We start from the raw sequence: 56159 nt of genomic DNA, 5'->3' as shown, positions 1-56159 counted from the left end.
GGGTGGTTTTAGATGCCGGCGATGTGATCGTGCATTTATTCCGGCCAGAGGTGCGCGGCTTTTATAACATTGAAAAAATGTGGAGTATGCCGCATCTGATGGATGCCTCGCACGGCAGCGGGAATTCCGCGCCGAATCGTCCTGTTTAACCCTTAATTTTGCAAACGCATCGAATTTTCCATGATACATGTCGATATCATTGCCGTTGGCCGTTTGCGTAAAGGCTCTCTTTTAAGCTTGTATGAGGAATATGCCACGCGGCTGCGGTGGGGTTTGACTCTTTATGAGCTTGATCCCAAAAAACCTCAGGATGAAGAAAAACTGGTTCTCGAAAAACTCGATCCGCAGGCTTTCGTTTTTGTTATGGATGAACGGGGGAAATCCCTGTCCAGTGAAGACTTTTCTCAGAAGATTGATACGTTGGCGGCGCAAGGACGTTCCCGTTTCCAGTTCGTGATCGGCGGGGCCGACGGTCATAGTCAGGCTGTGCGGAAACGGTCGGATTGCCTGTTATCTTTTGGCGCACAAACATGGCCGCATATGCTGGCCCGGGTTATGCTGCTTGAGCAAATTTACCGCGCCCAGCAAATTATCGCCGGGCATCCCTATCATCGGTCTTGAAAACATCAAATTAAAGCGAGCATTCTGTTTTGAACCCATTATAATGATGGGCATGCACCGGTTCGTTTTTCTTCTTTTTATCCTGATTTTAATGACGGCTTTGCCTGTTTTGGCTCAAGTCCCGCCGGTCCCTGCCCACAAGGATGTTTCGATGGAAACGCTGCAGGAAAATCTCCGGGTGGAGGAGCAGGAAAAAAAGCGTCTGGCTGAAGAGCTGAAAAAATCAAAATCCGGGCTGGAGAGCTTGAAGAACGAGCTTGTCAAGATCGGGAGGGATGTCCAGAAAAGCGAGGAAGAGCTGAGTGCTCTGGAAGATAAAATTGCCGGGCTGGAAACGGAACAGGAAACGTTGAGCGCTTCCCTGAAAAAAGATTATGGTTCGATCTCCGGCATGGTTCTGGCGCTAAGCCGTATGCGCCGGGTGCCGCCGGAATCATTGATTGCCCGTCCGGGCGCGCCTCTGGAAACGGCGCAGAGCGCCTTGCTGCTGCAAAGTGCTTTGCCGGCTGTTAAAAATCGTTCGGACCGCGTCGCGGCCGATATAAAGAGGCTTGATACGTTACAAAAGATTTTGGAAGCTGACCGGCAGCGGGCACAAAGCGCCCGTAGCGCGCTGGATGAAAAACAGCAAAAAATGACGGCATCCTTGAAACAAAGGGAAACCCTTTACAAGAACACCCAGAGCGATTTCGCGCAAAGCGAGAAAAGAATTGCGAGCTTGTCATTGAAGGCTCGATCTTTGCAGGATCTTCTGGACCGGCTGGAGGAAGATAAAAAACAACAGCAGGCACAGACCCATAAAAAAACCGCGGCCAAGACGGCTTCTTTACCGGCAACGGGGCCATCCCGCTTGCCTGTCGCCGGGACGATCAAGGTTGGGTACGGTCAACGCGATGAAATCGGGGCCAAAAGCGAGGGGCTGAGAATCGAAACCCGGCCTCATGCTCTGGTGACGGCTCCCATGGGTGGAAAAGTTATCTTTGCGGGTGCCTTTAAAAATTACGGGCAAATGGTTATCATAGAGCACAGAAAGTCCTATCACAGCCTGATTGGCGGGCTTGACCGCATTGATGTTCTGGCCGGGCAATCGGTCGATTCCGGAGAGCCTTTGGGACAAATGGCAACTACGACTTCTATTGGCGGCCGTCCCGCGCTATATTACGAACTAAGGTTTCAGGGGCGACCGGTTGATCCGGCTGTTACCTTGGCCCAATTAAATTAACTTCACTGACTTGTAAGGATATTAAAAGCATGTCTGTTTCCCGTTACGCCGTTGTCCTGTTCCTGAGTTTTTTCCTGTCTGTTGCTGCTTTTTCACCTGTTGCCTTTGCGCAGGAGGAAGAACGTATGGCCGGATCGACCGCGGAAAAGACAGGCAAGGAATACGATACCTATCGCCAGCTTAACTTGTTTGGCGACGTGTTTGAGCGTGTGCGGGCCGGTTATGTCGATGAAGTGTCTGACGAAGAACTGGTGGAAACCGCCATCAGCGGTATGCTGAGCAGTCTTGACCCGCATTCTTCCTATCTTGACGAAGATGATTTCACCGAGATGCAGGTTCAGACCCGCGGTGAATTCGGCGGACTGGGGATTGAGGTGACAATGGAAAACGGTCTCGTCAAGGTTGTTTCACCGATTGACGACACGCCGGCGTTTCGCGCGGGAGTTCAGGCCGGGGATTATATCACGAATCTGGACGGGGAAACCGTGATGGGGCTGAGCCTGAGCGAAGCTGTCGACAAAATGCGCGGCAAAGTCGGGACGGCTATTGATTTGACCGTTCGCCGCAAGGATGTTCCCGACCCGATCGAAATTACGATTGTCCGCGATGTGATTAAAATCCGGGCGGTTCGCTCAGAGATTATTGATAACAATATAGGCTATATCCGGATTACGACCTTTAACCAGAACACAATGAGTGGTGTCGAAGAGGCCGTGAAAAATTTCAAAAAAGAAATGGGCGACGGTATTGTCGGCTATATTATTGATCTGCGTAATAACCCCGGCGGTTTGCTGGATCAGGCGATTGCCGTTGCGGATGCCTTTCTGGATCGCGGCGAAATTGTTTCGACACGTGGGCGGCATGAGGAAGACACCAAGCGCGATAACGCTACGCCGGGTGACATCATCGACGGGCTGCCGATTGTTGTCCTGATTAACGGGGGATCGGCTTCGGCCTCTGAAATTGTGGCGGGAGCATTGCAGGATCACCGCCGGGCGATCCTTATGGGGACCCGTTCTTTCGGGAAGGGATCCGTGCAGACGGTTATTCCCCTGCCCGGTCATGGGGCGATGCGCCTGACGACGGCCCGTTACTACACGCCTTCGGGACGCTCTATTCAGGCCAAAGGGATCGAACCGGACATAACGGTTGAGCTGGCAAAGATCGAGACGATAAAAACCCGCGGCATGCATGAGGCTGATTTGCGCGGCGCTTTGGAAAACCCTGATGGGGGACAAGCCAAAAAGCCGGCGGGTGACGATGCAAAAGCCGCGAATGACAACGAGGGGGCTTCCGAAGATTCTGATGAAATTCAGGACTATCAAAAATCCCGGGCGATTGATCTGATCCGCGGCCTTTCCTTGTATGGCGACCGGATTCTGGAAGTTATGAAAGATAAAAGTGCCGATGAAAAAACGGCCAATGTGGAGAGCGATGCAGCAGAAAAGAAATAACAAACCGGACGCAGGGCTATGAGCGTTAAAACCCTTTCATGGTTTCAGGAAAACTTCTCGCGCAAGGCTTTTGTGCAAGGACTGGCTGCTGTTGGGGTTATATATGTTTTGCTGTTCGCTTTTGTCTGGCTGCAGAAAGATAAAACCGTTGACGGGCTGCGGGCACGCATGCCGACCCAAACGGTTTTAATCGAAGGCACGGGCGGTGGTATTGCCTCTCTAAAGGGGCTGCCGTCTCAATCTTCGCGCTCTGCCGTCAAGGGCAGTCCTTTGGCCAGCGGTGTTAGCGGGCTCTATGATAGTGGTTTGCCGGTTATTCGCCGCCGCGACGGGATGACGGTTTTTAAAGCCTATCGGCGCCCCTTTGATTTGAACGCTACCAAAAAGCCCGTTATTTCGTTGGCGATTGCCGATATGGGGCTGTCACAGGTTGCCACGGAATCGGCAATCCGGACGATGCCGTCGGATGTGTCTTTGATTGTATCGCCGTATGCCAAGGAATTGCCCTTCTGGGTCAAACAGGCCCGTGAAAAGGGTCATGAGGTCTGGATGAGCCTGCCTGTCGAGGCAAACGATTATCCCCAGCAAGATACGGGACCGAGCACCTCTTTGATCGGGGTTGATGAACGGGAGAACCTGAAAAAACTGACATGGCTGATGGGCCGGGAAGAAGGTGTTATCGGGTTTGTTACCGGTGATTCCCCGGCTTTTCTTGATATGCCGACGGATTTACGGCCCCTGCTCTCCGAAATTTACGGGCGGGGCATGGCCTTTGCCGACACCGGCAGCAATCACTCTTCGACCGCGCAGGCTATGGCACACGGGATGAGAGCTCCCTATGCGGCTGTCGACCTCTGGATTGATTCCGAGCCCACACCGGAGGCCATTCAGGCGGCCCTGAAACAGCTGGAAGATATAGCCCGTACCGATGGGCGGGCCAGCGGTATTTTCCATGCTTTGCCGCTGAGCTATCAAGAAGTTCTGAACTGGGCTGAAACCCTGCCCGCTTCCGGGTTTGTTCTGGCGCCGTTGTCGGCGCAGACCGGTTATTAATAAATATACGAAAGAGTTTAAATATGTCTGATGCGTCTCAGAGTCCGGCTTATCGTCCTTGTGTGGGGATTGCGTTGTTCAATGCCGCGGGACAGGTGTTTGTCGGCGAGCGCATTGATAATCCCGGCGCATGGCAAATGCCGCAGGGCGGGATTGATCCGGATGAACCTCTGGAACAGGCCGCTTTTCGTGAACTGGAAGAAGAGATAGGAACCGGCAAAGCCGAAATTATCCGCATTCATGAAGAGAAATGGAGCTACGATTTTCCGGACCACCTGCGCCGCAAGCTTTACGGCGGGAAATACCACGGACAGGTACAAACTTGGATTGCCATGCGTTTCACCGGAATGGATAGCGATATTGATCTGGCGTTTCATACCATGCCGGAATTCCGGGCGTGGCAATGGGTTGATCTGGACCGGGTTTTTGACCTGATCGTGCCGTTTAAACGCGATATCTACCAGAAGATCGTGGCCGCGTTTGGCGATGTACCGGATAGTCTCTAGCGGTTTTTCTTACGGATTGATCGGCGACCAGGCCGGGTCGGAACCGTTGCCCGGCGTCGGTAGAAGCCGTTCATTGTACCCCGTCAAATCAATGCTGTAGATCTTGGCAACCTTGTCACGTCCCCGTGTTTCCTTGAAGTATGCCAGAACCCGGCCATTGGGCGACCATGTCGGTCCTTCGACGTGATAGGCCGTGGTAATCAGGCGTTCGCCCTGCCCGTCCGGGCGGATCACGCCGATATAAAACTGGCCTTGATACATACGGGTAAAAGCGATCAAGTCACCGCGCGGTGACCAGACGGGGTTTGCATAACGTCCCTTGCCGAAGGTAATCCGTTTGACGTTCCCGCCATTGGCATCCATGGTGTAGAGCTGTTGACTGCCGCCGCGGTCGGATTCAAACACGACCTGGCGTCCGTCCGGCGAAAAGGACGGGGCGGTATCAATGCCCGGATGTGTCGTTAGTTGCCGGGATTTCTTGCTCGTCAGATCAACGACAAAGATATCGGTGTTGCCGTTTCGGGACTGGCTGATGATGACGCTTTTGCCATCCGGCGAGAAGCGCGGCGCAAAGGTCATTCCCGGAAAGTCTCCCAGAACCTGCTGTTTGCCGGTGTCGATATCGTACAGGTAAACACGCGGGCGGTTGTTGTAATAAGCCAGATAGGTGATGAGCTGCTGGTTTGGTGAAAAGCGCGGGGTCAAAACCATGGCGCGGCCATCGGTCAGATACTGGTGGTTGGCGCCGTCCTGATCCATGATGGCCAGACGTTTGACGCGGGCGTCCGCCGGACCGGATTCGGCGATGTAGACAATCCGTGTGTCAAAATAACCGTCTTCCCCGGTGATGCGCTTGTAAATCTCGTCCGAGATAATATGTGCAATCCGGCGCCAGTTTTGCGGCGTGGTTGTATAGGACATCCCGGAAAGCTGGCGTTCGCCAAAAACATCCCACAGGCGGAATTCGACCTTGGTCTGGCCGTTAGATGCTTTGGAGATAATGCCGGTTACCAATGCCTGGGCGTTGATCGCGCGCCATTCGGCAAAGCGCGGGCCGCTGGTGTTCAATGAGGCCGGATCCTGGATAAAGGCGCGCGAGCTAAGCGGTTTAAACAGACCGGAGCTTTCGAGGTTGTTGCTGACGACCATCGGCATTTTGCTGGCGAGGCTGTCATCAGCGCCCGGCTCGACATAAAATGTGCTGATCGCGATCGGCAGCGGGTCCATGGAGCCACGCGAGACGTTGACGTTGACTTCGGCTTGTGCGTGCGTGGCGAAAGCCAGTGCTACAAACATCATCAAAACAGGCAAAATCAGTTTTTTCATCACAACATCTCACTCGGGTCAAAGGTTACAACGATTTCTTTCCATTGTTCGTATTTGCCGGGGGGCAGATCCAGCGGGCTGCAGCGCGGATTACGCAGAGCACTGAGCGCGCTATCGGCCGCGGCCCGGAAATAGCTGTCGCCATTATAACGAAACTGATCGAGAATGCGAGCGCTACGGATCGTCCGGTCCGGATTCATGAAAAGCCGGATGTCGACGACAAGGTTTTCGGCATAACGTGCCCCCGCCAACAGATTCCAGCATCCTTCCAGTTGACGCCGCAGAGCGTCCATCTCGCTCATGGTCATGCGGTCGGCCAGCGAGGCTAGCGGTGAAGGCTTTTCCCCCGGTTCCACCGCTGTTGACGGGCCATCGGAGGCCTGCTCTTCCGTGGGCATCAGGTTGCGCAGGAGGGAGTCGAAATCTTCCTGCTCCTCTTCCGCGGTGTCCTGTGTCAGGACCGGCTGTTTCGGTTTGGGCTTGGCGGCTGGTTTTTTCGGCGGTTCGGGCGCTTTTTTTACGTCGCTGGGGGTGATAACATCGTCCGGTGATGTCGGGGCAACCGGTTTGGGCGGCGTTTTGGATGTGACCTGCGGCGCAACTTTTTTCAGCGGCTCTTTCTTTTCTTCCGGCGGTTTTTCCAGATCGTTTTTCTTTTGTTTTGACTCGCTGCGGGTCGGGATTTTGTTTGTCTGTGTGAATTCGGCGATATCCATGATTTCCACAGGCAACGGGTCAGGCGGCAATCGGCGGTCCGGTTTCACATACGGCAGTCCGATGGTGACAATAATTGCGACCATAATATGAAACAGGCCGGAGGCCACCAGCGCGGTTTTCGCCGGGGCCTCAATCGACAGGCCAGTATCATATGATGCGGAAACAGCAGACATGGTTTTAAATTATTTAGTCGGTTCAGAGAGCAAGGCAACCTTGCGGAAGCCGGCCTTATTCAGCGTGCCGAGGATATCCATGACCTTGCCATAGGACAGCCCCTGATCGGCGCGGATAAAGATGCGGCGGTCCGGGTCGCTGCCGGTCATTGCGGACAGCAGATTGACCAGACGGTCGCGTTTGACTTCTTCCTCGCCGACAAACAATGTGCCTTCGGTTGTGATCGTGATTTCCAGCGGTTTATTATCTTCGTCGGCGATTGTGTGGGCTTCCGAACGCGGCAGGTCTACCTTGACCCCGGCGGTCAGCAGCGGCGCGGTAATCATAAAGACAACCAGCAAAACCAGCATAACGTCGACAAACGGCGTGACGTTGATTTCAGCCATCGGGCGGTAAGCGCGGCTGCGCCCGCCTGCCGTGCCGATCCGTGATTTTTGTTGCACGCCTGCGCCCATGGATTATGCCGCCTTTTTCTTGCTGTCGACGGCGTCCAGATGGCGGGACAGGATTGCGGCAAAATCGCTGGTAAAACCGTCCAGACGGTCGGCGTAGCGATCAAGCGCGTTGGTGAAGATGTTGTAGGCAATTACCGCCGGAATAGCTGCGACCAGCCCCAAGGCCGTCGCGAACAGGGCTTCGGCAATCCCCGGCGCAACAACGGCCAGAGAGGTGTTGTTGGTGCTGGCGATCGAGGTGAAGCTGTTCATGATCCCCCAGACGGTGCCAAATAGACCGATAAAGGTTGCCGTTGAGCCGACGGACGCCAAAAACGTCATGCCGCGTTCCAGCGCATTCATTTCCCGGTTGATCGTGGCGCTCATGGCGCGTTCAACCCGCTGGCGCAGGCTGGCCTGCATGTTGGCGGATGACGGGATGCCTGCCGCTACGCCGGTTTGCCATTCTTCCATCCCGGCGCAGAAGGTTTTCAAGAGCGGGTCCATTTTGCCCTTTTTAACGCGGTGGTAGAGTTTATCGAGCGGTTCGCCCGACCAGAACGAATCGTCGAACTTTGCCGCGCGGCGGTTCAGGCTTTTCAATGTGCGGCGTTTTTCAAAGATGATCGCCCAGCTCCACACGGATGCAAACAGCAATATCATCATGACGAATTTGACAATCAAATCAGCCTGCAAGAACAGGCCGATCATGCTCATATCGCCGGAAAAACTTTCCCCAACGGCGCTTACATCAACTTCTCTATCCATATTATTTACTCTCCAAATACCGTTCCATGGCCGCCTTCAGCTTTGCGGGCATGCGCACAGGTTTAGCATTTTCATCGACGCAAACCAAGACAATATCCATCCAGAATGCCGGGTTTTCTGCGTTTTTTCGGAAAACTTCCTGTTTCATCGTAAAACTGGTGTTTTTCAGGCCTGTCACGCATGTCCTGACTGTTAATTCGTCTTCCAGATAACACGGTTTCAGATAGTGCGCATCAATATGCCGGACAACAAAAATAACGCCGGTTTGCTCGCGCAAGGTCGCGTTGGTGTGGCCGATTGCGTGCAGGAATTCAGTCCGGCCCCGTTCACAAAACTTCAGGTAATTGGCGTGGTACACCACGCCGCCGGCGTCGGTGTCTTCGTAATAGGCGCGGAATGATATCTCGTGTTTCAACGCTCTGACCTAGCTTATGTGAAGATGTCGGCCTTTGCCCGATTTGCTTTTCTTGCCAATCGATTCCCATCGTTGATCCCGGTTCAATGTGGCTCTTACCGGGATGAAGGGCTTGGGTGGCTCAGGAGGAACCTGTGAAGAAGACATCCCGGCAGTTGATAAAAGAGGTGAGGAATGTATAAAGCCTGCCGGAAGCGTCGCCGCGGCACAAAACAGTAATGTTGTCGTTTTCATGTTTACTCCCTTGTTTTTATATTTAATCCAGCATGTCCGTTTGTAAGGTTGGGCGCACGGGCAAACCAAGGTGCCGGTAAGCTTTTTCCGTTAGCATCCGTCCGCGCGGTGTGCGCTGGAGCAAGCCTTGCTGTAACAGATAAGGTTCGATGACGTCTTCGATGACGTCGCGTTGTTCGGATAAAACCGCGGCCATGGTGTCGATACCGACCGGGCCGCCATTGTAATTTTCAGCGATAGCCGATAAATAGCGGCGGTCCATGGCATCGAGTCCCGATCCGTCGACATCAAGGCGTTGCAGGGCAGCGTCTGCGGCCGCGGCGGTAATCTCTGTGTTCCCGTGGGCATGGGCAAAATCGCGGACCCGACGGGTCAGGCGCCCGGCAATCCGCGGGGTGCCCCGGCTGCGACGGGCGATTTCGTGGGCGCCCTCCTCCGTCAAATTCATGTCCAGCAAAGCGGCGGAACGGCGCACGATCAGGGTCAATTCGTCCGGGCTGTAGAATTCCAGGCGGAGCGGTATACCAAACCGGTCGCGTAGCGGACCGGTCAACAGGCCGGAGCGCGTTGTGGCGCCGACCAGCGTAAAGGGCGGCAGGTCAATCTGGACCGAGCGAGCGGCCGGCCCCTCCCCGATAATCAGGTCGAGTTTAAAATCCTCCATCGCCGGGTAGAGAATTTCCTCCACAGCCGGGCTTAGACGGTGGATTTCGTCAATAAACAGCACGTCATGGGGCTGGAGGTTGGTCAGGATCGCGGCCAGATCACCAGCCTTGGCAATGACGGGACCGGAAGTTGCGCGAAACCCCACGCCGAGTTCCCTGGCAACAATTTGCGCCAGCGTGGTCTTACCCAGTCCCGGTGGCCCAAACAGCAAGACGTGATCCATGGCATCGCCGCGGGATTTGGCGGCCTCGACAAAGACCCGCAGGTTATCACAAACGGCTTTCTGACCTGTGAAATCAGAGAGTTTTTGAGGACGCAGGGCGCTGTCCGCATCGCCGTCGGTTTCTAGTTGCTCGCGTTCGAGGTCCGGGTTTTTTTGAATCGGTTGGGTCATGTCCATTATTTAACCACCAAGGCATCAAGGCACCAAGGGTTTTATTGTAAAATGCCGTGTCATTCTGAACGAAGTGAAGAATCTAAAGATCCTTCGCTGACGCTCAGGATGACAATTCCTTTAAAGCCAGGCGAATTAAGGTTTGCAGGTCATCATTGTCGTTAGCTTTTTGTTTAGCCTGTAGTACGGCCTGATACGCATCGCTGCGGCCATAGCCGAGATTTATGAGAGCCGAGACCGCGTCATTGTCGATATTAGCAATATTGGCGGGCGCGTCGGGTTGGGCGGCGACTTTCCCTTTGGCAGGGGTCGGACTCAGATCAATCTTTGTGGCTTTGTCCTTTAGCTCCGTCAAAATCCGCAAGGCAAGTTTTGGCCCGACACCATCGGCGCGGGTCAGCACGGTTTTATCACCGGCGGTGATGGCAAAACCCAGCTGGTCGGGCGGCGAGACACTCAGGATTGCGAGCGCGGCCTTGGCTCCGACGCCCTGCACCGAGGTCAGCAGGCGAAACCATTCCTGTTCGGCGGCGTCACGGAAGCCATAGAGATTAAAAGCATCTTCACGGACGATGGTTTCGATCAGCAGCGAGAGCGGATCACCCGTCTGCCCGGCCTGTGCCAGGGTGCGGGCGCTGGCATGGACGAGATACCCCACCCCGTTCACATCGAGGATCAAGGTGTTTTGCGCGATGCTGTCGAGTATGCCGGATAATTTTGCAATCATGTTCTATCCTATCTTGTCATCCTGAGCGAAGTGAAGGATCTATTTTCCATCATTCACGAGATTCTTCGCTTCGCTCAGAATGACAGCCGTTTGAGAAAAATGGGCATGGCAAATGGCCACGGCCAGCGCGTCGGCCTCATCTTCGCTGACAGTGCCGCTGGCCGGTAATAGGGTACGGATCATCATGCCCATCTGGTCTTTGGAGGCATGGCCGTTGCCGACGATTGATTTTTTGACGAGGTTGGTCGCGTATTCATGGACGATCAGTCCCGTGCGGGCCGGGGCGAGCAAACAAACGCCCCGCGCCTGTCCCAGCTTTAAGGTCGAAGCCGGGTTTTTATTGACGAAGGTTTCCTCGACGGCGGCTGTGTCCGGATTCCAACCCTTCAGGACTTTGGCAAGGCCGTCATCAAGTTGTGCCAGCCGGGCGGATAAAGGCAGCTCTTTTGTCGTTTTAATCAAACCGGAGGCGATGAATTTCAAAGCCGAGCCGTGGGATTCGATAATCCCCCACCCTGTTTTTTGCAATCCCGGATCTATGCCTAAGATAAACATCAATAAGACCTGTCATTCTGAACGAAGCGAAGAATCTGCGATAAAAGATCCTTCGGTTCGCTTCGCTCCCTCAGGATGACAATCGTTTGTCCCGTACATGCGGACAAAGACAACGGCCAGAATCAGGATAACAGATTATCGGAACAGAACAAGAACAAATTTTTCGCTGCTGCAGATATCAAACGCTCATCAGTTTTTCCATGATTTCGTCGCTGACATCGAAATTGGTTGTGACGCTCTGGACGTCGTCGTGATCTTCGAGCGCATCAATCAGTTTCAGGACCGAGGAGGCTTGTTCTTCGTTGACTTCAGCCATGACGTTGGGCTGCCAGACGAGGCCTGAGCGTTCCGGTTCGTCAAATTTGGCAACCAGCGCCTCACGGACGGCGGCAAAGTCATCGGGGTCACAGGTGATTTCGTGGATTTCGTCACCGCTCTCACAATCGTTGGCGCCAGCTTCGACGGCGGCCTCAAACATGGTGTCGCCATCGGCCTTGTCAGACGGGTAAATGATTTGCCCTACCCGGTCAAACATAAAGCCGACAGAGCCGCTTTCGCCAAGGTTCCCTCCGGATTTGGAGAAGATCGAGCGCACATCCCCGGCTGTCCGGTTTTTATTGTCGGTCAGGGCTTCTACAATGACGGCTACGCCGCCGGGACCATAGCCTTCATAACGGATTTCGACGTAATCGTCGCCTTCGCCGCCGCCGACCCCCTTCTGGATGGCATTTTCGATGTTGTTTTTCGGCATGGATTGGCCGCGGGCCGTCGCAACTGCCAGGCGCAGGCGCGGGTTCATGTCCGGATCGCCGCCGCCCATTTTCGCGGCCACGGTGATTTCCCGTGCCAGCTTGGAAAAGATCTTTGCGCGGATTTTATCCTGCTTGCCTTTGCGGTGCTGGATGTTTGCCCATTTGGAGTGACCGGCCATTTTATATATTCCTGTGTGTCTTTAGATTTTATTGTGTTAAACCCGGCGCTCAAAATGCCGGATTTTCAGGAAAACCGCAAGCCTGAACACATTTTCGCATCACTTTTTTGTGCGGCCGGCGGTGTTTTGCTAATTGAAAATATTAAGTTTTTTTCAACAAAAAGACATGTATAATTATAGAATAATAATAAAAAAATCTTGTATCCAGAGAGAACAGGTTTAACCAGTATTTGTTATGGCTTATCAACTGTACAGAATTACGGTGTTGGTTGTAGAAGACAACTTGCCGATGATGGAAATAGCCAAATCTTTGTTGCTGACCTTTGGCGTCGGTAACGTGGTGACGGCGCATAATGGTGAAGAAGGCTTGCAGATGTACCGAAAGCACAGGCCTGACATCATCATTGCCGACTGGATGATGCAGCCGGTTGACGGTATTTCTTTTACACGCCTCGTTCGTAATGACCTGACCGGTCCTAACCGGTATGTTCCGATTATCCTGATGACGGGCTTCAGTGAAAGGCGGCGCGTTATACAAGCCCGTGATTCCGGCGTGACCGAGTTTCTTGTTAAACCGTTTACGGCCAAAGATTTGTATCGCCGGATTGTGCAGGTGATTGAGCGGCCCCGGCAATTTGTCCGATCAGAAGATTTTTTCGGGCCGGACCGGCGCCGGAAGCTGGAGCAAAGCTATATTGGTCCCTTCCGCCGGGAAGCTGATTTCATGGATACAAAGACCCGTAAGAAAATTGAATCACAGAAAAAAGAAGGTGCGGCGTCCCTGAAAAAAATCAGGCAGGATGCCGGGCTATCCAAAGGTGACAAGTTTGATCTGGACCTGGTCGACAGGGCAGAAGGCGACGACTAGGCCGGTTTTAATTATATTACAGGAGTAAACGTGTGACAGACCCGCAGTCTTATTTTAGCCGCGAACCCCGGCGTAAAGCCGAATTTATTATGCCGCCGAACATCCTGAAGGAAAAAGTCGGCAGCGGCGGACTGGCCGATGAGATCATCGACAAGGCGCAGGCTTTGCTTGAAAATCATACGCTTGATTTTGCGCCTCTGGCCGACATTTATCTCGACAAGATCAAGAAAGGGATTGCCGCCCACCGTGAAGGAACAAAAACCGGTGACAATGAAGGCGCTATCGCTTTAATTCTCTATCCGACGATGCAGCTTAAGGCCAACGGTTCCATGTTTCATTTTCCGTTGGTTACAAAAATTGCCGATCACCTTATTCGTTTTCTGGAAGTTATCGATGAGCTGGACGAAGATATTCTGGAGATTATCGAAGCTTTCCAAACGACGATCCGTGCGATTATCCATGGGCGGATTACCGGGGATGGCGGCGCAAACGGCAGTGAGCTTCTGCAAGCGCTGGTCGATGCGTGTTCCCGCTATTTCGATCGGAACCCTGATTCTCCCACGGGTAAGGGGCAGGACGATTATAGTAGTGAATTCTGAGTTCCTATAAATCCGGGAGACGGGCGTCCAGAAGGCCGCCCTGGCGAATGGAAATTATTTTCCGCGCTTTGCCGGTTTTATCGTCCGTTTCAACAATAACGCCGCACAGGGTGGCTTCGCCATCAGCCGGGGTGAAATGTTCCATCGACATTTTACGGGTCAGGCGACGTATAGGCTCTTCTTTCTTCATACCGATGACGCTGTCGTAGTCACCGCACATGCCGGAATCGCTCTGATAGGCTGTGCCGCCCGCCATAATGTGGGCGTCGGCCGTCGGGACATGTGTGTGGGAGCCAATGACGGCTGAAACCTTGCCCTCAAGAAACTTGGCAAAGGCCATTTTTTCGCCCGTGTATTCGGCATGAAAATCAATAAAAATGGCTTGCACATTTCGTCCCATCGGGTGGCGCTCCACGATTTCCAGACTCCGGGCAAAGGGATCATCCAGCGGTTTCATACCCTGACAGCCCAGAGCATGGGCGATCAGGATTTTACGGCCATCATCAAGCTCGTGCAGCAGCGTGCCCTGCCCCGGCGTGCCCTCCGGAAAATTCAAGGGGCGCAGCAAACGCGGTTCATCATGGATGTAGGGGATGATTTCCCGCTGGTCCCAGATGTGATCGCCGCCGGTGATACAATCGATGCCCATGGCCAGAAAATCCTTACAGACTTTGATGGTTGGCCCGCGGCCATGCGCTGTGTTCTCGGCGTTTACGATGGTCACATCAATGTCATAACGATCTTTCAAGCCCGGCAGATGTTTTTCAACGGCGTCGCGGCCGGAGCGTCCCATGACGTCACCTAAAAACAATATACGCACATTAAACTCTCTTTCTAAACACTGTAGCGGTGTGCGTTTTGAGGGGTGATAATCCAATCGAGCGGCTGGTCATGCTCTTCGGTTGGCAAGTTAAACAATACGGCTTGTTTGGCATAGCCCAGTCCGACGGCCAAGATATCTTTCCGGCTTCGTAAATCTTCCAGTGTAGCGTCGTAATGGCCCTTGCCATATCCAAGTCTGTGCCCCCGGCGGTCAAAGGCCAGAAACGGCACGCAGATAATGTCCGGTTCTACCCAGCAATCGGCTTCCTCGGTTGCCGGCTGCATAATGCCGAATGGCCCTTCGATCAGGGGGATGGTTTCATCCCAGCGGGCAAAGGATAACGCGCGTTTATCTTTTTCGATGACCGGCAGCGCGCACGTCCAGCCCTCGCGCAACAAATGATCCAGCAAACCGGTCGGGTCGAATTCGCGGCCCTTTGGCCAATACAAGGCAATGATTTGCTCGTGGTCCGGCTTAATCGAGTCCATGAACAGCGCGATGATGTCATCCACATCCTCGCTGGCGGGATCGATGAAATCGCGTACCCGCATCGCTTCTTTTCTCATGGTTTCTTTATCACTCATGGCGCTTTGTTTCTATATTTAGGGTGCCGCGCGGGCCGTGTACGATCTCAATATCCACCAGTGACCCTGTAAAACAGGTGGGTGCCGTGGTAACCGGACCAAGCGGCAAAACACTAAGTCCGGCCAGGGACAGCTCCCTGGCGATAGATTATCGGTCTCGGGAATAAAGGCGTATCACGAACCCCGCAGCGGAGATTTATGTAGCACGTTAACAAAAGGATTTCAAAATTTCCTTTCAAGGGCTGTATAATAGAAAAATGGATACGAAAGATTATATCACCCGCGAAGATCAATATCTGGCTCACAACTACCTGCCCCTGCCCGTTGTCCTGTGCAAAGGCGAAGGAGTTTGGCTGTGGGATGTTGAGGGGAACAAGTATCTTGACTTCCTGAGCGCCTATAGCGCGGTCAGTGCCGGGCATGGCAACCAGCGGATTAAAAAAGCGCTGTATGAACAGCTCGACCGGCTGGATGTGCCTTCGCGCGCATTTTACACGGACAAGCTCGGTGCCTTCGCTGAAGCGCTTTGCCGGGTCAGCGGGATGGATAAAGTCCTGCCGATGAATACCGGGGCGGAAGCCGTGGAAACGGCAATCAAGGCGGCGCGGCGCTGGGGGTATGATGTCAAGGGCATCGCAAAGGACAAGGCCCGGATTATCGTCAGCCACGGCAATTTCCATGGGCGCAGCACGACGATTGTCGGTTTTTCGGATGAAGATTTGTACAAGCGCGGGTTCGGGCCGTTCGACGGCGGTTTTGATTCCGTTCCCTTTGGCGATGCGGCGGCGCTGGAGGCTATGATTACCCCGGAGACCTGTGCCTTCATGACCGAGCCGATGCAGGGGGAATCGGGCATTATTATCCCGCCGGAGGGCTGGTTAAAACAGGTTCAGGATATTTGCCGGCGGCATAATGTGCTGTTGATCCTTGATGAAATCCAGACGGGGCTGGGGCGCACGGGTAAGAACTTTGCTTTCCAGCATGAAATTGACAGACCGGACGGGCTGATCCTCGGCAAGGCGCTGGGCGGCGGGATTTACCCTGTGTCTGCTTTTCTGGCCCGTAAAGAGGTTATGGATGTGTTTGAGCCGGGATCGCATGGCTCGACATTTGGCGGCAACCCGATTGCCGCAGCTATCGGGATTGAAGCGCTGGCTATTCTGGAAGAGGAAGGACTGGCGGCGCGCAGTGCTGAGTTAGGGGATTACCTTAAAAACAAGTTGCAATCCATTGATTCTAAATTAATAACTGAAATTAGAGGTGCGGGATTATGGATCGGTATGGATATTGATCCAGCGCTGGCATCTGCCCGTTCGATCTGTGAGAAGCTTCAGCGCAAGGGGGTGCTGTGCAAGGAAACCCACGAGGTTACCATTCGCTTTGCGCCGCCGCTGATTATCACCAGAGCCGAGATTGACTGGGCGGCACAGCAGGTCGAAGAGGTTCTAACGTCAAGCCGCGTTCGCTAAACGTCCGGTGACGCTGTTGATCCGGGCGGCCAGTTGTTCGATCATCTCGACGGCGGCCTGTTCATCCTGAGAAGACAGCCCTGCCCCGGCCCCGTTTGTAACAATCGGTGCCTGCGGCGGTTGCGCGGTCAAAGGCGGCGTGTTCCGGGCGGTTTCGAGCGCTTCGCGCAGCTCATAAATCTCGTCGGCCAAAACCAGACCGGCCAGCACAAGCAAATGCGATTCGGTGGTCGCGGCCCCGGCAGAGGCAATTTCCCGCAGGCGCGAATCAACGTAGCGTCCCAGTTCCTTGACCCGGCCTTCCTGCCCGTCATCGCAGGCTATGCCGTAATTCTGACCGTGAATGGTGAGTGTAACTTCAGCCATGATTCTACCCTTCTCTTAAAACCTGTTCGACGCGCTCGATAGCAATATCCAGTTTTTGCGCCAGTACCGCCGGATCAAGCGCCGGAGCGCCGCCAAACAAATCCGTCTGGCCGCCGCGCGCCGCGCGTTCCTGTGCGATGTTGGCGCTGTCTTCCAGCGCGGATACGGACTGATCGAGTTGATCCAGAACATTTAATAAAGCTGACACGATTGTGGCCCTCTTGGTTATCAATAAATATGAACCCTGATTATCCGTGCTTAGCAGGCAAATGTTTCTCCGGTCAAGCAGGCGCTTACTTTTTTTCAATTCACCTGTTGAAAAAATCCCGCATATCTTTCATCGGCTTTGATTTTTCCGCGGCTCCGTTGTAAAAAGCGGGACGCAAACATTATAAAAAAACCAAGTTGAGAGGATCGCTATGAGCACGCAGGCCGCTTTGTCAGGAACCGAAACGCCGGAAGTCGACTATAAAAACATGGCCAATGCCATCCGGGCGCTGGCGATGGATGCCGTGCAGAAAGCCAACTCCGGCCACCCCGGCATGCCGATGGGAATGGCGGATGTGGCGACGATCCTGTTTAGCAAATTCCTGAAATTCGATCCTTTGAACCCGGCCTGGCCGGACCGCGACCGGTTTATCCTGTCGGGCGGGCATGGGTCGATGCTGCTTTACGCCGTCAATTACCTGACGGGCTATGAAAAGATGACCATGCCAGAGATCAAGAATTTCCGTCAGCTCGGCAGCCTGACGCCCGGTCACCCGGAAGTCGATGTCGAATGCGGCATTGAAATGACCACCGGACCGCTGGGGCAAGGGATCGCTTCCTCCGTCGGTTTTGCGCTGGCTGAGCGAATCATGGCCAATCATTTCCCGGATCTGACCGACCATTATACTTACGTGTTCTGCGGAGATGGTGACCTGATGGAGGGGATCAGCCACGAGGCCTGTTCCTTTGCCGGGCGCATGAAGCTGTCGAAACTGATCGTGATGTATGATGACAACAATATCTGTATCGACGGTTCGACCGATATGACATTTACCGACGACACCCGCAAGCGCTTTGAGGCGTATGGTTGGGATGTACAGGAAATTGACGGCCACGGTTATGATGAGATTACGAATGCCCTGAACAAAGCGCGGGGCAGCGATACGCCCTCGCTGATTTGCTGCAAGACGCATATCGGTTTTGGGGCACCGACCAAGCAGGACAGCGCGGCTGCGCACGGGGCGCCGCTGGGTGAGGATGAAATTGCCGGGGCGCGCAAAAATCTGGACTGGCCGCACGAGCCTTTTGAAATTCCGCTGGAGATCATGGAACAGTGGCGGATGACCGGCCAGCGCAATCAGGAAGATTTCGCCGAATGGCAAACGGCTTTCGAACGCAACCGTTACCGCGACCGGTTTATGGATGTGCTGAACGGTGATGTCGGCAAGGAGATTGCGCCACTGATCCTGCAGATCAAGCAGGAATTTGCTGTTGAAAAGCCTAAGCTGGCTACCCGCCAGACATCGGGCAAGGTTCTGGAGAAGCTGGTTGTGGAATTGCCGTTCATGATTGGCGGCTCCGCAGACCTGACCGGGTCGGTAAACACCAAGATCAAGGGGCCGGAAGATATTACCCCGGAAAACGGCTATAATGGTCAGTACATTTATTATGGTGTGCGCGAACACGGCATGGCGGCGATTATGAACGGCATGGCGCTGCATGGGGGAATTATCCCGTATGCCGGGACGTTTTTGCAGTTTGCCGATTATTCCCGTCCGGCCATTCGTCTGGGGGCATTGATGAAACAGCGCGTCATTCACGTGATGACGCACGATTCCATCGGGCTGGGCGAAGACGGCCCGACACACCAGCCGGTCGAACATCTGGCGGCGCTGCGGGCGATTCCGAACCTGAATGTTTATCGACCGTGCGACGGGATTGAAACGGCAGAATGCTGGGAACTTGCGCTGAATACGATTGAGACACCTTCCATTATGTCACTGACCCGTCAAGGGTTGCCGACTGTGCGGGAACTGAGCACCGAGAACAAATGCGCCAAGGGGGCTTATGTCCTGTCCGATTGTGAAGGGGCACCAGATGTAACGATCTTTGCGACGGGATCGGAGGTGTCGATTGCGCTGGAAGCCAAGGATAAACTCAAGGGCATGGCTGTCCGCGTTATTTCCGTTCCCTGCATGGATCTGTTTTTTACACAGGACGGTGAATACCAAGCCAGCCTAACCTGTAACGACAGCATCAAGGTTGCGATTGAAGCCGCGGTACGTCAGGGCTGGGATCGGTTGATCGGTCCGCACGGCATTTTTGTCGGTATGACCGGTTTTGGTGATTCAGCGCCAGCCAGTGAGCTTTACAAGCATTTCGGGATCACCGCCGATGCGGTTGTCGAGGCAGTGAAGGCGAAAGATAAGTAAATTGAACTGTTTATTTACGCCGTCATTCCCGCGAAGGCGGGAATCCAGAAAATGGAAATTTATGCTTTCTGGCCCCCCGCCTTCGCGGGGGTGACGTTAAAAGTGAGGAACAAATGAAAATCCATGTCGGCCATTCAACCGTGTTCGATTTTGAAAAGGAACTCTATGAGCCTTTAAAAAGATCGGCGTTGTCTCAGGCCCATGATTTTCATTTTCCCCATGACGGCAACCGCGCGCCGGAAAACACGAAAGAGATCATAAAAAATTCAGACTTGCTCTTGGCGGAAGTGTCCTACCCCTCAACGGGACTGGGTATAGAGCTGGGTTGGGCTGATGTTTTCGCTGTTCCGGTTATCGCATTTTACCGGTTTGACAAAACACCGTCACAGGCTATTCACATTATTACAAACAAGGTTTATAGGTATTCGGACAACGATTTAATTTTAATGCTCACGAAAGCACTTGATAGATAGAGGAGACTTTTTATGACTGCACGCGTAGCGATTAACGGGTTTGGGCGGATTGGCCGTCTGGTGTTTCGGGCATGGGTTGAATCGGGCCGTGACGATATTGAGATTGTCGCGATTAACGATCTGGCAGACCTTAAAACCAATGCTCACCTTCTGAAATACGACAGCACGCATGGCCCCTCCCCGTTCGAAGTTTCGACCGAGGGCGATGATATCCTGATTGCGGGCGGCAAGCGTGTGAAAGTCGTTCAGGTCCGCAACCCAGAGGAATTGCCTTGGGGTGAAATGGACATTGATATTGCCTATGAATGCACGGGTATTTTCACATCGCGCGATGGCGCTTCCATGCATTTAAAGGCGGGCGCCAAGAAAGTTTTGATTTCTGCGCCGGCAACGGATGAAGATTTGACGGTTGTGTTCGGGGTGAATTCCGACAAGCTGAGTGCCGATCACCGGATCGTTTCCAATGCGTCCTGCACCACGAACTGCCTGGCACCGGTGGCTCATGCCCTGCACAGCAAGATTGGTATTGAAAGCGGCTTTATGACGACGATTCACTCCTATACGGGGGATCAGCGCGTTGTTGATACGATGCACAAGGATTTGCACCGTGCGCGGGCCGCAGCCACCAACATGATCCCGACATCGACCGGCGCGGCGAAAGCTGTTGGTAAAGTGTTGCCGGAGTTGAACGGCAAGCTGGATGGCGTGTCAATTCGTGTTCCGACCCCGAATGTTTCGGTTGTGGACCTTAAATTCATCGCTTCACGCGCCACGACGGTCGAGGAAGTGAATGCTGCGATCAAGGAATTTGTCGGCGGTGATCTGGACGGCATTTTGGGTGCTTATGATGAGCCGCTGGTGTCGAGCGATTTCAACCATAATCCGCTGTCTTCGATCTTTTCTCTGGAAGGAACAAAGGTTGTCGACGGGAAGCTGGTGCGGATCATGACATGGTACGACAATGAATGGGGCTTTTCGAACCGGATGCTCGATACCGGCGCGAAAATGCATGCTGTGGGCTATAACAGCGCAGCAGCGGCGGCTTAAACACAACAGAAAGTAGATGCTATGACCTCTCTTAATCCCGGCGTTGTTACGGGTGATGATTATTTGACACTCGTGAAGGCTTGTAAAGAGGGTGGCTATGCCCTGCCTGCGGTCAATGTCGTGGGAACGAATTCTATCAATGCCGTGATGGAAGCGGCGGCGAAGAACAAGTCGGATATCATAATCCAGTTGTCAAACAGTGGCGCACAGTTCTATGCCGGGAAAGGGATCGAGGATTCATTCAAGGCCAAGGTTTTGGGCGCGGTGGCTGCGGCCCAGCATGTTCATTTCCTGGCCCGGCATTACGGGATTTGCGTTGTTTTGCACACCGATCACGCCAATAAGAAGCTGATCCCGTGGGTGGAAGCGATGGTCGGTTACAGCGAGGCGCATTTCGAGGCGACGGGACGGCCGCTGTTCAGTTCACACATGCTGGATTTGTCCGAGGAGGATATTGATTTCAACCTGTATGAATCGGCCCGGCTTTTGAAGCAAATGGCGCCGCTCGGCATGAGCCTTGAGATCGAACTGGGCTGTACCGGCGGTGAAGAAGACGGCATTGGATCGGAAGACAATATCAACAACCCTTCCCTTTATACCCAGCCGGAAGATTGCCTGCGGGCGTGGAAAGAATTGTCCGGGATCGGGCACTTCACGCTGGCGGCGTCGTTCGGGAATGTTCACGGCGTGTACAAACCGGGCAATGTGAAGCTGACTCCGGAAATCCTGAAAAATGCACAAGATCTGGTGCAAAAGGAATGCGGGACGGACGGCAATCCGTTGGACCTTGTGTTCCATGGCGGTTCCGGGTCCGAAAAGGACAAAATTTCGCAGGCTATTTCTTACGGTGTGTTCAAGATGAACATCGACACGGATACGCAATTTGCTTTTGCCCACGGCGTCGGCGCGTATGTCATGGCCAACGAAAAGGCCTTCCAGCATCAAATTGACCCGGATGACGGCACGCCGTACAAAAAACAGTACGACCCGCGGGTTTGGCTGCGCAAGGGCGAGGAAGCGCTGGTTGCGCGTCTGGATGAGGCGATTGCCGATCTGGGCAGCGCCGGAAAAACGCTGGCGGCGGAAAGCTGCGGGCATGGCTGTGGCTGTCATTGATGTATGAGCAAAAACCTTAAACGGCTTATCTTTATTATCGGAATCATTGCGGGTCTTGCCGGATGGATCATTAGCGGCGAGCGCCCGCAAGTCGTTGAGGCGCTCAGCGGACCCGTGGCCTTTGTAGGGCAGTTGGTTCCGGCCAATGATAACCTCCCGCCTCGCCTGTCCGAACGGCGGCGGATTCACATTCTCTATGGTGATGAAAGCGGCGGCGGACACCTACATGGTGTAAACAAGCCCTGTAAAACCGAATTTCCTGAAAACTGGGATGCGCAGCAGGTTATTAAAACCGTCAAGGCGCTTGCTGCGAACGATAATGTGATCTGGCATCAGGAAGATAACGGCTATTACGTGTCGGAGCAGGATGATGGCGGGCTTGTCGTTCGCGTGGTTCTGGACCGCGAGGGTGATGATATCGTAACGGCCTATCCGGTGAATGTTCCTTCCAATCCGTGCGATAAAAACTAATTACACCATGAAATGTCTTTGATGTTTTCCACCCCGGTGGCCAGCATGACGAGCCGGTCAATGCCCAGTGCTATACCGCCGCTTTCGGGCATGCCATGTTCGAGGGAGGCAAGGAAATCTTCGTCAAGCGGCCAGCGTTCCCCATAAAGCTTTTCTTTCAGGGCCATATCTTCTTCGAACCGTTTACGCTGGATTTGAGGGTCCGTCAGTTCGCCAAAGGCGTTGCCGAGTTCCATGCCGCAGACATAGAGTTCGAAGCGTTCAGCAAAACGGGGATCGCTCGGCACAGGGCGCGATAATGCCGCCAGTGAAACCGGGTAATCATAGATGATGGTCGGGGTGCCCTGCCCCAGATGCGGTTCGATAATGTCCCCCATGACGCGCATAAACAAATCGTCCCATGTGTCGTCGGGCGCGGTATGAATATCCAGATTTTTAATCTGCGTTCTGAGCGCGCTTTCATTATCCAGCAGCGGCTCCAGATCAAAGCCGGCATATTTATCAAAGGCCTCGCAGACAGAGAGTATTTCCCAGTTCGCGAAAGGATCGGCGGTCATGTTTTTATAGCGGTATTGCGTGATGTTGCAGGCCATGGCCACGGCGCGCAGCAGACCCACACAATCATCCATAATAGCGCGGTAATCCGCATGTGCCCGGTACCATTCGATCATGGTGAATTCGGGGTTGTGCTGGGGCGATCCTTCGGCATTTCGGAAGGTGTGGCAAATTTGGTAGATTTTAGGCCACCCCGCGACGAGCAGCTTTTTCATCGCAAATTCCGGGCTGGTGTGAAGATAGCGTGTTTGCCGCCGGTCCCGGTGCGGATTAAGCAATTCCGTTTTAAAGGCATGTAAATGCGGCTCTGCCCCCGGCATAACCTGCAGGATCGGGGTTTCGACCTCATAAAAGCCTTGTTCGTCGAAAAAGCTCCGCACAGCTTTGACGAGTTTTGCCCGCGTTTCCATGTTCCCGCGTTTTTGTTCGAAGCGTTCCGGGTGCCACCAGTTCATAAAGAGCGCCTTTTTATGTAAGAAAATACTTGCAATCCCGCTCTATAAACGATAAAAAGCCCACTCGATCAAGCAGGAGATTTAACAATGAAAGCCGAAATTCATCCCGATTACCATGAAATCACCGTCGTTATGACGGACGGCGAAGAATATAAAACCCGCAGCACTTATGGCGCGGAAGGTGATATTTTGCGTTTGGACGTCGACAGCAAGTCGCACCCGGCCTATACCGGCGGTGCGCACAAGGTTGTTGAAAAAGGCCAGCTGTCCAAATTTGAAAACCGTTACGGCAGCTTCCTGTCCGGCGGTGCAAACGACGACAAGAAGTAAGATTTTCTTACATTACCGAATACCACGTAAAAAGGCTGCCAAACGGACAGCCTTTTTTATTGCGTTTTTTTTATGTCAGTGACGTTTAATCGCGGGCCTGACGGGAAATCCGTTCCAGTTCTTCGGCCACCAGGCGTTCGATCAGGTCCGGCAGATGAGCGTCGAGCCATTCGCGAAGCATCGGACGCAGCATGTCTTTGACGATATCTTCGAGCGTTACGCCCTGACCGCTGCGTTGCAAAGCGATGTTTGTCGCCAGACGGGCAAAACCTTCCAAAGTTGCTTCGGCAGCTTTTTCCGTCAAAATCGATTCCCCGCTTTCAAGCGGCTCGATATCTTCATCGACGAGATCAATTTCAACTTCTTCTTCCTCTTCGACGGGTTCCGGTTCTTCATCGACGATGTCGGTTAATTCGAGGATTTCTTCTTCCTCTTCGACGGGTTCCGGTTCAGGCTCGACAACAGGCTCCAGCTCAGGGGCGGCTTCTTCAGCCACCTCTTCCGCAGGCGCACCTTCCTCATCCTCATCAGATATAATCTGGCGGATGGAGGCTAGGATCTCTTCGATCGAAGGTTCTTGTTCGTTCTGTTTATCTTCGTCTGACATAAGCAAAAAGAGAGTAAATTCAATACACTGTTAATCTCATGGAGTTTGGTATATTGCGGCCCTCTTGTCAAAGGGCGATTAGGGATTATTCCCATCAATATCCACATCCATCCCCAGAATTTTCCATTTGGCCGCCTGTAATTCCCTATTATAGTCTTCTGCGACATCGGAAAAGCCCAGAATTTCCGGAGTGAGCATCCCTATTGTCGCGGCCAGCGCAAAAGAAGCGACGACCATATCCCGGCGCGCAATGACCAGATCAACCTGTGCATCCATCATTTCCTGATCGGCATCCAGAGAATCAAGTATCGTGCGCCCCCCCAGTTCCGCTTCCTGATGCACCCCTTCCTGGGCCAAGGCCGCGGCTTTAACCTGGGCGGCTTTTGATTCGGAGACAGCCTTTGCCGTTGCCAGCGCTTCCCAGTTTTCTATAATTTGTTCGCGAACGCCGCGCCGGACGCTGATGATCTCAAGATAACGTTGATTGGCCGTATGTTTGGCTTGCCGCACGCGTGATCGGGTGCTGCCACCACTATAAAGCGGGATTGTCGCTACCAGCCCGATTGTTTTGCTGGACGATTCATCACTCAGGCCCGGCTGTGGGTCGTATGATTTATCCCATGACGCGGCAATATTCAGCTCCGGCAATAATTCCCCGAATACAGATTCTATATCTTCTTCCGATGAGCGATATAAAAGTTCCGCGGCCAAAACGGACGGGTTATCCTGTTCAGCCTTTAAAACAGCCTGATCGAGGTCGTCCGGGAACGGAAAGCGTAATATCGGATAGCCCAGTGTTTCCGGCGCTCTGCCCATTACCCGCTCATAAGCGGCATAGCTGGCTTTGACGGCTCCCCGTGCCTGAATATTATCGGCATCGGCGCGGGCCAGCCGTGATTCCGCCTGTGCTACATCTGTTTTGGTGAGCTCGCCGACTTCATAACGATCGCGCGTGGCTTCCAGCTGTTTGGCGATCACCTCCCGGTTATTGATCGCCAGATCCAGCAAAGCCTGATCGCGCAGGACATTCATGTAGACCGTCGCCGCCGCCAGCAACACGTCCTGTTCTTTCCCCTGCACCATGGCTTGCCGGGCCAGAATAGCGTTATAGGCGCTTTCCGTTTCCGCCAGCGTGCGTCCTCCGCGGTAAACGGGCTGTGTCAGTTCCATTTCGAGCGTTTTGGAGGTTGATCCCTCCGCCGCGCCAAAGTTGCTGCCGGTCATTTTTGCTTTGGTGATGTCCGCCGAGGCATTGACAGACGGACGCCATCCGGCCAGAGCCTGAGGCAATAATTCATTTGTTGCCCTTAATTCTGCGCGGGCGGCTCTTAAGTCCGGGTTTTCGATGTAGGCCAGCCGCAGCATATCTTCCAGCTTTTGAAAGATGGGGGCGTCATTTTCCTGTGCCCGTGAAAACCCCGTCCCCGCAAGCAGCAAACCCGCCATCAAGGCAGTCAGAAAAGCATAGCGAAAGAGAGGTTGCGCGCTCATATCATCAAAACTCAAAAACCGGAACAGGTTCAAACCCCGGTACGTAGGGGGTCGCCGCATCGTAAAGATTGGATGTGCTGGAAATTTCACCTGCCGCCGTTTTTACGAACAGAGCCACCTGCCCCATCCTTTCGCCCAGCGGCTGAAGAACTGTTACCAGACGTCCTTTCGGGGCCAGTTGATCCAGAATATTTTGCGGCACGCCCGCGACGGCTCCGTTGATAACGATCAGGTTATAGGGCGCCTGTTTCGGATAGCCTTCGCGGCTTGCTCCCTGCACAACGGCAATGTTACAAAAATCCATAGCCGTCCAGACTTTACGAGCATCCTCCAGCAGGCCCGCATAGGACTCCAGCGTAATGACCGTTGTCGTCATGCTGGACAGCAAAGCCGTTGAGTAGCCGCAAGAATCGCCGATATTCAAAACGATGTCGGAGGCGCACGGCGCCGCAGCCTGCAGCATGCGCGCTAAAATCACCGGCTCAATCATGATCCGGCCCTTGCCGACCAGCACATCTTCGTCCAGATAAGCCTTGGTGGCATCACCGCAGGGAAGAAATGCGTCACGCGGCACGCTTTCAAATAGTGCAAGAAGATCCGCCCGGGTAACGCCGTTGGGACGCAATTGACACTCCACCATATTCTTACGCGCGGCGGCTTGCAGATTGTTTGTCATGGGTCATTTTCCAGTTAGCTGAAAAGCGAAAAAAAAGAACAGGCAGAAAAGCCTTCTATTGTTTTACCTGAAAAACAAAGATTTTTCCAGTCTTTCCCGGTGCGGCGGAACTTTTAAAAAGGATTCAAGAAAAAGGTGGAAATGTGAAACACAATCCTCTATTCATATATCCGCTTTCAACGCAATGGCGCGGTGGCAGAGTGGTCATGTAGGGGACTGCAAATCCTCGTACGCCGGTTCGATTCCGGCCCGTGCCTCCAACATCAGTTAGCGGTTGACAGCTTTTGCGTGACAGTATAAAAACGGCGCACTGGCAACAGTTGATGTATATATCTTCTGTATTCCTCGGTAGCTCAGTGGTAGAGCAGGTGACTGTTAATCACTTGGTCGCTGGTTCGAATCCGGCCCGGGGAGCCACTATCTTTTTCCAAAGAAATCCCATACACTCCCAGAACATTAGGAAATCCGACGCTTTCAAAGAATTTTTATTCCAAGAAAGTCCGAGGAGATTTAATCAGTTCTAGCATGTTTTCGGGTATATTTTCGGGTATTCGGGTACATGCCAAAAAGGAGATACCCGAAAATGAAACTTACAGACCTTTCATGTCGGACATCTAAACCCACGGAGAAGAATTACAAACTCCGCGACGGACAAGGGCTTTACCTGCTTATCATGAAGGCTGGCGGTAAAAGCTGGCGCTATGATTACAAGCTCAAGCGTGATAATGGCTCTCATAAAAACGGCACTTTTGTCATCGGGATATACCCGAAAACAACCCTAGCCGAAGCACGAGAATTACACCAACAAGCCCGCACTCTTGTTTCCAACGGCATAGACCCCAATGATTTTAAAAAAGATCAGGAACGTCTAAAACGCCAAGAACGCGCCCTCACCTTCTCTCTTGTGGCCGAAGAATGGCTGAATAAACGACGACAGGAAGTAAAAGAAAAAACCATCAGAGATATTGAAAAGCGCCTAGGGCAAGATGTACTGCCCGAAATCGGGCATATTCCGATGAAAGACATTAACGCCGTTGATATTGTGGATATGTTCAAAAAGATTGAAGCCCGCGGCGCCTATGAAATGCGCAACCGTGCACGGCAATATTGCAGCCAGATTTTCCGCTATGCCATGGCCATAGGCTCTGCGAATAGAGATTACACTGCCGATATTGGGGACGCTTTAGCCGTTCGCCGCGTCAAACACCAGCCAGCCTTACAACCTCATGAAATACCTGAATTTTTAGCCGCACTGGAAAGAAATGAAGCCCGGCTTTTCCCTCAAACCCGCCTAGCCTTGCAAATGCTTGCACTAACCTTCGTACGCCCCATAGAACTCGCCGCCGCCGAATGGAGCGAATTTGACTTCAATGATAACCGTTGGCTCATCCCTGCCGAGAAAATGAAAATGGGATTTGACCACGTTGTACCTCTGGCAAGCCAAACTCTCGCAATTCTTCACGAAATGAAAAAAACAAACGGGAATCGACAATACGTATTCACAAAACAAACCAATCCCCGTGAACACATGGCCCGTGATACCCTTTCAAAAGCCGTCCGCTCTCTTGGCTTTCAAAATCGGCACAGCGCCCACGGTTTCCGTGCCATGGCTCGCACCGCCATACGGGAAAAGCTGAACTATGATAGCGAAATTATCGAACGCCAACTTGCTCACGCCCCTAATACCAGCCTTGGCCGCGCCTATGATCGCACACAATTCCTCGATCAGCGTACGGTTATGATGCAGGAATGGGCTAACTATATTGATGACCTGAAAAAATGAATACTGAAAAAGCATATACACCTGAATTTTTCACTGAACTGTTCAGTATTTTAGGTGTTGAAGATCACAATTTAAAAACAGAACTAAAAAATCAAATTTATCTGAGTGCAAGAAGCTATATTCGCTCTCATAGCTTTTACGAGACTTCGTTACCGCCTAATGAAATTAAAAGAGAACTTCAAAAAGCAGTTACTCATTTGCAAAAAGCTGAAACTTCGTTGGAGAAAGTTTTAAATTCTGGAAACTTTCAGCTTGAATTAATTGATAGCTTTTGCCGTCGGCTTGAGTGGAACTATCCTTCATTAAAAGGCCATTTAAATAAAATAAGAGAGCAACCATTAGAATTTGGTTTAAACAAAGCAGATGCACCCGAAAAAGTGATGCAGCTGTTATACGTGATTTTAGATTCTATTGAATTTACTATGGACGAGGTTGATTTCAGAAAATTCAAAAAAAGCAGGTCTTTAAATCATTGGATCGTTTTAATTGCACCTGTATTAGAACCTGTAATCGGTCACAAGCTAGAGCAAAGCCGTTATTACAAAGGCGAATACATTTCCAAAAGAGAAATGGGCGATTCCGAGCTGCTAAAATTTATCATTCAGCCATTAGAACCCAGCATCACAATCTCTCAAATAGAAACTGCTATTAAAGAAACTCATAAAGAACGCCACGCTCAGAAAATTTTCTAAATTTTTCAAAAGAAATTTTCCTTCCATCATCTTTATAGCGACAGCCTAAATTCCATTAAAAATATTTGTATCCACTGGGACGAACATAGAAAGGATACAAATGTTAGACACGCCTAAAAAAGAACGCTTCCTTAGATTAACAGACGTTATGGCTCGTACAGGTTTGAGCCGTAGCGCAATTTATCTGAGCATCAGTGAAGGCAACTTCCCTAAAAATATCAATTTAAGCGCCCGTTCAGTCGCATGGCTAGAAAGCGAAATCGACGCATGGATGCAGGATCGTATTAATCAACGGGCCTTCACTTCTTAAACGCTCTTTCTTCCCAACTTTTTGCATTAGCAATGGAGAAAATTTCAATGAAAAAGATTTTAGATACAAACACACCCGCAGAAAATTGCGATAAAAAAACACTGGTAAAAGCCATACGAAAATACTGCTTAGAATGCTGTTTAGAAAAACCGTCCGAAGTTCGGTTATGTGCAGCTAAAAATTGCCCACTGTGGCATTTCCGCTTTGGAAAAAACCCTTTCCACAAACGCAGGATGACAGATGAAGAAAAACAGGCGGCCACCAACCGCTTAAGATAGTTTATTTTTCTTTGTTATCAAAAGTTACAACCCCTCCGCCTCGATGCACTCTAGTCCATACCACCGTATTTATTTCTTTATCTTCACCATCGTCTGAAACGTATCCAAGCTGATTCAGGGTTGTTTCATCCTGAACAAGCGTCCAAGTTCTGCCTTTACACTTATCGAGCAATATCGGGCCATGGAGTGGCTTGCCTATTTCTAAAATATCGTAGCATGAGGCGTTTACATCATAATTATGCGTTGCCCAATACCCTAGCATCAGGAATGCTAAACCAAAAAACACATGCGATTTCTTCATTGCTAATCTCTATCTACTTCAAAATTGTTCAACCTTAGAGAATCATGCTTTCCATTAAAAGTAAAACTCGCCGTTTCATAAGGAAATTCACCATACTTCCATGTTGTGCAGGTCCACTGGTTTGGAGGCATACCACACACAGCCACATCAACACTCTTGGGTTCGCCGAACATTGCGAGCACCTCATCTGAACTCATGCCTTGATGCACCTGCATAATATTCTCAGTGGTAAAAGTAGCTGGTAAAGCGGAAAAAGGGTTTGCGCCACTAGTAACGCAAGCTGAAAGTGATAGAGATCCAAAGCCAAGAAAAAATAAAGTCATAAATATGCGCATGTTAGCAGCCTTTCAGTTTAAATTCGAACAGACCACCAAGAGATAAAACCTCTTGGTAGCCGGGAGTTCGAAACCACTAATCATACGATAAATGGCCGACGGCCTTTGGGCCGGAGCCTTGGACATAGCCGCCGCTCCCGGCCATAAGACCGAAGAGCGGCATCCTGTGATGCGTTTTAGAAGCGCATCACTCACGGCTGATGCCAGCCGCGTATGATTAAGGGTTTCGAAGCCCCAAGCTCGCTTTACAGCGAACTTTCGCCAATACTGCGTTTTATTGGTAAAAAAATCAAGGTAATAGAAGTGTGTGCCTCCCCCTTTGGGGGACGGAAGGGGGGATGTCCGCACATATATTCTCTTGTCGTATATGTGCGGACTGACGCCAAAAGAACATCAATAGAACATAATGCGTGAAAATGGATCAGCCTACTAAGATAGAAGCTTGCGCAGGACAAACGCTGTTCACGTAGTTTATTATGGCGTCTCTTCTCTTGATACCGCCTGATTCAACAGCTTTCTGAAACTCACTAAATCTGTCTTCAATTATCTGAAGTTCGTTATCATTTATGCCAATATTAAATGCGGTCACATTATCATTGCGCCCATGAGACTTTGCTTCATTAATCGCAAAACCAGACCTGTCTACAGCCTCTAATAACCCGTTATAGGCGTAATCCAAGCTTTTCTTATCATCTGAAGACAAAATTATATCATCAACATAAACTGTAACTAAAATATCTTCGGGGAGGTCTTTCTCTAGGTAGTGACCAATCGCTGATTTATCTAGGCATATACTAGCGAGTAATTGAGATTGGACAAAACCGTATGGCAAAACGTACTTATCACGGTCTTCTTTATCCCTAACAGTGCTCCAGCCTGCTATTTTCTCAGCTAATTCGTAGTGAACGCCTATATCTTTTAAAGCTCTTATAACCCTAGATTTGGATATGCTTGGAAAAAAATTGGTTAAATCTATTTTTGCAAAGCAAGCACTTTCTCGGTGCTGTCCTATAGCTGCTAAGTGCCCTCCAGATTTAAAATGGTAAAAATAATCAGGGCACCCCCACTTTTCCTTAATAGCATCTACAAACTCATACCCTTTATCTTGGCATTCGTTAGTTGGAACAAATATCCAACGATTTTTAGGGGTTTTAAAACACAGTTCGTAATTGTAGGGCATTATCTTCTTTCAGGCGGTAGTCACTAGCCAGACGTCTTACAAAGTCTAAAACCTTCCAAAGCAGTAAAAACCACTTCAAAACATTCGCTAACTCACGCGTCCAGCTAGGGCTTTTGCGTTTTGAATTTTCACTCATAGGCAAAATCTCCTCATCTAGACCTTCTGGCGTCCATGCAGTACGAATACTGCTTAGTCTAGTGACCAACAAGGAGTTACGCATGAAATATTCCAAGGAACAATTCCTGTAACACCAATAGCAATACGCAAGTCTTACAAAATGCGTTCTGCGAGGAGAACCCTTTTACCAGAAGGTGAAAAATGTTATATCATACTCAGAGTGTGAAAAACAATTACACATTGGAATTTTCGGGTATATTTTCGGGTATACAGCTTTATTCACAATTTTATTAACTCAATAAATCAGTGGCTTGTAGGGCCAATTCGAATCCGGCCCGAGAGCCATTTTTCTTCTCAATCATCGCTTGGCAGATTTTGAATTTGGATTACTTGCTCCCATTGCGGGCAAGGAGCTTGTCGTCATGTTCAAAAAGGTTGTTTTTTGCCCTCATCTCTCTCAAGAAATTTCTTGCCATATAATTTCCTTCCCGTTTATAAAGCGGCAAAGCGTTATGTGTTATTGAAATGGTTCACCACTTTCCAGAAACAGAGCCGCCATGAAAATTCTTGTTATTTCAGAAGCCAAAGGGCAGACAAACGGCGTCAATACGACGTACACGAATATTGCACCGGAGCTTCAAGGAAAAGGCCACGAGATTACCGTTCTGGGTTCCAGTGACTTTAAAGGCGCCAAACCGCTTCCTTTTTATCCTGATATTCACATCATTCCGTGGCTCCCCTATCGTCAGGTCAAACAGAAAATCGAGGATTTACAGCCGGATCATATCCATATCGCCACCGAAGGAACGCTCGGTTGGGCGGCGCAGATGTATTGCCGCCGGCACGGCAAGGAATTTTCAACCTGTTTTCACACCAACTTCCATATTTACGCCGAACGTTATGTGCCTGTTCTTAAAACCGCCGCCCGGAAAGCAACGATCGCTTATTTGCGCGCTTTTCACAAAAACTCTTCTTGCCTGATGGTTGCTACGGAAGGACTGGAGCGCGAATTAAAAGAGTTTGGTTTTACGGCTCCTATGCGCCCTTTTTCCAGAGGGGTCGATACGGATTTGTTCAAACCGGGACTTAAAACGTTGTTCCAGGATGCGGCAAAGCCTGTTTGCCTTTATGTTGGCCGTATTGCTCCCGAAAAAGGGATCGATATCTTCCTGAATGCAGATTTGCCCGGCACAAAGATCGTTGTCGGCGGCGGCCCCGCACTCGAAGGGCTAAAGCGCAAACACGCCAATGATAACGATATTGTTTTTGCCGGGCGCAGAGTGGGCGCAGACCTGGCCGCGCACTTCCGTTCGGCAGATGTTTTTTGCATGCCGTCCGACACGGAAACATTCGGAATTGTAACCATCGAAGCCCTGGCCAGTGGGTTGCATGTTATTGCCGTTCCTTCTACGGCCAATGACAGCATTCTTTCTACGCCCCTGCTGGGTTCGACATCCCTCGATCTGCGGGCGGCTTTTGAACGGCTGGATCCCGATTCCCCGGACGCCCGTCAGGCACGCCATCAACATGTTCTGGACCACTACACTTGGCCAAATGCTGCCGGACAATTTGAGGGGAATATCCTTTCGCTTGGGAAAACCTGAGCGCTCCCGTTTTTGACTATTATTCGAAAACATTCCTTTCGTAATCTATCAAAGACCGGAGAGTTCTTTTTTCTTCTAAATTATCAAGTCTCTTTTCATCGCCGTCTCTTCACGGCAATATGAAGCTTTCATAAACGATCCAAGGATGTTTATTGCCATGATGTCTTCCTCTCAGCTTATTTCTGTTGAAACGCTTCACTCCTTTCTTGAGAAAGACCGTCCGATAAGGCTGCTGGATGCGTCTTTTGCCCTGCCCGGTTCCGGCGTGGATGTGCAGGCGGATTTTGAGGCAGGTCATTTACCCGGCGCGCAATTTTTCGACGTTAACCGTATTGCCGACCTGTCAACGGACTTGCCGCATATGTTGCCGTCGGCAGAGGACTTCGCCGGCGCCATTTCCGGGTTGGGGATTTCCAGCGATGATCTCGTGGTTGTTTATCACAATACCGGCATTCCTTACGCCTGTGCGCGGGCATGGTGGATGTTCCGGGTTTTTGGCCACGATAATGTCCGGGTTCTGGATGGCGGTATGGCGGCATGGAGCGCCGCCGGTTTATCTCTGGAAAGCGGGAGGTCCCCTGCCCCGGCGTATGGGATGTTTAACGCCCGGTTCCATCCGGAAATGGTCTGTGACAAAGATCACATCCGGCTGATTGTCGATCACAAGGAGACCGCCACTATTCTTGATGCCCGCAGCAAGGAGCGTTTTGACGGCAGCGTTCCTGAACCGCGCCCCGGTCTGGTCAGCGGCCATATTCCCGGTAGCCTGAATTTGCCGTTTGGCGACATGATTAATTCCGAAACCGGACGCTTCAAATCCCCCGATGCCTTAAAGGCGATTTTTGACGGTATGGATTTATCCGGCGAAATCGTGACAAGTTGCGGCAGTGGTGTGACGGCCTGTGTCCTGACATTGGGGCTAAACGAGGCCGGATACGACAATATCCGTGTTTATGACGGGTCGTGGGCCGAATGGGGCATGGAAATTTTAAAAAACCCGATTGAAAGAACTTTGTAAAATACTAAGCGCATTGAGATTGTTTTATTCGCATTTTCAAGTTATATATTTGCGATAATACATTTTCTTCTGTTTTTGATGCTTTTATTACAATAAACTCATCAAGTAAAAACAAATATAAAAACAACCATTACTTAGGCGGGTTTGAAACTTCCAAAAACAAGTCAAATACAGTTGAACTTGTCTTTTGCCCAAGAAAGAGTTGATTTTATCGAAACAACCGGAAGTACTTGGTTTTCCGCGGTTTTTTTGCACTTTTTTTGCTTTTTTTCTTGCAAAAACTTTCCGGTTGCTCTATAAGAATAATTACACACCCTCTATTACCGCCGTTTGTCCGGAGATGCTCTTGAGCTCTCCGGACCTTTTTTTGTGCGGCTCAGGCTACAATGTGCACTGGCGATAACGTGATTTTGTTGCCATCAATTTTGATGAAGGGGTAGTTGTAGAAAAATGGCGCGCCCGACAGGACTCGAACCTGTAACCTACTGCTTAGAAGGCAGTTGCTCTATCCGGTTGAGCTACGGGCGCCTGGAACCGATGTTTTATTCTAAATCGCAATTCCTAACAAGCCCTTACTCTTCGATCGGGATATAGCGGAATTTATCACCGTAATTGCGGGGGCGGACTTTCCGGGCATGCTCTATGCCGACCGTATAGCTCCAGCCTTTCTTTTTGGCGTAGGCGATGGCTTCGTCCTTTGTATCGAAAGCCAGTTTCACCGTGTTCAGCGTATCTTCGGTGCTGGTCCAGCCCATAATCGGTTCCGGGCGGCGCGGTCCGCCGGATTCAGGCCGGATCTGCCAGCTTTTCGTTTTGGCGCGGCCGGACTGCATCGCATTCTTTGCCGGTTTGTATATGATAACATTCATGATGACACTATCCTCATGCCGATGGAATCGTTTGCTATGATTAAATTACCAGCGGTAGAGACGACGGGCAAGCATCCCTGTCAAAGCCCCTACCCCGGCATAAGGCAAAAAGTGATGCAGGAACAGATGAGTGATATGGTCAACCGGGCACGCCAGACGTAACGCAATCCAGCCCGGCCCGGCCACAGCCAGCAACGTCATAAAACTCATCCACAATGGCCTTACCGTTGCGCCTTTACGCGCGGTATAAACAAAAGCGGCAAATGGCGGGGCAATGAGTAGAAGCGCATTCAAGCTGCAGCCATGCACATGAAAATCGGCATGCAGCGGCGTACTCAAAGCTTGTACCGCCAGCCAGCCCATGAACAGGGCAAACAAGGTTGTTGGCACCGCCAACAGCCAGCCCTGTCCGCGCATATCGGGAACCGCCAGCCAACCGGTCGCCAGCGCCGCACCAACAGCCATCAGTAAAACCATCAAGGCTTCAAATAAAAACGAAGATGTTTGCAGGAGGGATTGCGCATCGGCCCGCATGCCCAAAAGAACAGACAGGGCGGTGACATAAAGCAACGTTGCCCCAAACCACGGCGTAATCCGCGTCAAAGGATGTGCCAGAGGACGCATGGGTTTAAATTCCGCGCTCAGCCCGGCGATCAAATTTTCTGTGGTCTGTTTACTCATAACCGTTTCCCAATATTTTTTTCAGCTTGCCTGCCGAGCGATGAACGGACACTTTAATCGCCGCGACGCTCATCCCCGTCTTTTCCGCCACCTCCTGCGCGGTGTATCCCTCGATACGCATCAAGCGAAAGACTTTGCGCTGTTGTTCCGGCAGTTGCGCCAGAGCTTGCTCCATATCCTTTAATTCGCCCGCATAGGCCGGATCGGTTACATGCTTTTGATAAATATTTGTATCGTCAAGGGCGGCTTGCCGCTTGTTCCCTTCCTGATAGTACTTGCGCAGGAAATCCGTCCGGCGGAAATTGATGATGGCGCCCAGCCACGGCTTGAACGGACGATCGGGGCTGTAGGTGTGCAGGGACTTGTGAACAGATATCAAAACTTCCTGCGTGATGTCCTCGACCCAGTCGGCATTGGCCAGTCCGCCGGACAAAATATTACGAATGTAGGGAAGGAGCGCATTCAAGAGCGCGTTATAGGATTTGCTGTCGCCATTCTGCGCTTTGCAGGCCCAGTCGCGCCAGAGCTGTTCATGATCGTTTGCGGCCGGTTTCATGTTTAAACTCCCAAGCCGGGAAGGCAGATGGTCGGGGTGGAGAGATTCGAACTCCCGACATCCTGCTCCCAAAGCAGGCGCGCTACCAGACTGCGCTACACCCCGTATTGTCAAAAGACCGTGACGTTGTACCCCGTCCCCGGGAAAATCGCAAGACTATTCTACTTGTAAGGGGGCTGTGCCGAATGTCTTGTAGAGAACTTTGTTCCCCGGCTTCAGCCCCAGCTTTTCCGCAACGCCGCCATTGATTTCCAATACGGCCAAAACCGGGCCTTCCGACGGGATGCCGGTCTGGTCGTGCGGCACAGCATTATGATGGATGTGGTGGATGGTGCCGTCAGCCCGGATGAACACCATATCAAGAGGAATAAAGGTGCCCTTCATCCAGAACGACCGTGGGTTCTCACGGGCAAAGATAAACAGCATGCCGGCATCCTCCGGCATTTCCAGCCTGTTCATCAGGCCCTGCATCAATTCTTCGCGCGTGCGGGCAATTTCGACCCTGAAGGGATGCGTAACGCCGTCCTGTGTTACAATGGCCAGCGGTTCGCGGATCGGTTCGACCTGCTGAGTGGCTTCATCCTGTGCGGCAGTTTTTTTGAATTCGCCGGCATGGGCGGGCGTGCCGATAAAAAAGACCAGACAGAGGGCGGCAAAAATTCTCATGGCATTGTTTCTTTCGTTCATTGCTATGGGGCCATAATAAAAGGGCCACGGAAAATTACCATGGCCCTTTTTAAATTATTTTCCGTACCGCTTAATGCTGGGCGGAAATGATATGTTCCGCTGCATCAACCGGGATTTCTTCCAGCGTCCCGTTCAAAGCGGCCATGCGTTGCTCCGTATCGTGAATCGGAGAGGCATAGAAGTTGAAAAAGCCCCAGAAGATAAAGGTTGAAACAATCAGCGCTACAATCATTGTCGGCGTCCCTTTACGGAACCACAGGCCCGGCGTAATTGCCAGAGAGGGCTTGTTTTCCTTCTCGGCCAAACGTTCGGACAGTGCCATGACATACAGGTTCGGCGAAGCGCCCAGGTGCGTTCCGTTCGCGCCCAGACCAACACCGACAGCCAAAGCCCACCAAAGCGGCATAACGTCGATGCCCTCGGCTTCCATACCCAGAATGATCGGAATCATCGCCGCCGTGAACGGGATGTTATCAATCGCCGCTGACAGGATCGCCGATACCCACATCAGGATAATGCAGGCCATAACGATATCATTTTCAACAAGCGGCTTGATAAACTGACCAACCCATTCGAGGAAATGGCTGTGTTCAACACCGCCGACAATAACGAACAGGCCGATGAAGAACACCAGCAAAGACAGTTCGATGTCAGCAAAATAGGAATCCGGGTTGGCCTTGTAGGTCAAAGCCAGCAATACCGTCAGCCCAAAAGCCGAGACAACCCATGCATCCCAGCCCAAAGCCGTCTGGAAGATGAACATGAAAATCATCGTTATCATTACGAGGATTGAGGCATACCAGATTTTCTTGTCTTTCAGCAGTTTGCCATTGGTAAATTCCGTCTTTTCCGGTTTGGCTGTCAGCTTCTTATTGAACAGGACACGGATAGCAAACAGGGATACAACCCAGGCCACGACCACAATGCCGGCCATGCGGATGAAAAAGTTACTGAAATTGATATCCGCAGCGGAACCAATCATAAGGTTCGGCGGGTCACCAACCAGCGTAGCGATCCCCCCCACGTTCGAGAGCAAAGCCGCGGCCATCAAATGTGGCACCGGGTTTACCTTCAACGCCTGGGAAATCAGAACGATCAGAGGGCCGAAGATGGCCACCACCGTTACGTTTGCCAGAAACATGGAGATAACGCTGATCGACAGCCCCATCATAAACAGCAGAAGAAACAGGCGCCCCTTACTGAATTTAGCGATGCGGTAAGCTACAGCCTGAAACCCGCCTGTGGGGATCATGATCGAAACAACCGTCATCATCGCCCCCAGCAGGAACACAACGTTCCAGTCGATCGCGTGCAGCGCGCCTTCCGGGTCGTAAAAGCCGTAGAACTGGCCGACAACAACCATCAGACCTGCGCCGAGCATGGCGACTTTCGTACGGTGAATGTGGTGTAAATGTTCGGTAAAAATACCAACAAAAGTAATAAAAAGGACAATAGCCGATGCCAGCATCGGAGTGTCCAGAACAAGTTCTTCGTGTATCATAATAGTTCCTTCAGAATTTTTTAGCCTGCGATTTTTTTAGATCGCTTATAGCTCGTCTTTTTTCTCTGCAAGGAGTAAAGGAGTTTAAGAACGACACCCTACTCGTTTACCTCTTTACCTTCTTCGAGATGCTTGGTAATCCGCAGCAGTGACTTGATCGCCGTCTGAGATGAAATGATTCCCGCCATCGTGTTGTTATCATCGCTGACAACCGGCAGAGGACTACCATATTTAACCATCAGGCGAATGCCTTCGCGCAGTGATGTCTCCGGTCTTACTGTCCGAGGATTTTTTATCATCACATCTTCCAATTTTTTGGGAAGAATCAACTCAAGACGCTTGGCGACCCAAGGCGATGTTCCCGATACAAAATCCAGGCTGATGTCCATGTTTTTCAGGCGAGTCAAGCCGCCATCGAATGTCACTGGAACTGGAAGAATATTCGTTAGAAGGTGCATGAAGTTAAAAACACCAATAACTTCATTTTTTTCGTTCACGACCGGAACGGCGCGAATACCGTGTTTATCAAACAGGGCAAGCGCATCTGCAACAGTTTGTTCCGGGCGCGCCGAAATTACTTCTGTTATCATTGCATCTCTGCAAGGCATATCTTTTTCCTCGTATTTTCTTTTGGTTTTACGGGTGCAGACAACCCTGTCAGGGATGCCCTGCTCATTTGGCGCCGCACTATGCTCCTTTTTTAAAAATGATGCAACGCCAAAAAGGAAAATTTTTCAGAATCAGATGAATTCAAATTGAATCAAGACGTTAAGAGGCGCGACTATCCAGATCAACCTTCCGCTTCAAGCGCTTCCAAAGCGGTCAATTCGGAAACCAGCCCGACAAAAGCGCCTTCCGCATCCGTTACCGGCAACGGTCGTCCCGTCTGGGTCAGCAGCCCGATAATTTCCCAAAGCGGCATGTCCGGTTTGGCCACCGGCATGTCCCGTTCCATCAGCATGCTGACTGGCTGCGGCTTTAATTTGCGCAGACGTTTTTCGAGTCCGGGCGCCGCGCCCAAAGGAACCCGCATTCCCAGATCCGTATCGACAGATACCGGCAACAATCCCTTCATCAGGTGACGAAGGCTGAAATATCCGACAAGCTGTTTACCATCGACAACGGGGGCGCTCCGGATGTTTTTCTTTTTGAACAAGGCCACAGCCTCTTCCACCGTTTGCTCCGGCTTGAGTGTTACTACCTTGTCCACCAATGCCGCTTTGATATCCATTTATCTATTCTCCATATCCAATATTTATTGCAGTCCTGTTTGATACATTCTGGCATAAAGTCCAGCTTTTTCCAGCAGTTCTTCGTGACGGCCCTGTTCGATGATTTTGCCTTTATCCAAAACAATGATCTGATCGGCGGCCTGAACGGTTGAAAGGCGGTGAGCAATCACCAGAGACGTACGCCCTTTTTGCAATTCCGCCAAGGTGGCCTGTATCGCGCGCTCGGATTCATTATCCAGTGCCGATGTGGCTTCGTCCAACAATAAAATCGGCGCGTTTTTCAAGACCGCGCGGGCGATCGAAATACGCTGGCGCTGGCCACCGGAAAGCTTTGTGCCCTGCTCGCCCAGTATGCTGTCGTAGCCCTCCGGCATGGCCATGATAAAATCGTGTGCGAAAGCCGCTTTGGCGGCCTCCCGGATTTGCTCGTCGCTGGCGTCCTGATTGCCGTAGGCGATGTTGGCCCGGACCGTGTCGTTGAAGATGGTGATGTCCTGCGAGACCAGCGCAATGTGCCCCCGTAAGGAAGACAGCGTTACGTTCCTGATGTCCTGTCCGTCGATCATCACCCTGCCCGATAGCGGGTCATAGAATCTGGGAATCATATTCATGATCGTGGTTTTACCGCTGCCTGACGGCCCGACCAGCGCGGTGATTTTCCCCGGCTCCATCGTGAGAGACACATCATTCAGCGCCATAATTTCATCTTCGTCATAACCAAAGGAAACGCTTTCAAAGACGATTGACGGCTTGGCGCTCGCCAACGTCAGGGCGCCGGGACTATCCTGTATTTCCGCCCGGCGATCCATCATGTCAAAGACCCGGTCGGCGGCCCCCATCCCCATCTGAAGCGTGTTATTCAGGGTCGCCAGCTTTTTCATCGGTTCGTATGCCAATGCAAAAGCTGCGATGAAGGAAATCAGGGAGCCTGTGGTCAGCGCGCCGTTGAGAACCTGCATCCCGCCATAAACAATCACGCCGGTCACGGCCAGACCGATCAGCGTTTCATTGAACGGCGTCGATAATGTGCCGAGCTGCACGCTTTTAACGTTTAGTTTGCGCACCGTGTCTATGGCCGTCCCGGCGCGGTTTCGTTCAAACGATTCCATGCCATAGGCTTTGACCTGCCGGATGCCTTGGAAAATCTGGGTCAGGACATCGGTCAGGCGGGCCTTGTGGTCCTGCAGGTTCCCGGACAGTTTACGCAAACGCCGCCCGATAATGGCTACAAATGTGGCGGCAAACGGGAAAAAGATAAAGGCGATCAAAGAGAGCTTCCAGTCCTGATAAAACATCAGGGCGACGAGCAAAACCAGAGTCAGGAGACTTTTTCCGACCCCTACAAAACTGCCCGCCACGGCCATGCGCACGACTTCGACGTCGTTCATAACGCGGGAAACAAGCTGGCCGCTGGGGTTTTGCTGGAAAAAGGATAAATCCAGATCAATGAAGTTGGCAAACAGGTCGTTTTGAATATCCATGACCATCGCCTGCCCGGCCCGGTTCATCAGAATGGTATGGATATAGGTCGCCAGCCCCCGGATAAAGAAGCACAGGAAGACCGCGCCGGCCATCGGCACGATCAGGTGCCGGTTCGTTTCAACCAGAACATTGTCAACCACGGGCTCCAGCAGTTTGGCGAATCCGGCGGTCATGGCGGCGGCAATCAACATGAACACAAAGGCCAGACCGATCTGCCCCCAATAGGGATTCAGGTAATCCCTGGCGATCCGCTTTACCAGCGAAAATGTGCTGCGTTTATGCTGCTTTGCGGCAAGTGTTTCCGTATCAGATGTCATCGTTTTGTGTTACTCTATAAAGAGGATGGTGTGCAAGAGCATGACACAAAGAAAAAAGAAAAAACAGGGCGTTAGCCCCTCTCATTCACAAATGCCTATCGGACTGGCGCTAGGCAGCGGTATGGCCCGCGGTTTTGCCCATATTGGCGTTATGAAGGCTTTGCTTCGCAATGGCGTCGAGCCGACCTTGATCGCCGGGACATCCGTCGGGGCGTTGGTCGGCGGTTGTTATCTGGCCGGAAAACTGGATGAGCTGGAAGAGTGGGCTTTATCGCTGAACCGGCGCAAGGTCTTTTCCTATCTTGATTTCCGGGTGCGCAGTGCCGGGATGATTGCCGGTAAAAAATTGCAAATTCTGCTGGAATCTTATTTTGAAGGGGTGCAGATCGAGGATCTGGAGCACCCCTTCATCGCGATTGCCGCCGATCTGGCCACAGGGCATGAGGTCTGGCTGCGTAAAGGGGATTTTATCGATGCCATGCGGGCCTCGTTTGCCCTGCCCGGCGTTTTTCCGCCGATGGACATCAATAACCGTCTGCTGGTTGATGGCGCGCTCGTCAACCCGGTGCCGGTATCGGCCTGTCAGGCTTTGGGGGCGCGGATGACGATAGCTGTCGACCTGAACAGTGACATGATTGGCAAGGCCGTCCAGCCCGGAAACAAGTATCAGACGATTGCCGGGTTTGATATTACCCCGCCTAAAAAACACGACATCGCCGGACGTTTATTTGGCCGCGACCCGAATAATCCCAGCCTGTTCGGCGTTATGGTTTCAGCGCTGAATATTCTTCAGGACCGTTTAACACGTTCCCGTCTGGCCGGAGACCCGCCGGATGTTCATATCAAACCGCAAATCGGGCATATCGGTTCGATGGAATTTGAGCGCGGACGGGAAATGATTGCCGAAGGTGAAGCCGCTGTTGAGCGAGCTCTCCCCGAAATCAAGGCTGCCATGGCGGTACTGGCTACGCGTGAAGCGGATGAGTAGTTTTACTGATTTTTATTTCCGTTTTTTGTGCTTACGGTCGGGGAGCGGATTACCCCATTTAAACCGGTCAACCAGATAAGTCGGGCGGACGTTGTTATATTGCAGCGTCAGGATATTCAGGGTTTTATCGACATCGTAAGGTGTCTTGCATCCCTTAAACGCCCCGATATGCATGCCGTTTTTAATCAGGCAGGTATCAATCCCCATCGCCGCCGCGCCGACAATGTCATGCGCCATGGTGTCGCCGATCATGACGGTCTGGCCCGGATAGATTTCCTGTTGCTGGAGCTTGCGGATACAGTGCTGGAAAATCGGTTGGTGCGGCTTGCCGATATAATGAACGACGCCGCCAAAATCCTGATAGCGGCGCGCAATCAGCCCCGGTCCGACATGCTGGGCTGATCCGACCAGCATCCGGCTGTCCGGGTTGGCACAAATAGCTTTTAACCGGCGGCGCACCGCTTTGCGCAAAATCGGTTCATAATAATCCACTAGCGTTTTTTCCGGCGCGTCCGAGCCGCTAATCATCAGAAAATCAGCTTGTTCAATGTCGTCGACCAGTTCGATATCCAGACCATCAACGATCGACGTGTCACCGCCGCGGCTCATCAGGAAGCAACGCTGGCCCAGCCCTTTAAAAATGCCCTCGGTCTGATCCTTCAGGCCCTGCCAGGCGATTTCCCCGGAGGTTACAATTTCAGTGTACATAGAGGGCGGAATACCCAGTTTTTTCAGGCGTTCGGCGTTTTCCTCGGCCCGTTTACCGGAATTCGACAGAATAATGATATATTTTTTCCGGTTATTCAGCTCTTTGAGAGATTCCAGCACGCCATCATATAGTTTCTCGCCATTATGGAGAACGCCCCACTGGTCGATAATAAAGCCGGCATAGCTGTCCGATATATCGGATAACCCTTGGCAGAATTTGGTTTTGCCCATAACGCAAACACCCTCTAATACTTTGATAGAACAACAAAGAACAGGATAAGACACACTTCCTTAATAAAGGATTATGATGCCAATGCTCTTCTCAATCAAGGGGGGAGCGTCGATTGTTTTTGCGCTGGATTATGAGGATGATTTTTTATCCTCGCGCATCATTTTCGGCGCGCGTCCGGCGGCTTTGCACAGCATCTGGTAGAGTTTACCGATATCGCTCGTGGCAAAAGTTGTCGTGAGAAGATCGCTGTGGTCGGTGGCGGATGCCTGATCGAACAATTCTTCGAATTGACGCAGGAAGCGCTGGACGTAGGTCCGGAATTCATTGTCGGCGGCAAATTTCTCGCGTACTTTTTCAACCGGAAGCTGCTCGTCCATCTGGGACAGACGTCTGGTAAAGGCGGATACATCACCCTTCTGGAAGGCTTTCCACGTTTTCTCCGGAATTTCATTTTCCAGCATCCGGGTAAAGTCGACAGACAGGGAGTGCAGGCTCTCGATAATAAATTTCGCCGAGGCCATAAAGGCTTCGCGCTGAACGCGGTTATCCTGGTCCTTGATCTTGCGGGCCAGATGCGTTGCATCTTCAACCGCCTTGAACAGGGCATTTGATTGGCGGCTAAAGGTTGAGGCCGCTTCGTCGGCCGCCCTGATTGCCGCCGTGGACACGGATACCAGACGATCACTTTCCTCGGCCAGTTCTTCGCGTGAATCCCGGATTCCTTTTACGACGCTACCGGCCGATGTGCCGATATCATCCAGTTTGCCAGACAGTTTGTATATAGCGTCGCTGATCTGTTCGGCGGCTTCGGCGGAAGATTGCGCCACCACCCCGGCTTGCCTGCGCAGCTGGTCACCATATTCCTGTGATGTTTTCAGGCCGGCATTCATCTGTTCATTGACTTCACGGGACCGCAGAGCAAAGCCGTCACCGGCTTTTTTCAGCTCCAGCAACGATTCTTTCGTGTTGCGCAGCAGGCTGTCGGCTTCCAGTTTCACTTTCGTTACCAGATCCACCGTCATGTTTACAGAGTCGTTCGCGGCCTTGCTCAGGCGTTCGCTTTGTTCAAAGACCTTGTCGCCCACACCGTCAAAGCGCGCAGTGACACGATCGGCCGTTTTATCGACTTGCGCGGCGCTCCGGCCAATCTCTTCGCCGACATTGCCAATCCGGGCCAGAGCCTGTCCGACCGATTCAGACAATTCATGGAATTGTTCGTTGATTGTTTTCTGCACCGTTTCGATTTTCAGGAGCGCTTCGTCCGTCATCAGGTGAATGTCCGTCGACTGATCGGCCAACGCATTACGCAGATCGTGCATTTTATCATTCGCCGATGTGGCGGCACGTTCGATGTCCTCGACCCGTTCTTGCATATCGTTGCCGGATTTTTTCAGGATTTCGGCGGCATGATCGGCGCCGCTCCGCAGCCCGTTGAGGCGCTCGTCAAAGACGATGCTGATTTGCTGCAAGCGGTCCAGATTGTTGCGGGTGGAAACCTCGAAGCCTTTTTGCAGGTTTTCAAACTGCACATGGGCTTGTGATACCCGGTCCATGGCATCGTCGAATAAGGGCTCGAACCCGCCGGATGTTTTTTCCAGCGCGTCCATGACCGTTATGAGGGACTCGTTCGCCGTTTCGGTGTTTTTCTTCAATGTCAGGGTTTTTCCGGTAATGGCCTCGTCCAGATCACCCATATTCCCCAATGCCAGCTTGGTGGAGGCGCTGACTTCTTCACAGCGCGCCGATATCTGCTCTTCCAGTTTCGAGAGATTTTCAACCGCGCCATCCGATAGCACCGTCAGACGCGAGGCCTGGTCCTCCAGTGCATCGCGCACGGTTTCGATGCGGCTTAACGATTCTTCGACTTCACTGCCCAGCACATTTTTCTGGTGTGCGAGCTGTTCGTTAATCGTCCGGGCATGGCCACCAATCTGACCCGCCATGGTGGAAATTTCCTGAGCCTGTCCGCGCAGAATATTGCGGATATATTCAGAGCTTTCCCGCGCCTTGCCGCTGGCATCGTTTAGATCCGTTACGCGCTGGCGCAGGGTTTCCTCGATTTGCGTATGGCGGCTGTCAGCCTCATCAACCGCATTGTTTATCGCGCGGAGCGGTTCTTCCAGAGACGATTGGACGCTCTGGATACGGTCCACTATGTTGATCGTGGCGATATTGATTTTTTCAGCCTGATCTTCAGCCGAGGCGGTCAGGGTTTTGACCTGTTCATCGGCAAGGGCCGAAGCCGCTTCAATTTGCTCCCGGCTCTTTTCGATCAAACCGACGATGGTTTCCATACGGGCTACGTTGCCTTCCCCGGCTTCATCGAGTTTGGCGATCTGCTCGCCCGCCGTTTCCATCAGCGTTTCGGTTTGCTGGCGTGTGCTGTTTGCCGATTTCTCAAGCGCTTCCACGGCGCGCCGAACCGCCGCCGTTACGGATTCCGCGCCGGATACGGCCACGGACATCGCTTCGCTCAGCTTGTTCGCCGCCGCGGTTCCGGCATCTTCGATGGCTTCGGCTTCTTTTGCGATTCCGGTCACCGTATCGTGAAGTTTTCCGGCCTGAACATCCAGACGGGTTTCCAGATCAGCGGTACGGTCGGCGACCCCCTCCCCGGCGTCGTGCAGGCGCTCAAGGCTGGCATTGATGGTATCGGCCATGCGGTCGGCCTGACGGGCGACCTCTTCGGCGCCTTTATCGAGGGCTTCCCTGTGGTCCTGAATGGTCTGGCTGGATTGTTCCATGGCTTGCAAGGTTTTGTCGGTGACATCCTTTAATCCGTCGACTTGCTGGCCGATTGTATCGGACAGGCGTGATGTTTCCGCCGCCACTTTTTCCGCGGCAGACGATAGAGCCTCGGTATGGCTGTCGAACTCGCCGCTGACATCTTTCAGGCGCCCCGCCATGCGATCGACGGATTCGCTTAAATGATCGAAGCGCTGATCGAAGAAGCTCTCCAGCCCTCCGATTTTCTCGCCAGCCTGATCGGCGGCGTCCAGAATCTTGTCCGCGCCGCGGCCCATGGAGGCTTCCATTTCCGTCGCCCGCTCCAGAATGTTCCGCGTGGCTTCATCCCATGCTTCGGCGCCAGATTGCGCCCGCGTTCCGATATTATCGGTGCGTTGTTCGATTTCCTCGGTCAATGACAGCAGGCGGGCCGAGCGTTCGTGCATGGACTCGGCCATTTTATCAATATGAAACTCGGTTTTTTTCGACAGGCCGATAAAATCACGGATTTCATTTTTCAGGCCATGACGCGCCCGTGCGATCGCCTTGATTACCGATTTGGACGATGTTGCCAGTTCAGCCGACTGACGGCACAGCTCCTCAATGTCTTTATGCACTCGCTGCGCCCGTTCTTCGGATGGGAACAAGATGGATTGCAGCTCATGACGCAGTGCTTCCGAATAATGCGCGACCTCTTCCCGGCGCTGGAAAATACCAAGGATATACCAAAGCAGCGCGACGGGCGCCAAAATGCCCGCCAGATAACCGCCCAGCTCGTGCGGGGCCATGGTGCTGACATTGCTCAAAACGCCATTACGGATGGTGGCGTAGGCGCAAAATGCCAGCCAGAACACCGTCAGGAAAGCCCCGGCTACACTCATGACTTTGGCAAAGGCCGATCCTTTTAGCGGCGCGGCATTCAGCGGGCTCAGCATTAAAACCGGCTCGTCATCGCTGTAATTTTCGTGGTCGATTGCCGTTTTTTCCGTGCGCAGCGCCCGAACATGCAGGCCAGAGGCCGGGCTTTCCTGATTTTCGGAGTCCGAAGACAGGTCAGGTTTTGCCGGCACGGCTGTTATGCGCAAATGTTTGAGCCCCTTGCCCACTTTCAGGCCCGCATCCTTTTTTGCCGTCAGTTCCGGGATTTTTCTGCTTTCCCCGATCGAGGCTGCATCGGGAGAAGCCGCTTTGGCTTCGGGCTTGTTATCCGGGTCTTTTTTCGGCACGGCAGGCGCAAGTTTCATGACGTAGCTCTCTCCCCACACTTGAGGTTTTGTCGTTAAAAAACTGATTTATATGGATTAAGGTGCCTATTTACACATGAAAGTGCGTAAACGGCAAGAGGAGAATCGAAGAAAGACGTTTTATTTCATGATTATAAAAACCAGAAAACAAAACAAATAAATCTATTTATTTTCAATGTCTTGAAAATATTTCCTTATGTCTGACTTTATCTCTGGGGCCAATAAATAAAGGCCGATAATGTTGGGAACAGCCATGGCAAAAACCAATGAGTCCGTGATGTTGATGACGCTGCCCAAGTTCGCCGAAGCACCGACAATAACCGCCAGGCAATAAAACAATTTATAGCCAATCTCTACGGCGCTGTGCTCGCCGAATAAAAACGTTGCGCCCTTCACGCCATAATACGACCAGGAAATCAGGGTCGAGTACGCAAACAAGAAAACTGTAAAGGCCAGAACGTAGGGAAACCATGAAATGCTGGATGCAAAGGCGCGTGATGTCAGTTCAACCCCTTCCATGCCGTCTTTATCCATGTAGGCGCCGCTGATGACGATGACGAACGCGGTAACCATGCAGATAATGATGGTGTCGATGAACGGGCCGAGCATACCGACAAAACCCTGTGAAACGGGCTGATCGGTTTTAACGGATGAGTGTGCAATGGCCGCCGAGCCCAGCCCGGCTTCGTTTGAAAAAGACGCGCGCTGCACACCCATTAGCAGTGCGCCGAAGAGCGCCCCCAGCCCGGCTTCCGGCACGAGAGCTTCTTTGACAATGATGAGCAGGCTTTCCGGGATTTGCTGGTAATTCATGGCGATGACAACAAAGCCCGCCAGCAAATAGACGATCCCCATTACGGGGACGATTTTTGAAGCCACGGCGGCAATGGATTTGATCCCGCCAATAATAACAATGCCTACAAGAACGGCCATACACAGACCGACCAGCCAGCCTTTGTCCGCGAAAAAGCTTTCCTGCCCGCCGGAGATCGTCAGAAGTTGCTGATACGTCTGGTTTGTCTGGAACAGGCTGCCGGCCCCAATGGCGCCAAACAGGACACATACAGCGAAAAAAGCGCCCATGATGTTCCCGATATACGGTATATCGCGGTTATTAAAAGCATCGCGCAGGTAGTACATCGGGCCGCCGGAAATTTTGACCCTGCCATCGGGTAAATGTTTTTCATGACGATATTTGACGCCCAGCATAACTTCGGCGAATTTTACGGTCATCCCGAACAGCCCCATCATCGCCATCCAGAATACAGCACCGGGACCGCCAACCGAAACCGCGACGGCGACGCCGGCAATATTTCCCAGCCCGACGGTGCCGGAAAGCGATGTCGTCAATGCCTGAAACCGGTTGATATGGCCGCTGGCCCCCGGTTTATCGTATTTTCCCCGCAAGATAGCAATCGCGTGAGCGAAATACCGAATATTGATGAAACCCAGATAAAATGTGAAAAAGAGCGCGGCAATAACGAGCCAGGCCAGGATCAGTTTTACCTCCTGCCCCATAACCGGCACGCTGTAGAAAACAAAAGAGGCAATGGCTTCCGATGCCGGGCCAAGTCTATCCTCTATGGCCTGATCGATATTCATTTTACTCTCCCTGTTTTTTTATTTTATTTCATTGTGTTGCGGTTTAATGCTCACAAATTGGCTGAGATACGGGATGGGACGGATAAAACGTTGCCGCCCATTTTTTCAGGCTCTCGCCATCCATTGTCGCGACCTTGGGGATGCGCATGGCGTAGCGGTTGCAAAACAGATCAGGGCGCATTTTCGCCGCATCGGTCGAAATCTTGTTGGCCAGAACCGTCCGCATTGTGTTGAGTTTGGCTTCCGGATCGCGTTCGCCGGTGCGCTGAAAATAATCCAGAAGGCGGTTTTCGTAAGCCGCGAACAGGCCTTTGTGTTGATCGGTGAAATCACGGTATTGCATATACAGGTTTTTACCGTGGGTTTTCATGTGCTGGCAATTCAGGCCGATAACCATGAGTTCGCTGTGGATGCGGATGGCCTGCTCGGCTTCGGCTTCGGCCAATGTGTAGCAGCTCCCGGCTTTGGAAGCCTGCGCGCTGGATACTCCCGCCAAAAGTAAAACAATCGCCGATAAAAGTATTTTCTTCATGCTGCAACCTGCGTTTTCAATGGTTCACCGTTAAAATATGCCAGAAGATTATCAATGACGAGCCGCCCCATAACGGTTCGGGTTTCAATCGTCGCGGACCCGATATGCGGCAACAAAACCACATTATCCATCGCAAACAAAGCCTCTGGTATATGAGGTTCATTGTCATACACATCCAGCCCGGCTCCGGCAATATTTTTATTGTACAAGGCCTCTAATAAATCTTCCTGATTCACGACGGAGCCGCGCGCCACGTTAATCAGGAAGCCCTTGGAGCCCAACGCTTCCAGAATATCATAATCGACAACCTTTTCGGTTTCCGGACCGCCAACGCAGGTCAGGATCAGGTAATCACTAAGATCCGCCATTTCTCTCAGTGATTTGCAGTATGTATAGGGCTGATCCGGCTTTTCCCGCGGTCCGTTATACAAAACATCCATATCGAACGCCGCGCAGCGCCGGGCCACGGCCTGACCGATTCGCCCCAGCCCCAAAATACCAACCGTTTTACCCTGCAGCGTGTTGCCCAGCGGGAATGCCCCGTTCAGCCATTTACCACAGCGCACAAACATGTCGGCTTCACAGACGCGGCGGGAAACAGCCAGAAGCAAAGCCAGAGCCGTATCGGCGGTATCGGCAGTCAGAACATCGGGCGTGTTGGTGACACTGATCCCGCGCTCGGCGGCGGCAGTCAGATCAATATTGTTCACACCGACGCCGAACTGGGCAATCATTTCAAGGTTGGGCAAGGCTTCGATCATCCGGCGTGTCACCCCTTTGCCGTCATAGCGCGATAAAATCGCCTGAATTTCATTTTTGTGGGCCTGAAGCGTGGCTTCGGGGTCTTCTTCTTTCCAGAGTTTTATCACGTCGAAGTGCCGGTCCAGTTCTTCCATTTCCGACGGTAGCAACGATCCCAAGGCCAACAGTGTTTTCGACATGATTTTTTCTTTCTCAAAACTTGATCTGGGCGGGGTAAATGTGGTTTAACCCTGCTTTCCACTATATGAGGAATGAACCATAGCATGACCGGGCAAGACAACAAAAAACTGTATATCAAAACATGGGGCTGTCAGATGAACGTCTATGACAGCCAGCGTATGGCCGATGTTCTGGCGCCTTTGGGATACAAAACTGTCGAGAGCCCGGAAGATGCCGACATGATGATCCTTAACACCTGTCACATCCGGGAAAAAGCCACGGAAAAAGTATTTTCCGAGCTGGGGCGGCTGCGCGATCACAAGGACGCCAAGGAAGCGCGCGGCGGCAAAATGCTGATGGCTGTGGCAGGCTGCGTCGCGCAGGCTGAAGGCGGCTTTATTATGGAGCGCGCGCCGTATGTCGATATGGTGTTCGGACCGCAGACTTATCACGAGCTGCCGGAGATGGTTGTTAAGGCAACGGGCGAGCGTGTGATTAACACCGAACTGGCCACCGAAGAGAAATTCGACGCCCTGCCCGGCGAAAATCGCCCGACCGGTCCGGCGGCGTTTCTGTCGGTTCAGGAAGGGTGTGATAAATTTTGTACGTACTGCGTTGTTCCCTATACGCGCGGTGCGGAAGTTTCGCGTCCTGTGATGCAAATCCTTGATGAAGCCAAACGTATCCGCGATGCCGGGGCGAAGGAAATCACCCTGCTCGGCCAGAACGTCAATGCCTTCCACGGTGAAAACGTTGACGGCAAGACCTGGGGGTTGGCGCAGTTGATCGAAGCGGTGGCGGAGATCGAGGGGATCGAACGTATTCGTTATACGACATCGCATCCCGGCGATATGCAGGACGATTTGCTGGAGGCGCACGGCCACATTGAAAAACTGATGCCTTATTTGCATCTGCCGGTTCAAAGCGGGTCCAACACCATCCTGAAGGCCATGAACCGCAAGCATACGGCGGAAAGCTATCTGGAGACGATTGAAAAGCTGCGCAAAATACGTCCCGATATCGCCCTGTCCGGTGATTTTATCGTCGGGTTTCCCGGTGAAACGGATGAAGATTTTGAAGCAACGATGGATCTGGTCCGCAAGGCGCGCTATGCCTCGGCCTATTCCTTTAAATATTCCGCCCGGCCCGGAACGCCGGCCGCCGGCATGAAAAAGCTGGTGCGGCCAGATGTTATGGATGAACGCCTGCAACATTTACAGGACTTGCTCAACGATCAGGGGCGCGCCTTTAACGAACGCTGCGTTGGCCTGACGATGCCGGTACTGCTCGAGCGTAAAGGCAAGGAACCCGGCCAGCTTCACGGCCGCAGTCCCTACAACCAGTCCGTGCATGTCGAAGGTAACGAACGGTTGCTGGGGCACATTGTTGATGTCGAGATGATTACGGCCTCGAAAAGCGCCCTGCGCGGCCGCATCGCAACATGCGAAATGATTGCAAAAAGCGCATGAATATGAGACAATTAGGCATGTTAATCAGCTTGCGAGGAACGCTATAGCACAGCAAACCATTCAGGAGCGCATCGTCTTTGAAGACAACCGGTTGGTTCCGGTCTTGTACGGCGAGCAAAACGCTCATCTCCAGAAAATTGAAAAGAAACTGAACGTTGATATTAACACCCGCGGTAACGAAGTCGTTATCAGCGGCGCAGCCCGTTCAGCCGATCAGGCGCGGCGCGTTCTGGAAGCATTGTGGAGCCGCATTACAAACGGTCAGGAAATTGATTCCCAAAGTGTTGATTCCGCTCTGCGGTTTCTGGATGAGGAAAAAGAGCGCAGCCCGAAAGCGCGGCTGGAACAATTTACCCGCAACGAAGAACAGATTGCCACGCGCAAGAAAACCATTCGGCCCCGCTCGCCCCTGCAGGCGGGCTATATCGAGGCCATGTACAAGAACAAGCTGACTTTTGGTATCGGCCCGGCCGGAACGGGGAAAACCTATCTGGCCGTTGCGATGGCGGTGGCGATGCTGGAAGAAGGCGCGGTGGAACGCATTATTCTTTCCCGCCCGGCTGTGGAAGCCGGAGAGCGGCTGGGGTTCCTTCCCGGTGAAATGAAGGAGAAAATGGACCCGTATATGCGGCCGCTTTATGACGCGCTGCATGACACGATGGCCGCCGACCGACTGCAAAAGAAAATCGCCAGTGAGGAAATCGAAATTGCGCCGCTGGCCTTTATGCGCGGGCGTACACTGAACAATGCCTTCATCATTCTTGACGAAGCCCAAAATACGACATCGATGCAGATGTTAATGTTCCTGACCCGTATTGGCGAGGGATCACGCATGGTTATTACCGGCGATCCGGGGCAAACCGATCTGCCGCGCGGTGAACGGTCCGGCCTTCTGGAGGCGCAGGATGTTCTGGCCGGCGGCGAGGATATGGCCTTTATCAACTTCACACACAAAGACGTTGTGCGGAGTTCGCTGGTCGCCCAGATCATTCAAGCTTACGATAAGTACAATAAGAAGCGCGATGTCTGATATTAAATTCCCGTCATTTGATGTGCTGATATCCGATCCGGCATGGCGCAAAGCGTTGCCCGGCCTCGACAGTCTGACCGATGCGGTGATCGGCGCAGTGTTTTCAACGATCTCCCTGCCGGACATTCTGGGCGGCAAAACGCTGGAAACGGGGATTCTTCTCTCCGACGATCAGCAGGTGCAGGCTTTGAATAGCGAATTCCGGGGTATGGACAAGCCCACCAATGTTTTATCTTTTGCCGCGCTGGACGATCCGGATCTGGAAAGTGCGCTGGCGGCCTCCCCGCATTTTGTTCTGGGCGATGTTATCTTTGCCTTTGAAACGGTTGAACGGGAAGCGCGCGAGCAAAACAAGAGCTTTGCCGATCATTACGCGCATTTATTGACGCACGGATTGCTTCATCTTCTGGGCTACGATCACATCGAAGATAAGGAAGCTGAAGAGATGGAAGCGCTGGAAGTCCGCATTCTGGACGGGCTTGGAATTGAAAATCCCTATTGTGAAGATTAAAAGATCAGGTATAAACGGAAACAGAAAATGGAAATCATGCCCGCAAAAAAGAACGAACCGAAAGACGATCACAGTCAACCGCCAGAGGAACCCGAGAGTCCGGGACCATTACTGACGGCTGTCAAAAACGGACAGGACACGGCGACCGACGCCGAAATCTCTCCTTCCAGTGAGCCGAATATTATGGACTGGGTGCGCGGTCTTGTGAAAGGCCGGGGCGATACGTCCCTGCGCGATGCGCTGGCCGAATACATCACCGAACAAAATGACGATGAATGCGGCACGGCAGCCCATGAACGCGTCCTGATTTCCAATATCCTGAATTTACGCGATATGACCGTGACGGACGTGATGATTCCGCGGGCCGACATTGCCGCCATATCTCTGGATACAACGCGGGAAGATTTGCTGTCTTTGCTGGCTGAAAAACAGTTCAGCCGCCTGCCCGTCTATAAAGAAACGCTCGACGACATTATCGGCACCATTCATATCAAGGATATTCTGGCTTCTATCGCCACAGGCAAGGATATGGTCATCAAGGATATTATCCGCAACGTTCCGATCGTCTCGCCGGCCATGCCGGTTTTGGACCTGCTGTTGATGATGAAGCAAAAACGCCGGCATATGGCGATGGTCATTGACGAATTCGGCGGTATTGACGGCCTGGTGACGATTGGCGACGTTATCGAGGCCATTGTCGGCGAGATCGAAGACGAATACGATCAGGACGACCAGCCCCAGATCAAGGAAAAGGAAGACGGGTCGGTCATTGTCGACGCCCGCTATGACATCGAGGAATTCGAAGAAAAATACGGCGAATTGCTGGATGAAGACGAGCGTGAAGATGTCGATACGCTTGGCGGGCTGGTCTTTTCGATTGCCGGGCGCGTTCCGGCCCGCGGTGAAATTCTGACCCATGATTCCGGGATGGTTTTCGAGATTCTCGACGCCGACCCCCGCCGGGTCCACCGCGTATTGATCCGCAATATTCCCTTGCCATCGGCGCGCATAGCAGATTAAACCTCTATGCCATGAATGTTTTTTCTTTTAGCTGCGCCGCACCCGTTATCGCTGGCTGGCCCGCCCGTTATCGCTGGCTGGCCGCGCTTGCATCCGGCGCCCTTATTATGCCCGCCATGGCCCCGTGGAGTTGCTGGCCGTTCCTGTTTGCGGGGCTGAGTTTTTATTACATTATCCTGTCATCTGCCCCGTCCGCGAAAACAGCGGCGTTATATGGCGGTTTGCATGGCTTCGGTTATCATTTGTTCGGGCTGTATTGGATCGGTAATGCCTTGCTGGTCGAGGGAAATGATTTTAGCTGGGTCTGGCCTCTGGCGATTGCCGGTCTTCCCTTGCTTCTGGGGTTGTTCAGCGCCGCCGCCGGGGCGATCATACATCTTCTGGCCATGCGCACGGGCGGGATGACGCGTGCCGCCGGGTTCCTGATCTTTATCGCGGGCCTGTCGGTTTTTGAATGGCTGCGCGGGCATATCTTTACAGGCTTTCCCTGGAACCTCTACGGTTATAGCTGGATTTCAGTGCTGCCGATTGCCCAGTTTGCCTCTATAGCCGGTATTTACGGACTGACGCTCCTGACCATTTTCTGGGCGGCGCTGCCGGGCTTTTTGTTGATACAGGATGGCCCCCGAAAGCAAAAGGCGCTCTGGATTGCGTTCACGGCGCTGGCTTTTGTTTCCGTTTACGCTTACGGCTATATCCGTTTGGCTCATGCGGAGCAGAATTACCGCGACGATTTGGTTATCCGGCTGGTTCAGCCCAACATTAACCAAGCCGACAAGTGGCTCCCGGAAAAAGCCGGTGAGAATCTGGGAAAACTGCTATCCCTGTCTTTCCCGGAGCCGGAAAACCAGACAAATCCCACACTGATCGTATGGCCGGAAACAGCCCTGTCATTTCGCCTTATGGATATGCCTTCGGTCCGGGAAGCTCTGCGGGATGTTCTGGGCCTCTATGCCAATGATGTTTATCTGGCGACAGGGCTGCTCAGGCGAGATACGCAGGATAACGGCGAGACGCGTTATTATAACAGCCTTGTCGTTTATGACCGCAACCTGACGCCGGTGGCAATTTACGATAAAAGCCATCTGGTCCCTTTCGGAGAATATATTCCTTTCCAGAAATGGCTGACCCTGACGCCTTTTGTGAAATTCAGCGGCTTTGACGCCGGTGACGGTCCCCGCACGTTATCCGCCGGGTCGCTGCCGCCGTTTTCACCGCTTATCTGTTACGAGATTATATTTCCCGGACAGGCCGTTTATCGCGGCCATAGCAAACCGGCCTTTATTCTAAACGTGACCAATGATGGCTGGTACGGGGACAGTCCCGGCCCTTATCAACATTACGTTCAGTCCCGGTTCCGGGCGATAGAGGAAGGACTGCCGGTTGTTCGTTCCGCCAATACGGGTATATCGGCCCTGACCGATTCTTATGGTCGTTCTCTCGTGAAAATGTCTCTTTCTACTGAAAACTCCGAAAATATATCTATTCCTAACAATGAATTTACAACAACACCTTACGCGTACCTGCGAGACAAACTTTTCTGGGGATCTGTTCTATCCATTTGTTTTGTATGTGTTTTTTTATCGCGCCGGAATAAATGCCGTGGGCGCACCATATGATTTTTGTATAAGTTCGAACGGCCCTAATACTTTAAGTTAGTTGAAACGATAACGGTTTGCATGCAC

General features: G+C 52.2%; 60 protein-coding genes, 4 tRNA genes, 1 other RNA gene and 1 pseudogene (1 of these 66 running past the window's edge). 29 read left to right on the top strand and 37 right to left on the bottom strand.

What is annotated here, in order from left to right:
- The 6 genes from rsfS to H6868_07045 form a co-directional block, all read left to right on the top strand.
- A protein-coding gene (rsfS, locus tag H6868_07070; GenBank protein ID MCB9989077.1) for a ribosome silencing factor crosses the window boundary here: on the top strand, window positions 1-149 show its 3' portion. Its footprint begins 319 nt before the window's first position; only the last 149 of its 468 coding nucleotides appear in the window; its start codon lies off the left edge, out of view; its stop codon occupies window positions 147-149.
- 34 nt (window positions 150-183) lie between these two features.
- A complete protein-coding gene (locus H6868_07065) occupies window positions 184-621 on the top strand; it encodes a 23S rRNA (pseudouridine(1915)-N(3))-methyltransferase RlmH (protein MCB9989076.1) in 438 nt (145 codons plus the stop codon).
- Window positions 622-772: 151 nt separating this feature from the next.
- Window positions 773-1843, top strand: a complete 1071-nt coding sequence (locus H6868_07060) for a peptidoglycan DD-metalloendopeptidase family protein (GenBank protein ID MCB9989075.1) — start codon at window positions 773-775, stop codon at window positions 1841-1843.
- 125 nt (window positions 1844-1968) lie between these two features.
- A complete protein-coding gene (locus H6868_07055) occupies window positions 1969-3297 on the top strand; it encodes a S41 family peptidase (GenBank protein ID MCB9989074.1) in 1329 nt (442 codons plus the stop codon).
- Between the two features lie 18 nt (window positions 3298-3315).
- Window positions 3316-4350: a divergent polysaccharide deacetylase family protein gene (locus tag H6868_07050; GenBank protein ID MCB9989073.1), complete on the top strand. Its 1035-nt coding sequence runs from the start codon at window positions 3316-3318 to the stop codon at window positions 4348-4350.
- 23 nt (window positions 4351-4373) lie between these two features.
- Complete coding sequence (locus H6868_07045; protein MCB9989072.1) at window positions 4374-4856, top strand: RNA pyrophosphohydrolase; 483 nt, start codon at window positions 4374-4376, stop codon at window positions 4854-4856.
- 9 nt (window positions 4857-4865) lie between these two features.
- On the opposite strand, the gene tolB is transcribed toward H6868_07045, so the two are convergent.
- The 9 genes from tolB to H6868_07000 all read right to left on the bottom strand — a co-directional run bounded on the left by tolB (window position 4866) and on the right by H6868_07000 (window position 12197).
- A complete protein-coding gene (gene tolB, locus H6868_07040; GenBank protein ID MCB9989071.1) occupies window positions 4866-6182 on the bottom strand; it encodes a Tol-Pal system protein TolB in 1317 nt (438 codons plus the stop codon).
- Window positions 6182-7072: an energy transducer TonB gene (locus H6868_07035; protein ID MCB9989070.1), complete on the bottom strand. Its 891-nt coding sequence runs from the start codon at window positions 7070-7072 to the stop codon at window positions 6182-6184. The genes tolB and H6868_07035 overlap by 1 nt, the downstream gene beginning before the upstream one ends.
- A gap of 9 nt (window positions 7073-7081) precedes the next feature.
- Window positions 7082-7528: a protein TolR gene (tolR, locus tag H6868_07030; GenBank protein ID MCB9989069.1), complete on the bottom strand. Its 447-nt coding sequence runs from the start codon at window positions 7526-7528 to the stop codon at window positions 7082-7084.
- A gap of 3 nt (window positions 7529-7531) precedes the next feature.
- Complete coding sequence (gene tolQ, locus H6868_07025; GenBank protein ID MCB9989068.1) at window positions 7532-8218, bottom strand: protein TolQ; 687 nt, start codon at window positions 8216-8218, stop codon at window positions 7532-7534.
- A gap of 58 nt (window positions 8219-8276) precedes the next feature.
- Window positions 8277-8678: a YbgC/FadM family acyl-CoA thioesterase gene (locus H6868_07020; protein MCB9989067.1), complete on the bottom strand. Its 402-nt coding sequence runs from the start codon at window positions 8676-8678 to the stop codon at window positions 8277-8279.
- 268 nt (window positions 8679-8946) lie between these two features.
- Window positions 8947-9984 carry a Holliday junction branch migration DNA helicase RuvB gene (gene ruvB, locus H6868_07015; protein MCB9989066.1) on the bottom strand — a complete coding sequence of 346 codons (1038 nt, stop codon included), beginning with the start codon at window positions 9982-9984 and terminating at the stop codon, window positions 8947-8949.
- Between the two features lie 103 nt (window positions 9985-10087).
- Window positions 10088-10711, bottom strand: a complete 624-nt coding sequence (ruvA, locus tag H6868_07010; protein ID MCB9989065.1) for a Holliday junction branch migration protein RuvA — start codon at window positions 10709-10711, stop codon at window positions 10088-10090.
- A gap of 39 nt (window positions 10712-10750) precedes the next feature.
- Entirely contained in the window at window positions 10751-11266 is a 516-nt protein-coding gene (ruvC, locus tag H6868_07005) for a crossover junction endodeoxyribonuclease RuvC (protein MCB9989064.1), read from the bottom strand.
- Window positions 11267-11444: 178 nt separating this feature from the next.
- Entirely contained in the window at window positions 11445-12197 is a 753-nt protein-coding gene (locus H6868_07000; protein ID MCB9989063.1) for a YebC/PmpR family DNA-binding transcriptional regulator, read from the bottom strand.
- Between the two features lie 235 nt (window positions 12198-12432).
- Here H6868_07000 and H6868_06995 point away from each other — a divergent pair, with 235 nt between their 5' ends.
- Entirely contained in the window at window positions 12433-13065 is a 633-nt protein-coding gene (locus tag H6868_06995) for a response regulator (GenBank protein MCB9989062.1), read from the top strand.
- Between the two features lie 32 nt (window positions 13066-13097).
- The gene (locus H6868_06990; protein ID MCB9989061.1) at window positions 13098-13664 is read left to right on the top strand and encodes a hypothetical protein; all 567 of its coding nucleotides are present in this window, start codon (window positions 13098-13100) and stop codon (window positions 13662-13664) included.
- A gap of 4 nt (window positions 13665-13668) precedes the next feature.
- Here H6868_06990 and H6868_06985 read toward each other — a convergent pair whose 3' ends face one another.
- The 3 genes from H6868_06985 to ssrS all read right to left on the bottom strand — a co-directional run bounded on the left by H6868_06985 (window position 13669) and on the right by ssrS (window position 15266).
- Window positions 13669-14484, bottom strand: a complete 816-nt coding sequence (locus H6868_06985) for a TIGR00282 family metallophosphoesterase (GenBank protein MCB9989060.1) — start codon at window positions 14482-14484, stop codon at window positions 13669-13671.
- A 14-nt stretch (window positions 14485-14498) separates the two neighbouring features.
- Window positions 14499-15053 (bottom strand): 5-formyltetrahydrofolate cyclo-ligase, encoded by a 555-nt coding sequence (locus H6868_06980; protein MCB9989059.1) that lies wholly within the window; start codon window positions 15051-15053, stop codon window positions 14499-14501.
- A 37-nt stretch (window positions 15054-15090) separates the two neighbouring features.
- A non-coding RNA gene (gene ssrS / locus H6868_06975) (6S RNA) lies at window positions 15091-15266 on the bottom strand.
- Between the two features lie 62 nt (window positions 15267-15328).
- Here ssrS and rocD point away from each other — a divergent pair.
- Window positions 15329-16540, top strand: coding sequence for an ornithine--oxo-acid transaminase (rocD, locus tag H6868_06970; protein ID MCB9989058.1), 1212 nt, complete (start codon window positions 15329-15331; stop codon window positions 16538-16540).
- On the opposite strand, the gene H6868_06965 is transcribed toward rocD, so the two are convergent.
- Window positions 16523-16906: a cell division protein ZapA gene (locus H6868_06965; protein ID MCB9989057.1), complete on the bottom strand. Its 384-nt coding sequence runs from the start codon at window positions 16904-16906 to the stop codon at window positions 16523-16525. The two genes, rocD and H6868_06965, sit on opposite strands and share 18 nt — an antisense overlap.
- Window positions 16907-16910: 4 nt before the next feature.
- On the bottom strand, window positions 16911-17114 hold the full coding sequence (locus H6868_06960) for a hypothetical protein (protein MCB9989056.1): 204 nt from the start codon (window positions 17112-17114) through the stop codon (window positions 16911-16913).
- 211 nt (window positions 17115-17325) lie between these two features.
- On the opposite strand from H6868_06960, the gene tkt reads away from it, so the two are divergent.
- From tkt to H6868_06935, 5 genes are all read left to right on the top strand, one after another.
- Window positions 17326-19326, top strand: a complete 2001-nt coding sequence (tkt, locus tag H6868_06955; GenBank protein ID MCB9989055.1) for a transketolase — start codon at window positions 17326-17328, stop codon at window positions 19324-19326.
- Between the two features lie 113 nt (window positions 19327-19439).
- Complete coding sequence (locus H6868_06950) at window positions 19440-19799, top strand: hypothetical protein (protein MCB9989054.1); 360 nt, start codon at window positions 19440-19442, stop codon at window positions 19797-19799.
- 12 nt (window positions 19800-19811) lie between these two features.
- A complete protein-coding gene (gene gap, locus H6868_06945; GenBank protein ID MCB9989053.1) occupies window positions 19812-20846 on the top strand; it encodes a type I glyceraldehyde-3-phosphate dehydrogenase in 1035 nt (344 codons plus the stop codon).
- Window positions 20847-20867: 21 nt separating this feature from the next.
- On the top strand, window positions 20868-21962 hold the full coding sequence (gene fbaA / locus H6868_06940; GenBank protein ID MCB9989052.1) for a class II fructose-bisphosphate aldolase: 1095 nt from the start codon (window positions 20868-20870) through the stop codon (window positions 21960-21962).
- A gap of 3 nt (window positions 21963-21965) precedes the next feature.
- Entirely contained in the window at window positions 21966-22433 is a 468-nt protein-coding gene (locus H6868_06935; protein MCB9989051.1) for an EndoU domain-containing protein, read from the top strand.
- Here H6868_06935 and genX read toward each other — a convergent pair.
- Entirely contained in the window at window positions 22430-23443 is a 1014-nt protein-coding gene (gene genX / locus H6868_06930) for an EF-P lysine aminoacylase GenX (GenBank protein ID MCB9989050.1), read from the bottom strand. The genes H6868_06935 and genX overlap by 4 nt on opposite strands.
- Window positions 23444-23530: 87 nt before the next feature.
- On the opposite strand from genX, the gene rpmE reads away from it, so the two are divergent.
- Window positions 23531-23773 carry a 50S ribosomal protein L31 gene (gene rpmE, locus H6868_06925; GenBank protein MCB9989049.1) on the top strand — a complete coding sequence of 81 codons (243 nt, stop codon included), beginning with the start codon at window positions 23531-23533 and terminating at the stop codon, window positions 23771-23773.
- An 85-nt stretch (window positions 23774-23858) separates the two neighbouring features.
- Here the strand turns inward: rpmE and H6868_06920 are convergent, their stop codons facing one another.
- The 3 genes from H6868_06920 to H6868_06910 form a co-directional block, all read right to left on the bottom strand.
- Window positions 23859-24380 carry a DUF2497 domain-containing protein gene (locus tag H6868_06920; protein ID MCB9989048.1) on the bottom strand — a complete coding sequence of 174 codons (522 nt, stop codon included), beginning with the start codon at window positions 24378-24380 and terminating at the stop codon, window positions 23859-23861.
- Window positions 24381-24458: 78 nt separating this feature from the next.
- A complete protein-coding gene (locus H6868_06915) occupies window positions 24459-25871 on the bottom strand; it encodes a TolC family outer membrane protein (GenBank protein MCB9989047.1) in 1413 nt (470 codons plus the stop codon).
- Window positions 25872-25875: 4 nt separating this feature from the next.
- A complete protein-coding gene (locus H6868_06910; GenBank protein MCB9989046.1) occupies window positions 25876-26547 on the bottom strand; it encodes a protein-L-isoaspartate O-methyltransferase in 672 nt (223 codons plus the stop codon).
- Window positions 26548-26733: 186 nt separating this feature from the next.
- Here H6868_06910 and H6868_06905 point away from each other — a divergent pair.
- The 6 genes from H6868_06905 (at window position 26734) to H6868_06880 (ending at window position 29610) form a co-directional block, all read left to right on the top strand.
- Window positions 26734-26807 (top strand) — tRNA-Cys (locus tag H6868_06905).
- An 82-nt stretch (window positions 26808-26889) separates the two neighbouring features.
- A tRNA-Asn gene (locus H6868_06900) sits at window positions 26890-26964 on the top strand.
- 166 nt (window positions 26965-27130) lie between these two features.
- Window positions 27131-28330 carry an integrase arm-type DNA-binding domain-containing protein gene (locus H6868_06895; protein ID MCB9989045.1) on the top strand — a complete coding sequence of 400 codons (1200 nt, stop codon included), beginning with the start codon at window positions 27131-27133 and terminating at the stop codon, window positions 28328-28330.
- Entirely contained in the window at window positions 28327-29022 is a 696-nt protein-coding gene (locus H6868_06890; GenBank protein MCB9989044.1) for a hypothetical protein, read from the top strand. The genes H6868_06895 and H6868_06890 overlap by 4 nt, the downstream gene beginning before the upstream one ends.
- Before the next feature lie 100 nt (window positions 29023-29122).
- Window positions 29123-29332, top strand: coding sequence for an AlpA family transcriptional regulator (locus H6868_06885; protein ID MCB9989043.1), 210 nt, complete (start codon window positions 29123-29125; stop codon window positions 29330-29332).
- A 47-nt stretch (window positions 29333-29379) separates the two neighbouring features.
- Window positions 29380-29610, top strand: coding sequence for a hypothetical protein (locus tag H6868_06880; protein MCB9989042.1), 231 nt, complete (start codon window positions 29380-29382; stop codon window positions 29608-29610).
- A 1-nt stretch (window position 29611) separates the two neighbouring features.
- On the opposite strand, the gene H6868_06875 is transcribed toward H6868_06880, so the two are convergent.
- From H6868_06875 to H6868_06860, 4 genes are all read right to left on the bottom strand, one after another.
- A complete protein-coding gene (locus tag H6868_06875; GenBank protein MCB9989041.1) occupies window positions 29612-29911 on the bottom strand; it encodes a hypothetical protein in 300 nt (99 codons plus the stop codon).
- Window positions 29912-29913: 2 nt separating this feature from the next.
- Window positions 29914-30246: a hypothetical protein gene (locus tag H6868_06870; protein MCB9989040.1), complete on the bottom strand. Its 333-nt coding sequence runs from the start codon at window positions 30244-30246 to the stop codon at window positions 29914-29916.
- A gap of 421 nt (window positions 30247-30667) precedes the next feature.
- Window positions 30668-31426, bottom strand: coding sequence for a hypothetical protein (locus H6868_06865; protein ID MCB9989039.1), 759 nt, complete (start codon window positions 31424-31426; stop codon window positions 30668-30670).
- Window positions 31398-31562, bottom strand: coding sequence for a hypothetical protein (locus tag H6868_06860; protein MCB9989038.1), 165 nt, complete (start codon window positions 31560-31562; stop codon window positions 31398-31400). The genes H6868_06865 and H6868_06860 overlap by 29 nt, the downstream gene beginning before the upstream one ends.
- A 538-nt stretch (window positions 31563-32100) precedes the next feature.
- Here H6868_06860 and H6868_06855 point away from each other — a divergent pair.
- Together H6868_06855 and sseA are read left to right on the top strand one after the other, a co-directional pair.
- A complete protein-coding gene (locus tag H6868_06855) occupies window positions 32101-33147 on the top strand; it encodes a glycosyltransferase (protein ID MCB9989037.1) in 1047 nt (348 codons plus the stop codon).
- Window positions 33148-33307: 160 nt separating this feature from the next.
- Entirely contained in the window at window positions 33308-34165 is an 858-nt protein-coding gene (sseA, locus tag H6868_06850) for a 3-mercaptopyruvate sulfurtransferase (GenBank protein MCB9989036.1), read from the top strand.
- A 451-nt stretch (window positions 34166-34616) separates the two neighbouring features.
- On the opposite strand, the gene H6868_06845 is transcribed toward sseA, so the two are convergent.
- From H6868_06845 to H6868_06800, 10 genes are all read right to left on the bottom strand, one after another.
- A tRNA-Arg gene (locus tag H6868_06845) sits at window positions 34617-34693 on the bottom strand.
- A gap of 44 nt (window positions 34694-34737) precedes the next feature.
- Window positions 34738-35034, bottom strand: coding sequence for an ETC complex I subunit (locus tag H6868_06840; GenBank protein MCB9989035.1), 297 nt, complete (start codon window positions 35032-35034; stop codon window positions 34738-34740).
- Window positions 35035-35079: 45 nt separating this feature from the next.
- Window positions 35080-35715, bottom strand: a complete 636-nt coding sequence (locus tag H6868_06835; GenBank protein ID MCB9989034.1) for a DUF1109 domain-containing protein — start codon at window positions 35713-35715, stop codon at window positions 35080-35082.
- Entirely contained in the window at window positions 35708-36271 is a 564-nt protein-coding gene (locus tag H6868_06830) for a sigma-70 family RNA polymerase sigma factor (protein ID MCB9989033.1), read from the bottom strand. The genes H6868_06835 and H6868_06830 overlap by 8 nt, the downstream gene beginning before the upstream one ends.
- A 28-nt stretch (window positions 36272-36299) precedes the next feature.
- Window positions 36300-36376: transfer RNA gene (locus H6868_06825), tRNA-Pro, on the bottom strand.
- Between the two features lie 51 nt (window positions 36377-36427).
- The gene (locus H6868_06820) at window positions 36428-36814 is read right to left on the bottom strand and encodes a DUF192 domain-containing protein (protein ID MCB9989032.1); all 387 of its coding nucleotides are present in this window, start codon (window positions 36812-36814) and stop codon (window positions 36428-36430) included.
- 214 nt (window positions 36815-37028) lie between these two features.
- Window positions 37029-38459 carry an anion permease gene (locus H6868_06815; protein ID MCB9989031.1) on the bottom strand — a complete coding sequence of 477 codons (1431 nt, stop codon included), beginning with the start codon at window positions 38457-38459 and terminating at the stop codon, window positions 37029-37031.
- A 98-nt stretch (window positions 38460-38557) separates the two neighbouring features.
- Window positions 38558-39067: a CBS domain-containing protein gene (locus tag H6868_06810; protein ID MCB9989030.1), complete on the bottom strand. Its 510-nt coding sequence runs from the start codon at window positions 39065-39067 to the stop codon at window positions 38558-38560.
- Between the two features lie 182 nt (window positions 39068-39249).
- Window positions 39250-39690, bottom strand: a complete 441-nt coding sequence (locus tag H6868_06805) for a CBS domain-containing protein (protein MCB9989029.1) — start codon at window positions 39688-39690, stop codon at window positions 39250-39252.
- 24 nt (window positions 39691-39714) lie between these two features.
- Entirely contained in the window at window positions 39715-41490 is a 1776-nt protein-coding gene (locus H6868_06800) for an ABC transporter ATP-binding protein (GenBank protein ID MCB9989028.1), read from the bottom strand.
- Between the two features lie 91 nt (window positions 41491-41581).
- Between H6868_06800 and H6868_06795 the strand changes: the two genes are divergently transcribed.
- Window positions 41582-42478, top strand: a complete 897-nt coding sequence (locus H6868_06795; protein MCB9989027.1) for a patatin-like phospholipase family protein — start codon at window positions 41582-41584, stop codon at window positions 42476-42478.
- A gap of 12 nt (window positions 42479-42490) precedes the next feature.
- Here the strand turns inward: H6868_06795 and H6868_06790 are convergent, their stop codons facing one another.
- From H6868_06790 to H6868_06770, 5 genes and pseudogenes are all read right to left on the bottom strand, one after another.
- Window positions 42491-43417: a TIGR01459 family HAD-type hydrolase gene (locus H6868_06790; protein MCB9989026.1), complete on the bottom strand. Its 927-nt coding sequence runs from the start codon at window positions 43415-43417 to the stop codon at window positions 42491-42493.
- A 129-nt stretch (window positions 43418-43546) separates the two neighbouring features.
- Window positions 43547-47389 (bottom strand): hypothetical protein, encoded by a 3843-nt coding sequence (locus H6868_06785; GenBank protein MCB9989025.1) that lies wholly within the window; start codon window positions 47387-47389, stop codon window positions 43547-43549.
- A gap of 162 nt (window positions 47390-47551) precedes the next feature.
- Window positions 47552-48991: an alanine:cation symporter family protein gene (locus H6868_06780; GenBank protein ID MCB9989024.1), complete on the bottom strand. Its 1440-nt coding sequence runs from the start codon at window positions 48989-48991 to the stop codon at window positions 47552-47554.
- 43 nt (window positions 48992-49034) lie between these two features.
- Window positions 49035-49454: pseudogene (locus H6868_06775) on the bottom strand (hypothetical protein).
- 65 nt (window positions 49455-49519) lie between these two features.
- Window positions 49520-50464, bottom strand: a complete 945-nt coding sequence (locus tag H6868_06770; GenBank protein ID MCB9989023.1) for a 2-hydroxyacid dehydrogenase — start codon at window positions 50462-50464, stop codon at window positions 49520-49522.
- A gap of 84 nt (window positions 50465-50548) precedes the next feature.
- On the opposite strand from H6868_06770, the gene miaB reads away from it, so the two are divergent.
- The 5 genes from miaB to lnt all read left to right on the top strand — a co-directional run bounded on the left by miaB (window position 50549) and on the right by lnt (window position 56093).
- A complete protein-coding gene (miaB, locus tag H6868_06765) occupies window positions 50549-51913 on the top strand; it encodes a tRNA (N6-isopentenyl adenosine(37)-C2)-methylthiotransferase MiaB (protein MCB9989022.1) in 1365 nt (454 codons plus the stop codon).
- A gap of 136 nt (window positions 51914-52049) precedes the next feature.
- Window positions 52050-52943 (top strand): PhoH family protein, encoded by an 894-nt coding sequence (locus H6868_06760; protein ID MCB9989021.1) that lies wholly within the window; start codon window positions 52050-52052, stop codon window positions 52941-52943.
- On the top strand, window positions 52936-53454 hold the full coding sequence (gene ybeY / locus H6868_06755) for an rRNA maturation RNase YbeY (protein MCB9989020.1): 519 nt from the start codon (window positions 52936-52938) through the stop codon (window positions 53452-53454). Before H6868_06760 ends, ybeY begins: the two co-directional genes overlap by 8 nt.
- A 192-nt stretch (window positions 53455-53646) precedes the next feature.
- Window positions 53647-54474, top strand: coding sequence for an HlyC/CorC family transporter (locus H6868_06750; protein MCB9989019.1), 828 nt, complete (start codon window positions 53647-53649; stop codon window positions 54472-54474).
- Between the two features lie 11 nt (window positions 54475-54485).
- Window positions 54486-56093 carry an apolipoprotein N-acyltransferase gene (lnt, locus tag H6868_06745; GenBank protein ID MCB9989018.1) on the top strand — a complete coding sequence of 536 codons (1608 nt, stop codon included), beginning with the start codon at window positions 54486-54488 and terminating at the stop codon, window positions 56091-56093.
- Window positions 56094-56159 lie beyond the last annotated feature (66 nt).

The organism is Rhodospirillales bacterium (genome assembly GCA_020638175.1).
Lineage (GTDB): Bacteria > Pseudomonadota > Alphaproteobacteria > Micavibrionales > Micavibrionaceae > JACKJA01.
The sequence above is the reverse complement of the archived record's forward strand: the minus strand, read 5'-3'. Positions and strand labels throughout refer to the sequence as shown.

What these genes read in the sequence shown, in the direction of transcription:
- H6868_07060 (MCB9989075.1), top strand. Translation starts at nt 773, where the DNA reads ATGGAAACGCTGCAGGAAAATCTCCGGGTGGAGGAGCAGGAAAAAAAG.
- H6868_07055 (MCB9989074.1), top strand. Translation starts at nt 1,969, where the DNA reads ATGGCCGGATCGACCGCGGAAAAGACAGGCAAGGAATACGATACCTAT.
- H6868_07050 (MCB9989073.1), top strand. Translation starts at nt 3,316, where the DNA reads ATGAGCGTTAAAACCCTTTCATGGTTTCAGGAAAACTTCTCGCGCAAG.
- H6868_07045 (MCB9989072.1), top strand. Translation starts at nt 4,374, where the DNA reads ATGTCTGATGCGTCTCAGAGTCCGGCTTATCGTCCTTGTGTGGGGATT.
- tolB (MCB9989071.1), bottom strand. Translation starts at nt 6,182, where the DNA reads ATGAAAAAACTGATTTTGCCTGTTTTGATGATGTTTGTAGCACTGGCT.
- H6868_07035 (MCB9989070.1), bottom strand. Translation starts at nt 7,072, where the DNA reads ATGTCTGCTGTTTCCGCATCATATGATACTGGCCTGTCGATTGAGGCC.
- tolR (MCB9989069.1), bottom strand. Translation starts at nt 7,528, where the DNA reads ATGGGCGCAGGCGTGCAACAAAAATCACGGATCGGCACGGCAGGCGGG.
- tolQ (MCB9989068.1), bottom strand. Translation starts at nt 8,218, where the DNA reads ATGATCGGCCTGTTCTTGCAGGCTGATTTGATTGTCAAATTCGTCATG.
- ruvB (MCB9989066.1), bottom strand. Translation starts at nt 9,984, where the DNA reads ATGACCCAACCGATTCAAAAAAACCCGGACCTCGAACGCGAGCAACTA.
- ruvA (MCB9989065.1), bottom strand. Translation starts at nt 10,711, where the DNA reads ATGATTGCAAAATTATCCGGCATACTCGACAGCATCGCGCAAAACACC.
- ruvC (MCB9989064.1), bottom strand. Translation starts at nt 11,266, where the DNA reads ATGTTTATCTTAGGCATAGATCCGGGATTGCAAAAAACAGGGTGGGGG.
- H6868_07000 (MCB9989063.1), bottom strand. Translation starts at nt 12,197, where the DNA reads ATGGCCGGTCACTCCAAATGGGCAAACATCCAGCACCGCAAAGGCAAG.
- H6868_06995 (MCB9989062.1), top strand. Translation starts at nt 12,433, where the DNA reads ATGGCTTATCAACTGTACAGAATTACGGTGTTGGTTGTAGAAGACAAC.
- H6868_06980 (MCB9989059.1), bottom strand. Translation starts at nt 15,053, where the DNA reads ATGAGAAAAGAAGCGATGCGGGTACGCGATTTCATCGATCCCGCCAGC.
- rocD (MCB9989058.1), top strand. Translation starts at nt 15,329, where the DNA reads ATGGATACGAAAGATTATATCACCCGCGAAGATCAATATCTGGCTCAC.
- H6868_06965 (MCB9989057.1), bottom strand. Translation starts at nt 16,906, where the DNA reads ATGGCTGAAGTTACACTCACCATTCACGGTCAGAATTACGGCATAGCC.
- tkt (MCB9989055.1), top strand. Translation starts at nt 17,326, where the DNA reads ATGAGCACGCAGGCCGCTTTGTCAGGAACCGAAACGCCGGAAGTCGAC.
- H6868_06950 (MCB9989054.1), top strand. Translation starts at nt 19,440, where the DNA reads ATGAAAATCCATGTCGGCCATTCAACCGTGTTCGATTTTGAAAAGGAA.
- gap (MCB9989053.1), top strand. Translation starts at nt 19,812, where the DNA reads ATGACTGCACGCGTAGCGATTAACGGGTTTGGGCGGATTGGCCGTCTG.
- fbaA (MCB9989052.1), top strand. Translation starts at nt 20,868, where the DNA reads ATGACCTCTCTTAATCCCGGCGTTGTTACGGGTGATGATTATTTGACA.
- H6868_06935 (MCB9989051.1), top strand. Translation starts at nt 21,966, where the DNA reads ATGAGCAAAAACCTTAAACGGCTTATCTTTATTATCGGAATCATTGCG.
- genX (MCB9989050.1), bottom strand. Translation starts at nt 23,443, where the DNA reads ATGAACTGGTGGCACCCGGAACGCTTCGAACAAAAACGCGGGAACATG.
- rpmE (MCB9989049.1), top strand. Translation starts at nt 23,531, where the DNA reads ATGAAAGCCGAAATTCATCCCGATTACCATGAAATCACCGTCGTTATG.
- H6868_06920 (MCB9989048.1), bottom strand. Translation starts at nt 24,380, where the DNA reads ATGTCAGACGAAGATAAACAGAACGAACAAGAACCTTCGATCGAAGAG.
- H6868_06915 (MCB9989047.1), bottom strand. Translation starts at nt 25,871, where the DNA reads ATGAGCGCGCAACCTCTCTTTCGCTATGCTTTTCTGACTGCCTTGATG.
- H6868_06910 (MCB9989046.1), bottom strand. Translation starts at nt 26,547, where the DNA reads ATGACAAACAATCTGCAAGCCGCCGCGCGTAAGAATATGGTGGAGTGT.
- H6868_06895 (MCB9989045.1), top strand. Translation starts at nt 27,131, where the DNA reads ATGAAACTTACAGACCTTTCATGTCGGACATCTAAACCCACGGAGAAG.
- H6868_06890 (MCB9989044.1), top strand. Translation starts at nt 28,327, where the DNA reads ATGAATACTGAAAAAGCATATACACCTGAATTTTTCACTGAACTGTTC.
- H6868_06885 (MCB9989043.1), top strand. Translation starts at nt 29,123, where the DNA reads ATGTTAGACACGCCTAAAAAAGAACGCTTCCTTAGATTAACAGACGTT.
- H6868_06880 (MCB9989042.1), top strand. Translation starts at nt 29,380, where the DNA reads ATGAAAAAGATTTTAGATACAAACACACCCGCAGAAAATTGCGATAAA.
- H6868_06875 (MCB9989041.1), bottom strand. Translation starts at nt 29,911, where the DNA reads ATGAAGAAATCGCATGTGTTTTTTGGTTTAGCATTCCTGATGCTAGGG.
- H6868_06870 (MCB9989040.1), bottom strand. Translation starts at nt 30,246, where the DNA reads ATGCGCATATTTATGACTTTATTTTTTCTTGGCTTTGGATCTCTATCA.
- H6868_06865 (MCB9989039.1), bottom strand. Translation starts at nt 31,426, where the DNA reads ATGCCCTACAATTACGAACTGTGTTTTAAAACCCCTAAAAATCGTTGG.
- H6868_06860 (MCB9989038.1), bottom strand. Translation starts at nt 31,562, where the DNA reads ATGAGTGAAAATTCAAAACGCAAAAGCCCTAGCTGGACGCGTGAGTTA.
- H6868_06855 (MCB9989037.1), top strand. Translation starts at nt 32,101, where the DNA reads ATGAAAATTCTTGTTATTTCAGAAGCCAAAGGGCAGACAAACGGCGTC.
- sseA (MCB9989036.1), top strand. Translation starts at nt 33,308, where the DNA reads ATGTCTTCCTCTCAGCTTATTTCTGTTGAAACGCTTCACTCCTTTCTT.
- H6868_06840 (MCB9989035.1), bottom strand. Translation starts at nt 35,034, where the DNA reads ATGAATGTTATCATATACAAACCGGCAAAGAATGCGATGCAGTCCGGC.
- H6868_06835 (MCB9989034.1), bottom strand. Translation starts at nt 35,715, where the DNA reads ATGAGTAAACAGACCACAGAAAATTTGATCGCCGGGCTGAGCGCGGAA.
- H6868_06830 (MCB9989033.1), bottom strand. Translation starts at nt 36,271, where the DNA reads ATGAAACCGGCCGCAAACGATCATGAACAGCTCTGGCGCGACTGGGCC.
- H6868_06815 (MCB9989031.1), bottom strand. Translation starts at nt 38,459, where the DNA reads ATGATACACGAAGAACTTGTTCTGGACACTCCGATGCTGGCATCGGCT.
- H6868_06810 (MCB9989030.1), bottom strand. Translation starts at nt 39,067, where the DNA reads ATGCCTTGCAGAGATGCAATGATAACAGAAGTAATTTCGGCGCGCCCG.
- H6868_06805 (MCB9989029.1), bottom strand. Translation starts at nt 39,690, where the DNA reads ATGGATATCAAAGCGGCATTGGTGGACAAGGTAGTAACACTCAAGCCG.
- H6868_06800 (MCB9989028.1), bottom strand. Translation starts at nt 41,490, where the DNA reads ATGACATCTGATACGGAAACACTTGCCGCAAAGCAGCATAAACGCAGC.
- H6868_06795 (MCB9989027.1), top strand. Translation starts at nt 41,582, where the DNA reads ATGCCTATCGGACTGGCGCTAGGCAGCGGTATGGCCCGCGGTTTTGCC.
- H6868_06790 (MCB9989026.1), bottom strand. Translation starts at nt 43,417, where the DNA reads ATGGGCAAAACCAAATTCTGCCAAGGGTTATCCGATATATCGGACAGC.
- H6868_06785 (MCB9989025.1), bottom strand. Translation starts at nt 47,389, where the DNA reads ATGAAACTTGCGCCTGCCGTGCCGAAAAAAGACCCGGATAACAAGCCC.
- H6868_06780 (MCB9989024.1), bottom strand. Translation starts at nt 48,991, where the DNA reads ATGAATATCGATCAGGCCATAGAGGATAGACTTGGCCCGGCATCGGAA.
- H6868_06770 (MCB9989023.1), bottom strand. Translation starts at nt 50,464, where the DNA reads ATGTCGAAAACACTGTTGGCCTTGGGATCGTTGCTACCGTCGGAAATG.
- miaB (MCB9989022.1), top strand. Translation starts at nt 50,549, where the DNA reads ATGACCGGGCAAGACAACAAAAAACTGTATATCAAAACATGGGGCTGT.
- ybeY (MCB9989020.1), top strand. Translation starts at nt 52,936, where the DNA reads ATGTCTGATATTAAATTCCCGTCATTTGATGTGCTGATATCCGATCCG.
- lnt (MCB9989018.1), top strand. Translation starts at nt 54,486, where the DNA reads ATGAATGTTTTTTCTTTTAGCTGCGCCGCACCCGTTATCGCTGGCTGG.